Annotated in this window: 58 protein-coding genes and 1 other annotated feature (2 of these 59 only partly in view); of the genes, 37 read left to right on the top strand and 21 right to left on the bottom strand. The window is 41.4% G+C overall.

The genetic code is table 11. The features are described from left to right. Positions 1–762 carry the 3' end of an asparagine synthase (glutamine-hydrolyzing) gene (gene asnB / locus ACUXV2_RS05295; protein ID WP_446247003.1) on the top strand. Its footprint begins 1,095 nt before the window's first position, so the window shows 762 of its 1,857 coding nt (coding positions 1,096–1,857); its start codon lies beyond the left edge, outside the window; its stop codon occupies positions 760–762. 166 nt (positions 763–928) lie between these two features. Here the strand turns inward: asnB and ACUXV2_RS05300 are convergent, their stop codons facing one another. The 4 genes from ACUXV2_RS05300 to ACUXV2_RS05315 form a co-directional block, all read right to left on the bottom strand. Then, entirely contained in the window at positions 929–2,311 is a 1,383-nt protein-coding gene (locus tag ACUXV2_RS05300; protein WP_446246004.1) for an ammonium transporter, read from the bottom strand. 78 nt (positions 2,312–2,389) lie between these two features. Beyond that, positions 2,390–2,731, bottom strand: coding sequence for a P-II family nitrogen regulator (locus ACUXV2_RS05305; RefSeq protein ID WP_446246005.1), 342 nt, complete (start codon positions 2,729–2,731; stop codon positions 2,390–2,392). A 232-nt stretch (positions 2,732–2,963) separates the two neighbouring features. Continuing rightward, complete coding sequence (locus ACUXV2_RS05310) at positions 2,964–4,316, bottom strand: MATE family efflux transporter (RefSeq protein ID WP_446246006.1); 1,353 nt, start codon at positions 4,314–4,316, stop codon at positions 2,964–2,966. A 93-nt stretch (positions 4,317–4,409) separates the two neighbouring features. Then, positions 4,410–6,170: an alpha-glycosidase gene (locus ACUXV2_RS05315; protein WP_446246007.1), complete on the bottom strand. Its 1,761-nt coding sequence runs from the start codon at positions 6,168–6,170 to the stop codon at positions 4,410–4,412. Positions 6,171–6,459: 289 nt separating this feature from the next. Between ACUXV2_RS05315 and ACUXV2_RS05320 the strand changes: the two genes are divergently transcribed. The 5 genes from ACUXV2_RS05320 to ACUXV2_RS05340 all read left to right on the top strand — a co-directional run bounded on the left by ACUXV2_RS05320 (position 6,460) and on the right by ACUXV2_RS05340 (position 12,822). Next, the gene (locus ACUXV2_RS05320) at positions 6,460–7,740 is read left to right on the top strand and encodes an extracellular solute-binding protein (protein ID WP_446246008.1); all 1,281 of its coding nucleotides are present in this window, start codon (positions 6,460–6,462) and stop codon (positions 7,738–7,740) included. 153 nt (positions 7,741–7,893) lie between these two features. Further along, positions 7,894–9,180, top strand: coding sequence for a carbohydrate ABC transporter permease (locus ACUXV2_RS05325; RefSeq protein WP_446246009.1), 1,287 nt, complete (start codon positions 7,894–7,896; stop codon positions 9,178–9,180). Positions 9,181–9,182: 2 nt separating this feature from the next. Next, positions 9,183–10,025, top strand: a complete 843-nt coding sequence (locus tag ACUXV2_RS05330) for a sugar ABC transporter permease (protein WP_446246010.1) — start codon at positions 9,183–9,185, stop codon at positions 10,023–10,025. A gap of 37 nt (positions 10,026–10,062) precedes the next feature. Next, positions 10,063–11,601, top strand: a complete 1,539-nt coding sequence (locus tag ACUXV2_RS05335; RefSeq protein WP_446246011.1) for an alpha-amylase family glycosyl hydrolase — start codon at positions 10,063–10,065, stop codon at positions 11,599–11,601. A 195-nt stretch (positions 11,602–11,796) separates the two neighbouring features. Next, a complete protein-coding gene (locus ACUXV2_RS05340; protein ID WP_446246012.1) occupies positions 11,797–12,822 on the top strand; it encodes a LacI family DNA-binding transcriptional regulator in 1,026 nt (341 codons plus the stop codon). Positions 12,823–12,925: 103 nt separating this feature from the next. Here ACUXV2_RS05340 and ACUXV2_RS05345 read toward each other — a convergent pair whose 3' ends face one another. The 5 genes from ACUXV2_RS05345 to ACUXV2_RS05365 form a co-directional block, all read right to left on the bottom strand. Then, positions 12,926–13,795: an SDR family oxidoreductase gene (locus ACUXV2_RS05345; RefSeq protein ID WP_446246013.1), complete on the bottom strand. Its 870-nt coding sequence runs from the start codon at positions 13,793–13,795 to the stop codon at positions 12,926–12,928. Positions 13,796–13,966: 171 nt separating this feature from the next. After that, complete coding sequence (locus ACUXV2_RS05350) at positions 13,967–15,316, bottom strand: CoA-disulfide reductase (protein ID WP_446246014.1); 1,350 nt, start codon at positions 15,314–15,316, stop codon at positions 13,967–13,969. Between the two features lie 104 nt (positions 15,317–15,420). Next, the gene (locus tag ACUXV2_RS05355) at positions 15,421–15,912 is read right to left on the bottom strand and encodes a YajQ family cyclic di-GMP-binding protein (RefSeq protein ID WP_446246015.1); all 492 of its coding nucleotides are present in this window, start codon (positions 15,910–15,912) and stop codon (positions 15,421–15,423) included. A 147-nt stretch (positions 15,913–16,059) separates the two neighbouring features. Then, on the bottom strand, positions 16,060–16,191 hold the full coding sequence (locus tag ACUXV2_RS05360) for a DUF3941 domain-containing protein (protein WP_446246016.1): 132 nt from the start codon (positions 16,189–16,191) through the stop codon (positions 16,060–16,062). A 71-nt stretch (positions 16,192–16,262) separates the two neighbouring features. Beyond that, a complete protein-coding gene (locus ACUXV2_RS05365; protein WP_446246017.1) occupies positions 16,263–17,111 on the bottom strand; it encodes a DegV family protein in 849 nt (282 codons plus the stop codon). Between the two features lie 539 nt (positions 17,112–17,650). Between ACUXV2_RS05365 and ACUXV2_RS05370 the strand changes: the two genes are divergently transcribed. Further along, positions 17,651–18,505, top strand: a complete 855-nt coding sequence (locus tag ACUXV2_RS05370) for a YitT family protein (RefSeq protein WP_446246018.1) — start codon at positions 17,651–17,653, stop codon at positions 18,503–18,505. A 70-nt stretch (positions 18,506–18,575) separates the two neighbouring features. Here the strand turns inward: ACUXV2_RS05370 and ACUXV2_RS05375 are convergent, their stop codons facing one another. From ACUXV2_RS05375 to ACUXV2_RS05385, 3 genes are all read right to left on the bottom strand, one after another. After that, positions 18,576–18,767, bottom strand: coding sequence for a DUF3813 domain-containing protein (locus ACUXV2_RS05375; RefSeq protein ID WP_446246019.1), 192 nt, complete (start codon positions 18,765–18,767; stop codon positions 18,576–18,578). A gap of 1 nt (position 18,768) precedes the next feature. Continuing rightward, on the bottom strand, positions 18,769–18,921 hold the full coding sequence (locus ACUXV2_RS05380; protein WP_171910678.1) for a hypothetical protein: 153 nt from the start codon (positions 18,919–18,921) through the stop codon (positions 18,769–18,771). A 100-nt stretch (positions 18,922–19,021) separates the two neighbouring features. Beyond that, entirely contained in the window at positions 19,022–19,837 is an 816-nt protein-coding gene (locus ACUXV2_RS05385; RefSeq protein WP_446246020.1) for a Cof-type HAD-IIB family hydrolase, read from the bottom strand. A gap of 232 nt (positions 19,838–20,069) precedes the next feature. On the opposite strand from ACUXV2_RS05385, the gene ACUXV2_RS05390 reads away from it, so the two are divergent. Then, positions 20,070–20,843 (top strand): prolyl oligopeptidase family serine peptidase, encoded by a 774-nt coding sequence (locus ACUXV2_RS05390; RefSeq protein WP_446246021.1) that lies wholly within the window; start codon positions 20,070–20,072, stop codon positions 20,841–20,843. Between the two features lie 69 nt (positions 20,844–20,912). Beyond that, complete coding sequence (locus ACUXV2_RS05395; RefSeq protein ID WP_446246022.1) at positions 20,913–21,221, top strand: metal-sulfur cluster assembly factor; 309 nt, start codon at positions 20,913–20,915, stop codon at positions 21,219–21,221. 46 nt (positions 21,222–21,267) lie between these two features. On the opposite strand, the gene ACUXV2_RS05400 is transcribed toward ACUXV2_RS05395, so the two are convergent. After that, entirely contained in the window at positions 21,268–22,077 is an 810-nt protein-coding gene (locus ACUXV2_RS05400) for an undecaprenyl-diphosphate phosphatase (protein WP_446246023.1), read from the bottom strand. 197 nt (positions 22,078–22,274) lie between these two features. Here ACUXV2_RS05400 and ACUXV2_RS05405 point away from each other — a divergent pair, with 197 nt between their 5' ends. Both ACUXV2_RS05405 and clpB read left to right on the top strand, forming a co-directional pair. Then, positions 22,275–22,454 (top strand): YjzC family protein, encoded by a 180-nt coding sequence (locus ACUXV2_RS05405; RefSeq protein ID WP_032089181.1) that lies wholly within the window; start codon positions 22,275–22,277, stop codon positions 22,452–22,454. Between the two features lie 168 nt (positions 22,455–22,622). After that, positions 22,623–25,223: an ATP-dependent chaperone ClpB gene (clpB, locus tag ACUXV2_RS05410; protein ID WP_446246024.1), complete on the top strand. Its 2,601-nt coding sequence runs from the start codon at positions 22,623–22,625 to the stop codon at positions 25,221–25,223. 44 nt (positions 25,224–25,267) lie between these two features. Here the strand turns inward: clpB and ACUXV2_RS05415 are convergent, their stop codons facing one another. Further along, a complete protein-coding gene (locus ACUXV2_RS05415; RefSeq protein ID WP_446246025.1) occupies positions 25,268–25,453 on the bottom strand; it encodes a YjzD family protein in 186 nt (61 codons plus the stop codon). A 244-nt stretch (positions 25,454–25,697) separates the two neighbouring features. On the opposite strand from ACUXV2_RS05415, the gene ACUXV2_RS05420 reads away from it, so the two are divergent. From ACUXV2_RS05420 to ACUXV2_RS05460, 9 genes are all read left to right on the top strand, one after another. Next, positions 25,698–26,441, top strand: a complete 744-nt coding sequence (locus ACUXV2_RS05420; RefSeq protein WP_446246026.1) for a hydrolase — start codon at positions 25,698–25,700, stop codon at positions 26,439–26,441. A 21-nt stretch (positions 26,442–26,462) separates the two neighbouring features. Further along, on the top strand, positions 26,463–27,179 hold the full coding sequence (locus tag ACUXV2_RS05425) for a hypothetical protein (protein WP_446246027.1): 717 nt from the start codon (positions 26,463–26,465) through the stop codon (positions 27,177–27,179). Between the two features lie 127 nt (positions 27,180–27,306). Beyond that, a complete protein-coding gene (locus ACUXV2_RS05430; protein ID WP_446246028.1) occupies positions 27,307–28,275 on the top strand; it encodes a BMP family ABC transporter substrate-binding protein in 969 nt (322 codons plus the stop codon). After that, positions 28,275–28,463 carry a ComZ family protein gene (locus ACUXV2_RS05435; protein WP_446246029.1) on the top strand — a complete coding sequence of 63 codons (189 nt, stop codon included), beginning with the start codon at positions 28,275–28,277 and terminating at the stop codon, positions 28,461–28,463. Before ACUXV2_RS05430 ends, ACUXV2_RS05435 begins: the two co-directional genes overlap by 1 nt. 235 nt (positions 28,464–28,698) lie before the next feature. Then, positions 28,699–29,631 carry a beta-ketoacyl-ACP synthase III gene (locus ACUXV2_RS05440; protein ID WP_446246030.1) on the top strand — a complete coding sequence of 311 codons (933 nt, stop codon included), beginning with the start codon at positions 28,699–28,701 and terminating at the stop codon, positions 29,629–29,631. A 42-nt stretch (positions 29,632–29,673) separates the two neighbouring features. Beyond that, positions 29,674–30,915 (top strand): beta-ketoacyl-ACP synthase II, encoded by a 1,242-nt coding sequence (gene fabF / locus ACUXV2_RS05445; protein WP_446246031.1) that lies wholly within the window; start codon positions 29,674–29,676, stop codon positions 30,913–30,915. Between the two features lie 122 nt (positions 30,916–31,037). Further along, positions 31,038–31,835, top strand: coding sequence for a DUF2268 domain-containing protein (locus tag ACUXV2_RS05450; RefSeq protein ID WP_446246032.1), 798 nt, complete (start codon positions 31,038–31,040; stop codon positions 31,833–31,835). 88 nt (positions 31,836–31,923) lie between these two features. Continuing rightward, entirely contained in the window at positions 31,924–32,145 is a 222-nt protein-coding gene (locus ACUXV2_RS05455) for a hypothetical protein (RefSeq protein ID WP_446246033.1), read from the top strand. A gap of 83 nt (positions 32,146–32,228) precedes the next feature. Further along, the gene (locus ACUXV2_RS05460) at positions 32,229–32,978 is read left to right on the top strand and encodes a DUF3603 family protein (RefSeq protein WP_446246034.1); all 750 of its coding nucleotides are present in this window, start codon (positions 32,229–32,231) and stop codon (positions 32,976–32,978) included. Between the two features lie 142 nt (positions 32,979–33,120). Here ACUXV2_RS05460 and trpS read toward each other — a convergent pair whose 3' ends face one another. Both trpS and ACUXV2_RS05470 read right to left on the bottom strand, forming a co-directional pair. Next, on the bottom strand, positions 33,121–34,119 hold the full coding sequence (trpS, locus tag ACUXV2_RS05465; RefSeq protein WP_446246035.1) for a tryptophan--tRNA ligase: 999 nt from the start codon (positions 34,117–34,119) through the stop codon (positions 33,121–33,123). 50 nt (positions 34,120–34,169) lie between these two features. Beyond that, positions 34,170–34,409: a binding site (T-box leader), on the bottom strand. Positions 34,410–34,446: 37 nt separating this feature from the next. Then, entirely contained in the window at positions 34,447–34,830 is a 384-nt protein-coding gene (locus ACUXV2_RS05470) for a DUF3899 domain-containing protein (RefSeq protein ID WP_446246036.1), read from the bottom strand. Positions 34,831–35,341: 511 nt separating this feature from the next. On the opposite strand from ACUXV2_RS05470, the gene ACUXV2_RS05475 reads away from it, so the two are divergent. From ACUXV2_RS05475 to pepF, 12 genes are all read left to right on the top strand, one after another. Next, the gene (locus ACUXV2_RS05475; RefSeq protein WP_446246037.1) at positions 35,342–36,997 is read left to right on the top strand and encodes a peptide ABC transporter substrate-binding protein; all 1,656 of its coding nucleotides are present in this window, start codon (positions 35,342–35,344) and stop codon (positions 36,995–36,997) included. Between the two features lie 172 nt (positions 36,998–37,169). Further along, the gene (gene opp3b / locus ACUXV2_RS05480; protein WP_446246038.1) at positions 37,170–38,099 is read left to right on the top strand and encodes an oligopeptide ABC transporter permease; all 930 of its coding nucleotides are present in this window, start codon (positions 37,170–37,172) and stop codon (positions 38,097–38,099) included. Beyond that, the gene (gene opp3C, locus ACUXV2_RS05485; protein ID WP_446246039.1) at positions 38,099–39,124 is read left to right on the top strand and encodes an oligopeptide ABC transporter permease; all 1,026 of its coding nucleotides are present in this window, start codon (positions 38,099–38,101) and stop codon (positions 39,122–39,124) included. Before opp3b ends, opp3C begins: the two co-directional genes overlap by 1 nt. Positions 39,125–39,144: 20 nt before the next feature. Continuing rightward, positions 39,145–40,218, top strand: coding sequence for an ABC transporter ATP-binding protein (locus ACUXV2_RS05490; RefSeq protein ID WP_446246040.1), 1,074 nt, complete (start codon positions 39,145–39,147; stop codon positions 40,216–40,218). Beyond that, a complete protein-coding gene (locus ACUXV2_RS05495) occupies positions 40,218–41,153 on the top strand; it encodes an ABC transporter ATP-binding protein (RefSeq protein ID WP_446246041.1) in 936 nt (311 codons plus the stop codon). The genes ACUXV2_RS05490 and ACUXV2_RS05495 overlap by 1 nt, the downstream gene beginning before the upstream one ends. Before the next feature lie 270 nt (positions 41,154–41,423). Next, the gene (locus ACUXV2_RS05500; RefSeq protein ID WP_446246042.1) at positions 41,424–42,629 is read left to right on the top strand and encodes a putative glycoside hydrolase; all 1,206 of its coding nucleotides are present in this window, start codon (positions 41,424–41,426) and stop codon (positions 42,627–42,629) included. Between the two features lie 304 nt (positions 42,630–42,933). Beyond that, complete coding sequence (locus ACUXV2_RS05505; protein ID WP_446246043.1) at positions 42,934–43,506, top strand: GNAT family N-acetyltransferase; 573 nt, start codon at positions 42,934–42,936, stop codon at positions 43,504–43,506. Between the two features lie 318 nt (positions 43,507–43,824). Further along, positions 43,825–44,220 carry a transcriptional regulator SpxA gene (spxA, locus tag ACUXV2_RS05510; protein WP_032089161.1) on the top strand — a complete coding sequence of 132 codons (396 nt, stop codon included), beginning with the start codon at positions 43,825–43,827 and terminating at the stop codon, positions 44,218–44,220. 457 nt (positions 44,221–44,677) lie between these two features. Further along, complete coding sequence (gene mecA, locus ACUXV2_RS05515; RefSeq protein WP_446246044.1) at positions 44,678–45,349, top strand: adaptor protein MecA; 672 nt, start codon at positions 44,678–44,680, stop codon at positions 45,347–45,349. A 144-nt stretch (positions 45,350–45,493) separates the two neighbouring features. Beyond that, positions 45,494–46,999: a cardiolipin synthase gene (gene cls, locus ACUXV2_RS05520; RefSeq protein WP_446246045.1), complete on the top strand. Its 1,506-nt coding sequence runs from the start codon at positions 45,494–45,496 to the stop codon at positions 46,997–46,999. 106 nt (positions 47,000–47,105) lie between these two features. Further along, positions 47,106–48,290: a competence protein CoiA gene (locus tag ACUXV2_RS05525; protein WP_446246046.1), complete on the top strand. Its 1,185-nt coding sequence runs from the start codon at positions 47,106–47,108 to the stop codon at positions 48,288–48,290. An 87-nt stretch (positions 48,291–48,377) separates the two neighbouring features. Continuing rightward, entirely contained in the window at positions 48,378–50,201 is a 1,824-nt protein-coding gene (gene pepF, locus ACUXV2_RS05530; RefSeq protein WP_446246047.1) for an oligoendopeptidase F, read from the top strand. 501 nt (positions 50,202–50,702) lie between these two features. Here the strand turns inward: pepF and ACUXV2_RS05535 are convergent. From ACUXV2_RS05535 to ACUXV2_RS05550, 4 genes are all read right to left on the bottom strand, one after another. Beyond that, on the bottom strand, positions 50,703–51,500 hold the full coding sequence (locus ACUXV2_RS05535; RefSeq protein ID WP_446246048.1) for a ClpXP adapter SpxH family protein: 798 nt from the start codon (positions 51,498–51,500) through the stop codon (positions 50,703–50,705). A gap of 61 nt (positions 51,501–51,561) precedes the next feature. Continuing rightward, the gene (locus ACUXV2_RS05540; protein ID WP_446246049.1) at positions 51,562–51,963 is read right to left on the bottom strand and encodes a globin domain-containing protein; all 402 of its coding nucleotides are present in this window, start codon (positions 51,961–51,963) and stop codon (positions 51,562–51,564) included. Positions 51,964–52,211: 248 nt separating this feature from the next. Further along, positions 52,212–52,850: a lytic transglycosylase domain-containing protein gene (locus ACUXV2_RS05545; RefSeq protein ID WP_446246050.1), complete on the bottom strand. Its 639-nt coding sequence runs from the start codon at positions 52,848–52,850 to the stop codon at positions 52,212–52,214. Positions 52,851–52,913: 63 nt separating this feature from the next. Further along, entirely contained in the window at positions 52,914–53,498 is a 585-nt protein-coding gene (locus tag ACUXV2_RS05550) for a CYTH domain-containing protein (RefSeq protein WP_446246051.1), read from the bottom strand. Positions 53,499–53,627: 129 nt separating this feature from the next. Here ACUXV2_RS05550 and ACUXV2_RS05555 point away from each other — a divergent pair, with 129 nt between their 5' ends. The 4 genes from ACUXV2_RS05555 (at position 53,628) to ACUXV2_RS05570 (ending at position 56,504) form a co-directional block, all read left to right on the top strand. After that, complete coding sequence (locus ACUXV2_RS05555; protein ID WP_446246052.1) at positions 53,628–53,999, top strand: UPF0738 family protein; 372 nt, start codon at positions 53,628–53,630, stop codon at positions 53,997–53,999. Positions 54,000–54,101: 102 nt separating this feature from the next. Next, positions 54,102–54,767, top strand: coding sequence for a GTP pyrophosphokinase (locus ACUXV2_RS05560; RefSeq protein WP_446246053.1), 666 nt, complete (start codon positions 54,102–54,104; stop codon positions 54,765–54,767). Positions 54,768–54,787: 20 nt separating this feature from the next. Beyond that, a complete protein-coding gene (locus ACUXV2_RS05565; RefSeq protein WP_098352856.1) occupies positions 54,788–55,585 on the top strand; it encodes an NAD kinase in 798 nt (265 codons plus the stop codon). Continuing rightward, entirely contained in the window at positions 55,560–56,504 is a 945-nt protein-coding gene (locus ACUXV2_RS05570) for an RluA family pseudouridine synthase (protein WP_446246054.1), read from the top strand. The genes ACUXV2_RS05565 and ACUXV2_RS05570 overlap by 26 nt, the downstream gene beginning before the upstream one ends. 88 nt (positions 56,505–56,592) lie before the next feature. On the opposite strand, the gene prpE is transcribed toward ACUXV2_RS05570, so the two are convergent. Next, complete coding sequence (gene prpE, locus ACUXV2_RS05575) at positions 56,593–57,330, bottom strand: bis(5'-nucleosyl)-tetraphosphatase PrpE (protein WP_446246055.1); 738 nt, start codon at positions 57,328–57,330, stop codon at positions 56,593–56,595. 234 nt (positions 57,331–57,564) lie between these two features. On the opposite strand from prpE, the gene mgtE reads away from it, so the two are divergent. After that, positions 57,565–57,671, top strand: partial view of a magnesium transporter gene (mgtE, locus tag ACUXV2_RS05580; protein WP_446246056.1) — the beginning only. It continues 1,291 nt past the right edge of the window; 107 of the gene's 1,398 nt are visible here — the first part of the coding sequence; it begins with the start codon at positions 57,565–57,567; its stop codon lies off the right edge, out of view.

The following is a 57,671-nucleotide window of genomic DNA, read 5'->3' on the forward strand; positions in this document are numbered from 1 at the left end:
TGGTTCTGTAAGGAAATCAAAAAAGATTTTACCGTCGGACTTTCAGGTGAGTGTGCGGATGAGATATTCGGGGGCTATCCGTGGTTCCACCGTGAGGATGACTTTAACCGCAGAGGCTTCCCGTGGATGCGATCGGTTGCCGAAAGGCAGGGGCTGTTAAAGGATGACTGGAACAAAAAGTTGAACCTTCAGGAGTATGTACTTTATCAATATGATAAAACGGTGGCTGAAACGCCTTTATTGGACGGAGAAAATGAAGTGGAAACGAAAAGGAGGCAATTATTCTATCTGAATTTAATCTGGTTCATGACGACGTTACTGGACCGTAAAGACCGGATGAGTATGGGGGCGAGCCTCGAAGTACGGGTTCCATTCGCCGATCACAGATTGGTAGAGTACGTATGGAATATACCGTGGGAAATGAAAATGCATCAAAATAGGGAAAAGGGAATCCTCAGGAAAGCATTGGAAGGAATTTTGCCTAATGAAGTCCTTTACCGAAAGAAAAGCCCATATCCCAAAACACATCACCCTGTCTATACAAAATTAGTGAGTGACTGGTTGAATGAAATTTTAGAAAATAAATCCAGTGTACTGTACGAATTGTTTAACGAACAAAAGTTAAAGGAAATCGTCAAAACGGGTGGAGCGGCGTTCCAGGTTCCTTGGTACGGGCAGTTGATGACAGGCCCGCAGCTTCTTGCTCATCTTGGGCAGATTCATGTATGGTTTGAGGATTATGGAATACAAATAGTCGAGTAGAAAATGATATTGCGATAATGAGAGAAGCCCGTAACGGATGTATACCGTTCCGGGCTTTTGTGATGTATGGATAACACAATGATCATCGATCCATCAACGCAGCTCCTCCTGTTCATAAGAAAGCCCCATCCGCATTAACGGATGGGGGGCTTCTGTCAATGATTCATCAAACCGTATTACGCTGATCTACCTTGCTCATCTTACCGGTACCGATCGAGTTTAGACGTTCCACAAGATCGGTTCCAAATGGGGAAGGAGTTGCATTTGATTCAAGCACCGTATCTTTTAGTTCATATGCATTCGACCCGTGTTCTGTGAAATCAAGTCCGGATAATTCTTCTTCCCTGGATACCCGGATGCTTGAGAATCGGGTGACGATGAAGAGGAAACCGCCAACTGTGACTGACGTCCACGCGATGACAGCGGCAATTCCCAACGATTGTGCCGCAAGTAACGATGCTCCGCCTCCGTAAAATAATCCGTTTTGGATATCGAATAACCCGACAGCTGCAGTTCCCCAAATTCCGCAAATACCATGAACTGCAATTGCTCCTACAGGGTCGTCGATCTTGAATTTCGAATCAAGTATTGTAACAGCCTCCACTAAGATGACTCCGGCAATGAGACCGATGATGAGTGAGCCTGCCAATGATACGTTTGCACATCCTGCTGTGATTCCGACCAATCCACCCAGGGCCCCATTGAGGGTCAGGGAAGGGTCCACCCTTTTGAATCTGACTAACGTATATAGGGCTGAAGAAAGAATTGCTGCAGATGCGGAAAATAATGTCGTTGTAATGACGTGAGGCACTAGTTCAGGGTCAGCTGCCAAGCTGCTGCCTCCGTTAAAACCGAACCAGCCAAACCATAGGATGAATACACCGAGAGCTCCTATAGGGATATTATGACCTGGAATGACATTTGCTTTTCCTTTGGAGTATTTTCCGATGCGGGCACCTAAGAATAATACCGTAATGAGAGCTCCGACTGCTCCTGTTAAATGGACGACTGTAGATCCGGCGAAGTCAACAAACCCCATTTCCGAAATCCATCCGCCGCCCCATACCCAATGGCCGACTACAGGATAAATGACGCCTGTCATGACGATCGTCAATAAAATATAACTTTTCAGCTTCATGCGCTCAGCAACGGCTCCAGAGATGATCGTGGCACAGGTAGCGGCAAATACGGACTGAAAAAGGAAAAAGCCTATATCTTCCCGCCCTGACAGAAAGAAGCTGTCAATCCCGACTACTCCACTGGCACTGCTGCCAAACATCAATCCAAAACCAATGAGGAAATAAAGAACAGATGCAATGGAAACGGTGAGGAAATTTTTCATCAAGATATTAAGCGCGTTTTTTGCACGGGTGAATCCCGTTTCGACCATTGCAAACCCGGCATGCATGAAGAATACTAGAAAGGCGGCGATCATGACCCACATGGAGTCCACGGAAGCTTGAACGGTTTCTGCGGATGGGGCAGCGGCTAGAGCGGAAGTACTAATACCTAGTGACAGAAACAGCAATACAGTAATTTTTTTTATCAATGATATCCCTCCGATTAGTAAATAATAGGCGTTTTCTAAAAGGTTGTTACTTTACGTACATTGTGAATTAGAGAACATTTATAGAACGGCTGGTTTTCCTCGTTCTCCTGTGCGGATCCGGACAACTTCTTCGACGGGATAAATAAAAATCTTCCCGTCCCCGACGGTTTCGGTACTGCACTGTTCCACGATCAGATCAATGATCCCTTCCACCTGATCATCGTCGACAACCATTTCAACCTTCACACGCGGAACCAGATTGATTTCAAACTTATTGCCGCGAAAAATTCCCTGTTTTCCTTTTTGCTTTCCGCATCCGGCTGCTTCTGAAACAGTTAATCCGCTGAAGCCTCGCTGACTTAGTGCTTCACGTAAAGAAATAAAAGCCTCTGCCCGGATAATCGCTTCCACTTTTTTCATGATTTTCCTCCTTTTAAAAATTTTTGATTATTAGATGTTAGGTTTTATAACATCAATTTGTTATATTATTTATCATATTCAGAAAATAACAAAATATCAAGTACTAATTTTATATGAAAGCGGTTAAATGTTAAAAAACCTTACATTATTTTTCCGTGAACGGGGTAAATGATAAAAAAACGAGCCATTCAATTTGAATAGCTCGTTCACGATATTTGTGTGATCGCTTCTTTTATACATTTTTATGACTGACAAACCCTTTTTTCATCCAAACTTTAGAACGCCAGCGTTTCAACATGATTAATCCTCTCAGCCACTCATCTGCAATGAAGGATATCCAAATGCCGATAAGTCCAAGACCGAACCAGATTCCAAGAATGTAGGACAATGTGACACTGACACCCCACATCGAAAGAATGCCCATATAAACAGGGAAACGTACATCTCCGGTCGCCCTTAATGAATTGATGACGACCAGATTGAAACTTCTTCCTGGCTCAAGGATGATGGTTAAATAGATTAGTATTTTTCCAAGTGATATGATTTGTTCATTATCAGTGAAAATACGTAAAAGAGGGTCTGCAAAAATCGTAAAGACCCCCGCCATTGCAAGTGAAATGATAATGGCGATTTTTAAACTTCTTAAACACCGTTCGTATGCATTTTCGTATTCTCTCGCACCCACCAGGTGGCCGATTAATATCTGTGTTCCCTGACTGATGGCGACACTGAATAAAAAGATAAACATCATTAGATTTTGTGCGTACACTTTTGTCGTCAGTGCATGGGTTCCGATGCTGGCGATGAAGTACGTAATGACCATTTGCGAACCATTATAAGAAAGGTGTTCCCCTGCTGATGGGATTCCGATGCGCAATAAATTCTTAACATGGGAAAGGGGAAGCTTGAACAACTTTCTGATCGGCAGAGCATCAGGGATTCTCTTCATGATGACGATGATCGCTACAACAAGTCCAAGCAGCCTGGAGGTGACTGTTGAAATGGCTACACCTTCCACCCCTAAAACAGGAACGCCGAAAGGTCCAAAAATAAATAAGTAGTTGCCGATTACGTTAATGATATTCATTCCGATCGTGATGTACATGGCGTCCTTCGTGAAGCCGTAACTTCTCATGATTGACCCTGCAGTCATAATCAATGCTTGAATAAATGCGAATCCGCCTACGATTTTTAAATATGAGGATGCCTCGCTCATCAAAGACTGTGGCAGATCCATGGAAGAGAGTATCGGTCTGGTGAAAAGAATCAAAGCAAAACTTAGCAAAAGACCGAATAGAAGATTCACCGCGAGTGAAACGAGAGAAATCTCTCCTGCGAATGTTTCCTCTTTGGCTCCTAAATGCTGTGCCACAAGTATCGCAGTACCAGTAGCAACAAAGCCGAACATGACGATGATGAGTGACAGGATTTGATTGGATACACCGACAGCAGCCACGGAATCATCAGAGTATTGGCTGAGCATCAATGTATCGGCATTCCCCATGAGCATATGAAGGAAGATTTCGATGAAGATAGGCCATGTGAGAGCAAACAAGGTCATCTTTTTTTGCGTTTTGTTGGTCATAAGTTACTCCTTGTTAAGAAAAGTTCGATAAAAGAGAGAAGGGGACTAACTCATCATGCTAAGTTAGTCCCACTATTTGCAAGGAATCAAGAGTTAAAAGTGAAGGATGGCAAATCCGTACTCTTCAAGTTCAACTTCAATGGTTTCTGCTTCGGCAGCGAATTCTTCATCATTCCAAAGGTTGACAATCTTCTTGCCTTTTAAATCGAATGGCAGGGAGTAAGTAGTTGCCTCAGCCTTGCAATTCAGAAGGATGAAGATTGTATCTTCTCCATTTGATTTAGTGAAAGCGAGGCAGCCATCTTGAGGTTCGGCCGGTAAGAAAGAGAGATTCCCTTCATTAGCTAGTAAAGGATAGGTGCGGCGGAGCTCGATGTGCTTTTGAACATGACGAAAGAGCTCTTCGTTATGTTTCTCTCGTTCCCAAGGGAAGCATTTTCGACAGCCTGGGTCCTGTTCGCCAGTCATGCCGATTTCATCTCCATAATAGATACAAGGTGTTCCGGTAAATGACAGCATGAAGCTGTATATTTGTTTCAGCCTGCGAATATCCTCTCCACACTCTGTCAATATCCTCGGGGTATCATGACTCCCCACTAAATTAAAATTAACTTCATTAACGTTCTTTGGATACATGTTGGTGACGCTTGTTAAATTTTCAACAAATTGGGACGGAGAGATGGATTGTTTAGCGAACAGGTTAATCATGTTCGTCGTAAACGGATAATTCATGACGGCATCAAACTGATCCCCGCGAAGCCAAGGCATGGAATCGTGCCAAATTTCCCCCAGGATATACAAATCAGGTTTTATTGATTTGACTTCTCTTCTGAAGTCCCTCCAGAACTGGTGGTCCACCTCATTTGCAACATCAAGGCGCCAGCCGTCAATATCGAACTCCTTCACCCAGTAGCGTCCGACTTCAAGTAAATAATCGCGCACTTCTCTGTTTTCGGTGTTTAATTTAGGCATTGAAGCCTCAAAAGCAAACGTGTCATAATTCGGCGGTGTGCTCTCGGTATTCAATGGAAATTCCTTCACGTGAAACCAGTCGCGGTAAGGCGATTTATCACCATTCTTGAGAACATCCTGAAAGTGTGAGAAATAAAAGCCGCTGTGATTGAAAACGGCATCCAGCATGACTTTTATTCCGTTTTCATGGCATGTACGCACTAATTCCTTCAATGTTTCTTTTGTACCGAACTGCGGATCGATTTCAAAATAGTCGATTGTATCATATTTGTGATTGGAATGAGCCTTGAAGATCGGAGTGAAATAAATTCCTGAGATCCCTAATTCTTTGAGGTAAGAAATGTTTTCGATCACCCCTTCGAGATCACCACCGAAGAAATTTTCTCTTGAAGGTTCAGCGCTTCCCCATTCAAGTGTTCCATCCGGATCGTTCTGTCTATTGCCATTTGCGAACCGTTCAGGAAAGATTTGATACCAGACCGTGTCCTTTACCCACGAAGGAGCCTGGAAGACATCAGTAGAATGTAAGAATGGAAAACAAAAATAATCCCCAATGTCCGATGAAGGATCAATGGAAAAACCTTTTTCTCCATAAAAGATTTCCTCATTCCCATCATTAAGGACAAAACCGTAACGGAGGCGTCTGAAAGGAGGTTTCAATGAAGCGAACCAGTAATCAAATAGTTGATCGCTGCCTGTCAGGGCCATTTCTTTTTTATCATAAACCCACTCCCCGTTTTCCCAATGATACGGATCACCATGGAGGAGAACTGCGGTTTTTATATCATTTTTCTTCGTTCTGATTCTGATATGGAGCTCTTCATTAGTGCAAGCGTATGCATAATTATCTTTTGGTCGATGATAAATCGCTTCTAATAACATCCATGTATCCTCCTTTTTGCATTTTCATTTAAAGAGTAGTCTACTCTCATAGTGTTGTCAATAAAACATATCATCAATGTGGAAGCGTTTTAGTATTTTTCTATAAAACATAAAAATATTAAAAAAACTATTGCTTAATCACAGTTAATTTGTATAATAGGAAATAGGTTGTGCAATCGCTTTCACACATAATTGTAAGCGGTGTCTATTGCACCGGAATCTAGTTATATGTGCAAACGGTTGTACAATCGGGGAAATATTATTTTACCTATACTTAGGAGGGGTCAAGATGAAGAAAGCATTATCATTATTAATGGTAGTTATGCTTGTTTTAGGGGCGTTGGCTGCTTGTGGTCCTAACCGCGAAGAACAGTCTTCAGGAAACAAAGACAGCGAGAAAAAAGCTGACGATGCAAACAAGCCTGAAAAGCTGGTTATCTGGGAAGATCAAGAGAAAACTGGATGGCTGGATGAAGTAGGTGCCAAGTTTACAGAGGAAACTGGTATCGAAATAGAAGTGAAAGAAGTAGAAATGGCTACTAAAATGAAAGAACAATTACGTCTGGATGGTCCAGCAGGTACAGGTCCTGACGTATTGACTCTACCACACGATCAAATTGGTGAACTTGCTCTTGCAGGTCACATTGCACCATTAGAGGTTGATGGAGAAATTGAAGACCGCTTCACTGAATCTTCAATGACAGCTCAAAGCTATGATGGAAAACTTTATGGTCTTCCAAAATCTTCTGAAACACCGGTATTTGTTTATAACAAAGAATTAATGGAAGAAGCACCAAAAACAATGGATGAAGTATATACATTCGCTAAAGATTTCACTAAAGGTGGAAACTACGGCTTCTTAGCGCTATGGGATAACTTCTACTTCGCTCATGCTCCAATCGGTGGATTCGGCGGATATGTATTTGCTGAAAATGATGGAGCGTTAGATTCAAAAGACCTTGGCTTGAACAATGAAGGTGCTGTAGAAGGTACTGAATATATTCAAAAATGGTACTCAGAAGGTTTATTCCCTAAAGGTATCATTGGAGAAAATGGCGGTTCTGCAATGGATGGTTTATTCGGTGAAGGGAAAGTTGCTTCCGTTATGAATGGACCATGGTCTTTCCAAGGCTACAAAGATGCTGGAATCGACATCGGTATTGCTGCTATGCCTAAACTTCCAAACGGAGAGCCAATGAAAACATTCATGGGTGTTAAAGGATGGCATGTATCCGGATACTCTGAAAATAAAGAATGGGCTCAAAAATTCATCGAGTTCATCACTCAAGACGAGTATGCTAAATTACGTTTCGAACAAACACAAGAAGTTCCAACGAACCAAGGGTTGATCGACGACCCTGCGATTGCTGAAAACCCAGGTGCCAAAGCGGTTGCTGAACAGTCTCAATATGCAGTTCCAATGCCTAACATTCCAGAAATGGGAGAGGTATGGGGACCAATGGCTGATTCACTTCAAACGGTTGTAACTGGTAAGCAAGAGCCTAAAGCAGCTCTTGACGCAGCTGTGAAGCAAATCCAGCAAAACATCGAAGCGAATCATTCTAATTAATCAAGACCATAGCGGTACCTTCTCCTAGTGGAGAGGTACTGCTATCCTTTTAAAGACCCATTCAAGGGCTTTAAGAAGAAGAAATACGTTTCTGCCTCTTAAAGCTCTTGAAGCTTAAGCAAATACGTTGAAGTATAGAAAGGGGACTATAGGATGGAGCGACAATCCTATCAATCAAAACATAGAAAAACAGCGCTGGCCCTTTCCATCATCCCGGGACTCGGTCAGTTGTATCATAAACAATATGTAAAAGGCGGATTTTTCCTGATCATGACAGCCGCTTTTATCCTGGTATTCAGAGATTTGATCAGTTACGGTCTGTGGGGGATCACAACACTTGGTACGGACGTATCCTACGGAGATCACTCCATCTTTTTGATGGTGTATGGAATTCTTGCAATCATCGTTTTATTATTCGGAATCGGTTTTTATCTATTTAATCTGCGCGATGCATATGTAAATGGAGAGAAAAGAGATAGAGGGGAACAGCTTAGTACGATCAGAGAGCAATATAGAAACTTGGTAGATAACGGGTTCCCTTATCTTATCATGTCACCAGGTTTCCTGCTGCTGGTGTTCGTAGTCATCTTCCCGATTATCTTCGTTGTCCTTCTGGCATTCACAAACTATGACCTGTATCATTCTCCGCCGGCAAAGCTGGTAGACTGGGTCGGGATTCAGAACTTTGTTGATATCTTCAAGATTGATATTTGGAGAGAAACATTCATCACTGTTCTAGCATGGACGCTTGTGTGGACATTTGGAGCGACGACACTTCAGGTATCGCTTGGTATTTTCCTTGCAATCCTTGTGAATCAAAAAGACTTGAAAGGGAAAGCGATCATTCGTACAGTATTCATTTTACCATGGGCGATTCCGGCGTTCGTTTCCATTCTTGTTTTTGCAGGTATGTTTAATGAATCGTTCGGGACAATCAACCGGGACATTCTCGCTTTTCTGGGAATTGGTGAAATCCCGTGGATGACAGAGCCGATGTTCACAAGGCTGGCTTTGATCTTCATTCAAACATGGTTAGGGTTCCCGTTCATTTTTGCCATGACCACTGGCGTACTTCAATCAATTCCTGATGAATTGTATGAGGCTGCGACGGTTGACGGAGCGTCGATATTCCAGAAGTTCAAGAATATCACTCTGCCGCTTGTATTATTTGCGACGGCACCGATCATCATCACACAATATACATTCAACTTTAACAACTTTAACGTGATTTATTTATTCAATGGCGGGGGACCGGCTTTAACAGGACAGAACGCAGGTGGAACAGACATCCTGATTTCATGGATTTACAGCCTGACTATGACGTCCGCTCAATACTCCAAAGCAGCCGCCATTACATTACTGCTATCCGTAATCGTCATCACTGTAGCGATCTGGCAGTTTAAACGCACGAAATCATTCCAAGAAGAGGATATGATGTAAAGATGAATATGAAAAGACAGAAACTTATACGTTTAACATTTTCTTATCTGGCCATTGGTATTATGTTTGCGATCATCCTTTACCCTGTAGCCTGGATCATCGGTTCTTCCTTTAATCCAGGGCAGAGTTTATCAGGATCATCAATCATTCCGAAAAATGCGACGCTTGCTCATTATAAGGAATTATTTGATCTTGAACGTAGCAATTATCTGATCTGGTACTGGAATTCATTAAAAGTAAGTTTATCAACGATGGCACTTACGGTACTCCTGGTAAGCTTGACGGCTTATTCCTTCTCCCGTTATCGTTTTGCGGGACGGAAAAATGGGTTAATGACATTCCTGATTCTGCAAATGATTCCTAACTTCGCTGCATTGATTGCCATTTTCGTCCTGGCGTTGTTAACGGATCTATTGGATACTCATATCGGGTTGATCCTTGTATATGTTGGCGGGCAGATACCGATGAACACTTGGCTGATGAAAGGTTATTTGGATACAATTCCAAAAGAGCTGGATGAATCAGCAAAAATGGACGGTGCAGGACACCTCAGGATCTTTTTCCAAATCGTCATGCCACTTGCCAAGCCAATCATTGCGGTTGTCGCTTTGTTCTCATTCATTGCACCATTTGCAGACTTCATACTCGCAAGTATCCTGCTTCGCTCTGAAAAAATGTACACGCTGCCGGTTGCTCTCTATGATATGGTTGCAAAGCAATTCGGTGCCGAATTTACAACGTTTGCAGCAGGTTCTGTGTTGATTGCTGTTCCAATCGCATTTTTATTCCTGTTCTTCCAGAAATACTTCGTTTCAGGATTGACGGCAGGGGGTACAAAAGGATAATCTTATAGGCGTTACTAACTATTGAGGAGGAGCGGAGATGAAAAGAAGAGTACTATCTCTCATTTTAGTCCCGTTTCTTCTTTTTTACGCCCTTCCGGTAGGTGCAGTTGAAAAAGAAGAACGAAAGTGGCAGGATGAAACAATTTATTTCCTAATGGTAGATCGCTTTAACAATGGTGATCCAACAAATGATAAAGAAGTGGACACGAAAGATCCAAAGGCTTACCAGGGCGGTGATTTTCAAGGGATTATCGATCGTTTGGATTATATCAAGGATATGGGATTCACTTCCATATGGCTGACGCCGGTCTTTGACAACCAGCCAAAAGGATATCACGGATATTGGATCACGGACTTTTATAAGACTGACGAGCATTTCGGTTCGATGGAAACGTTTAAAAAGCTTGTGGATGAAGCGCATAAACGAGATTTGAAGGTCGTACTTGATTTTGTCGTCAACCATGTGGGGCCCGAGCATCCCTGGGTTGATGACCCTGCTAAAGAGAGCTGGTTCCATGAGAAACAGCCTATGAACTTCTCTGACAAAGAAAGTCTTCAAAATGCATGGCTATATGATCTTCCAGATCTAAACACAGAGAATCCCGAAGTAAGGGAGTATCTCTTTGATGCAGCTAAATGGTGGATTAAGGAAACTGATGTGGACGGGTATCGTTTGGACACAGTGCGCCATGTCCCTCAAGATTTTTGGAGTGAATTCAGTAAAGAAGTGAAATCAGTGAAAGACGACTTTTATCTTCTTGGTGAAGTATTTGATCGTGACCCACAGAAGATAGCGGAATATAACGACGTTGGAATCGATGGATTCGTTAATTTTCCTCAAGCTGAAGAATTACGTTCAGTGTTTAACAAACCAGATACTTCAATGGACAGACTGTTTAATTTCTGGAAGTATAATGAAACATTCTATGAAGATCCCTATCTAATGGGTACGTTTATAGATAACCATGATATGGAACGTTTTACGCGTTTATTGGTACAGGAAAATGTTTTCCCAGGCACGCGTTGGAAGCTTGCCTTAACGTATATGTACACGACTCCCGGAATACCGATTGTTTATTACGGGTCTGAGATTGCCGTAGATGGAGGGGAAGATCCGGATAACCGGCGGCTGATGAATTTCAGGGCTGATAAAGAACTGATCGATTACATTACAACACTCGGTAAGGTTCGTCAAGATTACCCTGCTTTGACAAGAGGTACGATTGAACCGTTGTATGAAAAAGAAGGAATGGGTGTTTACAAACGCACATACAAAGATCAAACGTTGGTAGTAGCGATCAATAATTCAAGTGAAACACAAATCGCTGAACTTGAAGAAGAAGATCTTGCTGAAAACAATGAACTTAAAGGGTTACTTTCGGATGACCTGGTGAGAGTTGATGAAAGCGGAACGTATAAGATCGCGCTGGATCGTGAAGAGGCGGAAATCTATTTGCTTAAAGCCAAAAGCGGACTGAATATTCCATACCTATCGGCACTGGCAGCGGTCTATGTATTGTTTTTATTATTTATTTACCTCGTATGGAAACGTGGAAGAAAAAAAGGAAACTCTTAAACAAATGGGCTCTTTTTTGAGCCTTTTATCAGATATTTAACTGTAACTATATTTATAAAGTTGGAAGCGCTTCAATCCTGGTTGGAGCTTGAAAAGAGCAGGTTTTCAGACTTATTCGATATGTTTCATAACGGACGAAAAGAAATTGTCTCATAGAATTCAGCAAATCATTTTTAACAGAAGGGGGGAGAACCGATGGCTGTTACGATAAAAGATGTTGCGAAACTCGCAAACGTCGCACCATCTACCGTTTCACGCGTAATCGCAAACAACCCGAGAATCAGTGAAAAAACAAAACAAAAAGTCAGGGAAGCGATGGATCACTTAGGGTATCATCCCAATTTCATCGCACGAAGCCTGGCAAATCAGTCAACCAGAGTATTAGGCCTTGTATTGCCCGGCTCAGCAAGCACCTTCTCGCAAAACCCTTTCTTCCCTACAGTCTTGAGAGGGTTGAGTGAAGGGGCTCATGAGAAGCAATATGCACTTCAAATGACGACTGGGCAATCTGATGAGGAAATTTACGAAGGTGTCGTTCAAATGGTTCAAGGAGGACGAGTGGACGGAATCATCCTGCTTTATTCAAAAGTCGAAGATAAAGTAATGAACTATTTAAAAGAACGTAACTTCCCTTTTGTCATGATAGGGAAACCTTATAAATACTGCGAAGAAATCACTCATGTGGATAACGATAATTTCAGGGCTGCCAGGGAAGTAACAGATTACCTGCTCGAACTCGGGCATGACTGTATCGGTTTCATCGGAGGGGATCTGAATCTTGTTGTTACAGTCGAGCGTTTATTGGGCTACGAGAAATCGCTTAGAGAAGCAGGTCTTGACTTGAAAGACGAATACATCATACACGAAGAGTTTCTCCGGGAAGGTGGAAGGGAAGCGATCAATGAATTGATGCAGCTTGAACACCCTCCGACAGCGCTGGTCGTAGCGGATGATTTGATGGCTTTAGGAGTATTGAATACGCTGGATGAAATGAATATATCTGTACCTGATGATATCTCCATCATCAGCTTCAATAACGTTCTGCTTGCAGAAATGTCCCGCCCTCCATTGACTTCGGTGGATATTAATATATTCAACCTTGGGAATGAAGCGGCTAAAAGCCTGATTCAAAAGGTGGAAAACCCAAAGGACCCAATCAAACGAATCATTATCCCCCATGAGATCGTGAAGCGGGCTTCGTGCAGCAAGAGAGAGAGCTAACATAAAGGAGAGACCAAGGCTTAACGTTATGCCCCGGTCTCTTTTTTTTGCTCGTAATCCACACTGCAGGCTATATTAATTATCGAGCGTCAAACTATCAAAATCAACCGTTCACTACCGCACCGCCATTCACATGGATCATCTGCCCGGACACATAGGTTGAATCATCGCTTGCCAGATATACATAAGCAGGAGCTAATTCAAAAGGCTGTCCCGCTCTTCCCATTGGAGTATTGGCACCGAACTGGGATACTTTTTCTGCACTGAAGGTCGATGGGATGAGTGGTGTCCATATCGGCCCCGGTGCAACGCCATTGACCCGTATACCTTTAGAGGCGATGTTTTCTGCCAAAGAGCGGGTAAAGCTGACGATCGCCCCTTTAGTCGATGAGTAATCGATAAGATCTTTATTTCCTTTGTAAGCTGTAATCGAAGCCGTATTAATAATCGAAGCTCCTTTTTTTAAGTGAGGCAGGGCAGCCCTGGTCAAATAGAACATTGAAAAGACATTCGTTCTGAAGGTGCGCTCCAGTTGTTCATTGCTGATGTTTTCAAGGCCATCCTGCGGATGCTGTTCTGCTGCATTATTTACGAGGATGTCCAATTTTCCAAACTGTGATATCACTTTTTTGATGATGTCTTCACAGAATGTTGCGCTGCCGATATCGCCTGAAAGAAGCATGCACTGAACACCTTCTGCTTCAACAAGTTCTTTTGTTTTGTTTGCATCCTCATGCTCATCTAAATAAGAAATGGCCACATGGGCACCCTCACGTGCGAAATACCATGCGACAGAACGGCCGATTCCGCTGTCGCCTCCTGTAATGAGGGCAACTTTTCCATCCAATTTACCGCTTCCTTTGTAATTTTGATCGGTGTGGATCGGCTGAGGATTCATTTCATCTATCGTACCTGGCTGATGGTCCTGATGCTGAGGGGGAAATGTTTGTTTTCCATTTTGCTGCTGTGACAAACTAAAACACTCCTTTTAATGAAAATGGATGGTCAATTATTTACACCTTATTCTCTGATTAGTGTTTACCCGATGGATACAATTATTAACATCATTAACCGATTTTTATCATAAATGAATAATCCTGCTCAAAAAAAGAACAGACCCAATAGGAGTCTGCCTCTCATATGATCATGAACCCATCATCTTCTCTGCCTTATAGCCGATCATATTTAATAAGCCTTTTGGGGATGAGAAGGGAGGGGCATAACAGGTTTCAATCTCCTGGAGCTGTACGACAGTCAGACCGCCGGTAATGGCGGTGGAGAGTACATCCAGTTGTTTATCGACCCCTTCGCCTCCGACGACATTCCCTCCAAAGATTTTCCCGGAGTCAGGACAGAAATGGACCCTTACATACACATCCTTGCTGTCCGGATAATATCCTGCATGAGATTTGCCTTCGTGGGTGGCCGTCATGTACTTCGTTTTGCGTTTGGAAAGTTCTTTTTCACCTAATCCTGTCGAGGCAATGGTCAAATCAAACACTTTCGCGATTGCACTTCCCAGCATGCCTTTAAAAGGCACAGGACGCCCAGTGACGTGTTTTGCAATGATATAGGACTGGCGATGTGCCGGCCAGGCAAGCGGGACTTGTTTCGGGCTGCCGTCAATCAAGTCGAATGACTCGACTGCATCACCCACAGCGTAGATAGAAGGGTCATCTGTCTGCATGAACTCGTTTACCTTTATCCCTCCGGATTCACCCACAGTCAAATCAGCCTGAATGGCGAGTTTATTATTTGGTTTGATGCCGACTGATAAAAGAAGGAAGTCAGTTTCGATGGATTCTCCGTCATCCAGCTGGATTTCCGTTTCTGAAATGATCTTGTGAAGTCCGTTTTGCAAATACACTTTTACGCCTTTTTCCTTCAGGTGTTGTTGAACCTTTAATGCGGTTTCTTCATCTATGACACTGAGAACATGATTGGAGCGTTCTACGATACATGTATCTATTCCGAGGTGTGTCAGATTCTCTGCCATTTCCACACCGATAAATCCACCCCCGATGATTGCACCGGCAGAAGGTTTCTTCGTTTCCAGATAGTTTTTTAAATTATCCATATCTTCAACGGTCCTAAGAGGGAATGAAGGAATTCGATCAAGTCCACTGATATCCGGAATGAATGGTGAAGCGCCAGTCGCTATGATCAGGGCGTCATAGCTTTCTTGATATTCCTCGTTGTTTAAAAGGTCTTTGATACGAATGGATTTCTTCTCTCGATCAATCTCTACGGCTTCATGCTGCATCCTGACATCAATATTTTTTTTAGCCTGCAGTTTTTCAGGGGTATAGGCAAATAAATCTTCCCGTTCTTTAATCACATCCCCGAGATAATATGGCATTCCACATGCACCGTAAGAAAGGTAAGAAGTCCTCTCAAGCAGGATGATTTCCGATTTGTCGTCTAATTTTCTTAGCTGAGATGCCGTTGTGGCACCACCGCCAACAGCACCTATCACGATAATTTTTTTTCTCATTTTTCTCCTCCGTAAACGTATCTTATATTGTTATTTAATGGGTAGATGGGATAAAAAAAGTCTAATGAGTATATTGTACCCATTAGACTATGTAAGATAACAAATCAGCGGAAGTTTACAAATTGAACATCGATGGATAAATCCGCTTCCCTTACGGCTGAAATGATTTTTTGAAGGTCATCCTTGCTTTTTCCTGTCACGCGTACCTGGTCATCCTGTACCTGGCTTTTCACTTTCACACTTGAATTTTTGATGATTATATTGATCTTTTTCGCATTTTCTTTATCGATTCCCTGCACCAGCTTTGCGCGCTGCCGGACCGTTCCGCCCGAAGCGCCTTCAAGCTTGCTGTAATCAAGGTTTTTGACAGGCACACTGCGTTTGATCAATTTACTTAATAACACATCTTTTAGTTGATTCATCTTGAATTCATCATCCGAGATCAACACGATTTCTTCTCCATCCAGTTTGATATCACTCTTGCTTCCCTTGAAATCATAACGATTTTGAATTTCTTTAAGGGCGATTTGAATGGCATTGCTTACTTCAGACATTTCCACCTTTGAAACGATATCAAATGAGCTTTCTTTTGCCATGAGAGGTTCCCTCCAATTACTATATTCTTCTATTATTATAGACAAGTGTCCTTGGGATGCACAACTATGAGGAATGTTGAACTAAAAGAAGAAACCACCTGGAGCTCCAGATGGTTTCTCTTTTAACATGAATTTAGGCCGAGAAGGTCAGATATGATCCGTCTTTTTGGAATATTGATTCTTTCCGGCTTGACGGTTCAGTTCTTTCATTTTGTTTTTTTCTTCATGCAGTGCCTGGTTGTCTTTTGCTTTTTTATCATTATCAGAAGTGTGAGGCATTGTTCGAACTCCCTTCAATATATAGAGTGCTTCTCAAATAGTATGACAAATTGAAGGGAGGTTTATGAGTGTCAACGAAGGAAAAATACTGCCAATGTACCTGTTCCTGTATGAGAACCGACAGCGCATCCAATAATATTGATGTATACATCTTTTGGGGAGAACTTTTCTTCTATCATCTTTTTCATTTCCAGGGCAAGCTCTTCATCATCACCATGACTTATCGCGATTGTCTGCTGTGAAAGATTTGAACCGCGTTCTTCCATCAGTTCAAGGATTCTCTTCAGGAGCTTCTTTTTGCCGCGGTGTTTCTCGATTGGGACTAGCTTTCCGTCCTCGACATGAAGAAGAGGTTTGATATTGAGCAATCCTCCTAAAAATGCAGATGCTTTTGAAACACGTCCGCCTTTGGCAAGATAATCAAGGTCTTCAACGGTAAAGAGATGTTCCACATGTTCAGCATGATAGGTGATGGCATCAATGATTTCTTCATGGGAACCGCCATCCAGGAGGGTCTTTAATGCATGTTGCACAACAAGGCCATAGCCGAGTGATGCACACTTGGAATCAATGATGGTAAGGTCTAGCCCTGGATAATCTTCTTTAACCTGATCGCGGATCATTACCGCTGTTTGATAGGTTCCTGAAAGTTGAGAAGAGAAGGCGACATAGATACCTTTCTCATCCTTTTCGGCAAGCTCGGTAAATTTCTTCAGGAACGTTTCCGGGGATACTTGAGATGTTTTCGGCATATGCCCTTCACGGATTTTGTCAAATACGGCTTTCGGTTCGATACTGATGAGGTCTTCGTAGTCCTGTCCTTCAATATGTACTTTAAGTGGGAAAAATTCTATGTTGTCCTGATCGAAAAATTCTTTTGGCAGATCGCTTGCACTATCAGCAAATAATTTTACTGTCATTATTCTCATCCTTTTATCTTTACTTATAGCTTTAGTCTAGCTATTTTTCAGTAAAATGACAATCTATTCCTGTGTTAATTTATTCGGTTTATCATATTTCTGCATTGATTAAGAACGACTGTAATCACCGCTGCCCCATTCCGTGCAAGACTTCGCTTACCGCGGGTGACCCGTGTGAGCCTCCTGATCAAGGGGTGAAACTGTCCAGCTCCAGGGCTTAGAAGCACATGTCATAAGCCAAACCGACCAAGAAGGCAAAGAACGCCTTCATGGCCGATTCGTCTTATGCCATACGCTTCTGGGCAAAGCCCCTCCGCTTTTCGGATAGGAGTCTACGTCTTGCACTCCAATCAACCGCTGGATAGTTCTTGATATAATAATTTTGAAAAATATGCAGCTTTAATAAACTTACAAATATTTTGTTACTGTAAGATTATTTTTTTATAAAAATTCATTCAATCAGGTGAACTGCTGCAGGAGTTTAGGTATGATATTTTGTGGAACATATTTAGTAGTACATAACAACAGGAGGTTTGTGCATGAACAGGGATAACGTTCATTTAGAAGCAAAGAAGTTTGTGGTCGTTCTCATCGGGGCGGTTTTGGGTGCGATTGCCATGAACTTTTTCTTGATACCCGCTAATGTCTACGCAAGTGGATTTACCGGAATGGCACAATTATTATCAAGTATCATTAAAGAATTTACTCAGTTTAATGTATCCACCGGTATTTTATTATTCATCTTAAATATACCTGTAACCATAATCGGTTGGTTTAAGGTTGGAAAGTCTTTTACTGTTTACAGCTTTATCTCAGTATTCCTGACTTCTTTCTTCTTAGAAATCATCCCGGTCATTCATTTATCACCGGATATCTTGTTGAATGCGGTCTTTGGCGGTGTCATTGCCGCGGTGGGCGTGGGCCTGACCTTGAAGTGGGGTGCGTCTACCGGTGGGATGGATATCATTGCGATGATCCTTTCCCGGATGAAAGATAGGCCAGTTGGGTCGTATTTCTTTTTAATGAATGCAGTCATCATCATATCGGCAGGTTTCTTATATGGATGGGAAAAAGCATTGTATACACTCGTTACACTATATGCCTCAACCCGTGTCATTGATGCCATCCATACACGACACGAGAAATTGACGGCAATGATCATTACGAAGAAGTCACAAGAGCTTCGCGAAGCGATTCACTCAAAGCTGATGAGAGGAATCACAACGGTTCCTGCTAAAGGGGCTTTTTCAGGAGAGGCAAAAGAGATGATGATCATCGTCATATCACGCTATGAGCTTTATGAACTGGAACATACAATTAAAGAGGTCGACCCCAATGCCTTTACCAATATCGTTCAAACGACAGGCATCTTCGGTTTCTTTAGAAGAGATTAAAAATGTTGATGGAGTAAAAATACTGAAAAAAGGTTGACCTTTCTGATGGAAGGTCAACCTTTTTGCTCGTTTATTGGAGAGTATTCAACTCATCTTGAAGGGCGCGTAATTGGTGTTGTTCCTCTACATTGCAATTTGCATATGCAGAAGATAAGGCATTTTTTGCTTTGCTTACAGATGCTTCGGTATTTCCACCCTGTGCTGCGGCCTGTTTCGCAGAATTGACGGCTTGCCGCGCCTGCCGGAATAAAGGGTTGCTCATGTTAAATCCCTCCTAAAGAGGAGTCTTCCACTTTAGATGACAGCTTGTTTGCCTCTGCCTCGGCATAGGTTAAATGATACGGAATACGTTCATCATGTTTTGCTACAGCAACTTTACCTTGTTGTACAAATCGTTTCGATTTATTTCTACCCACTGCAACCACCCCTTTTACAAGCTTTGAACACGAATGTGTTCTCTTGTAGTATGGCTTAAATCAGAAGTGTTTACAGTAAAAAAAATTCCCACTCCTGCCATTAAAGATTGAAGCGATTTTGCAGGTATCTTCCTATCCCGTCTTCTTCATTTGTCAACGTAATTTCATTTGCGATTTCTTTTACTTTATCTATGGCATTCCCCATTGCAACGCCTGTGCCTGCATATTGAAGCATTTCAAAGTCGTTGTCTTCGTCCCCGAAAGCTATGATGCGCTCCTGGGGTATTTGTAAGGATGAAGCGACTTTCTCTATTCCGACAGCTTTGTTTAACCCTGATTTAACGATTTCGATGACATGCCATGGAGCAGCCCATCTGCGGTGATCGATCACTTCTGCATGGACTTCATCAAGGTGAGCACGGATATCTTTCACATCATCTTCTTCCGCATGAATCAGCATGGAAGTGGGATGCTCTGAGAGGACTTCTCGGATATCACCGGTTGAGATCGATGGGTTACCCATCATGAAGACATCAATGAGCTTTTCATCATGATAGTGAAGGTACACATCATCCTTTACTTCAGCGATGATGTTTCGAAACGGAAAGTCATGGCAGGCTTCAATGATCTGCTTTGACACTTGTAAATCCATAGGGGTGTGATATGTCCCCCAGTTCTCGTCTGTCGGATGATGGACAAAAGCACCATTGAAGTTGACGATTGGCGTACGTAATTGTAACTGCTTATAATAAATTTCACTGGCACGATAAGGACGTCCGGTGGCGATCATTACTTCGTGGCCTTGCTTTCTTGCCTGAGTCAAAGTATGAAGGGTTTTTGAGGAAATCTTCTTTTCGTCTGTCAGTAAAGTACCATCCAAGTCCAGGACTATTAAGTGCTTTTCGTTTGAATTCATATCGTATTTCTCCAATTCTTTGTAGTGTAGTGAAACGGATCAAGTGTGTTAATATGTAGTGAACAGCAAACCATCACTGTAAGAATAGTGTATAAGGGGTCGTGAAAGCTGTCCATATCATGAAATTGAATTTAATGATATTTTTACAAAAGTCGATTTTAAATATTATACATGCTGTAAAAACTAGGATATCATATTACTGTTATCAGCGTACAGGAGGGAGCAAGTTACCATGATCGTAGTCGAGAAATCGAACATAGAAGACATTCCTTATCTTCACCTTGTAAAAGAAGAAGAAAAAAGCCAGGCTTTGCCAATTTGTTTTTTTATACATGGATTCACCAGTGCGAAAGAGCATAATCTTCATTATGCCTATTATTTGGCTGAAAAAGGCTTTCGGGTCGTACTCCCTGATTGTCTCGAACATGGTGAAAGAGCGACTGGAAAATCGGAAGAGGAACTGGGCAGCGTTTTCTGGAAGATTGTATTGAATAGCATTCATGAACTTTCCATCCTGAAAGGGCATTTCGAGAAAAAAGGCCTGCTGATGGAAAATGGAGTAGGAGTAGCAGGTACGTCAATGGGGGGGATTGTCACCCTTGGAGCTTTGACACAATATGATTGGATTTCATCAGCTGTATCACTGATGGGCAACCCTTCTTATGTGAAGTTTGCAAAAGCACAGTTGGCACATCTGAAATCCGCTGGCTATCAGCTGCCATTCAGTGAAGAAGAAGTGAAGGCAATCCTTAACGAGTTATCCCACTACGATTTAAGCTTGCAGCCGGAAAAGCTGAAAGGACGTCCGCTCATGTTCTGGCATGGGAAAAGAGACAAGGTCGTTCCATTTCACCTGACAGAAGAATTTTACAAAAGTATCCTCCCTGCGTATGAAGGGAATGAAGAAAACATCTTATTTGTCGCTGATGATAAAGCAGACCATAAGGTTTCTAGAGATGGTGTCATAAAGCTTGTGGAATGGTTCGAGAAGCATCTTTCGGCTTAACCTTTTGTCTTCAATGGCCTTCTTTGATAAGATAATGACAAGGTGAAATAAGAAAAGGAGAGTGTAACAATGGATCAGGATCTTAAAGATAATTTGATGGGAGCACTTGAACAGGTAGTGGACCCAGAATTAGGAATAGACATCGTGAATTTAGGATTGGTATATGACGTAGAGCTTGACGAAGAAGGTAAAGCGACTGTCACCATGACGCTTACATCTATGGGCTGCCCGCTGGCAGGGACAATCGTCGATCAAGTCAAGGCCGCGTTAAGTGACATCCCTGAAGTAAAAGAAACAGAAGTGGATATCGTATGGAATCCGCCTTGGAGCAAGGACAAGATGTCACGCTACGCAAAAATTGCACTTGGCATCACATGATCAAAAAAACCCCTTTTCAAATTGAAAAGGGGTTTTTTACATGGAATCAAATAAAAATAACAACCAATATACCGACAATCAAGCAATAAAAAGCGAAATATTTCAGGTTCCCATTGGCCATGATGTTCATGAACCATTTTAAAGAGAAGTATGATGCAATCAATGATCCAGCAAATGCCAGTAGATAAGGCATTGTCATCGATGCTGCCGGCGGGGTTTCAATCAAGTCTTTGATACCGAGAAGCATGACTCCGAAACTGACCGGAATATATAGAAGGAAAGAATAGCGTAATGCTGTCTCTGCTTTCATACCTCGTGCCATGGCTGCAACGATTGTGGCACCGGATCGACTGATTCCCGGAATCAATGCGACTGCCTGAGCGAGACCGATGATGAGGGCATCCTTCACGTTAAGGTCCCCATCGTTTTTTCTGCCGCGAAGATTACGGATAAGCCATAAAGCCGTTCCTGTGATAATAAGTGTAATTCCGATCGTTACGACGTAAGAAAGGTTATCTTCAATAAAATCTCCAAATAAGACGCCGATGACCCCGGCTGGAATCGTACCTATGATCAAATACACAATAAAATGGAAATCGCGCTTGTTCTCAGGTGTTTTTTCTTTGAAATAACCTAATCCATTGACAATAAGACGCCAAATATCTTCACGATACACTAATAATACTGCAAATAAGGAAGCTGTATTCACTAATATTTCAAAGGTCAATCCTGGTTCTTCTATACCCAGGAAGTACTGAGCAAGAACGAGATGACCGCTCGATGATATGGGAATAGGTTCAGTGAAACCCTGGAAAATCCCTAAAAATAAGTATTTCAAAATCAGATAAAAATCCATTGCATTTCCTCCAAGCGTAATTTCTCCACATTTTTTTATTTAACACCAAATAGTGACAGACTGTAAAGACTTTTTCCGAATGTTAACCAAACCGTAATCTAATGTTCAAGAAAGATACCTTCTTCTGGCATGCATGAACATCATCATGAAGAAGAAAATAAAAAAGAAGCCATGCTTCAAACAGAGGAGGTATCACAATGGGACAACCAAGACATTTCAGGGGCGGAGAAAAAGCGCCGAACAATGGGATCTATATTGAAATTGGTGAAACCGGAAGCAACGTAAACAATCCTCAAAAGCTTAAAATGAAAGCGGGAGACCGGTTCCCTGAAAATTCAAACCACAATCGTCACTGGACATACATGAGAAAACCTTAATAATGGAGTTTTTTTGGAACAAGGATGACCGTTTAGGAATTCAGGGAATTGGATTAAAAAATTTCTTGATTGATACGGTCATTCCTTGTTCTTTTTCTTTTTCATTATCATGATAAAGAGATATAATGAAGAAAAGGTCAATAAAGGTCAAGGAGAGGTGTTGAGCACATGAATGTTGATTCCATGACACACAGTATTCAAGAAGGACTTGCCGCTGCAGGCCAGATTGCCAAAGACCATAAGCATACCGATATACGGATACTTCACCTATGGAAGGTTTTTATTCAAAACCAGCATGGACTTCTTACATCCATCTATGAAAAAGCTGGGATAAATACGTCTGATCTCCATGATTTTATTCATCAAAAGCTGAAAGGAATTCCCGCGGTTGAAGGTTCTGGAGTACGGTATGGACAATACTTATCCAATGATGTAAACCGCCTGTTTATCGAAGGAGAAAAGCTCCAAAGACAATGGGGGGATGATTTTTTATCAATCGAACACTTAATCCTTGCTTTATTTCAGCAAACTGATCATCCCGTCAGCAAATATATGAAGGAAAAAGGAATCACAAAAGAGCAGCTGACAACGATCATTACTTCCATAAGAGGGGGAAAAAAGGTGAATACGCAAAATCCAGAAGTTACATACGAAGCACTTGAGAAGTATGGGAGGGATCTCGTAGCTGAAGTCAAATCAGGAAAAATCGATCCTGTCATCGGCAGGGACAGTGAAATCCGTCATGTCATCCGCATCCTTTCGAGAAAAACGAAGAATAACCCAGTACTGATCGGTGAACCGGGAGTGGGGAAAACAGCAATCGTGGAGGGGTTGGCGCAGAGGATCGTAAGAAAGGACGTTCCCGAGGGGCTTAAGGATAAAACCATATTTGAACTTGACATGAGTTCACTCGTTGCAGGGGCAAAGTTTCGCGGGGAATTTGAAGAGAGATTAAAAGCTGTCCTGACAGAAGTGAAAAAAAGCGAAGGGAAAATCCTTTTGTTTATCGATGAACTCCATACGATTGTCGGAGCTGGAAAAACAGAAGGTGCTATGGATGCCGGCAACATACTGAAACCAATGCTTGCCAGGGGTGAACTTCACTGTATCGGTGCCACTACGCTGAATGAATACCGAAAATATATAGAAAAAGATCCGGCGTTGGAGCGCCGCTTTCAACAGGTGTTGGTACAGGAGCCGAACGTGGAAGATACCGTATCGATTCTAAGGGGGTTGAAGGAACGATTTGAAATCCACCATGGTGTCAATATCCACGACCGCGCGATTGTCGCTGCGGCTAGGCTGTCAGATCGGTACATTTCAGATCGTTTTCTGCCGGATAAAGCGATTGATCTGATTGATGAGGCATGCGCAATGATCCGTACAGAAATTGATTCAATGCCTTCCGAGCTGGATGAAGTGACCCGTAAAGTGATGCAGCTTGAAATCGAAGAAGCGGCATTGACGAAAGAAAAAGATGAACAAAGTAAGGAACGTTTGAGCCGGATCATGGAAGATTTAAGTAATCTGAAAGAAAAATCCGGTGCGATGAAGCTCAAGTGGCTAAAAGAGAAAGAAAGCATAGGGGTTGTCCAGGAGAAGCGGGAAGAGTTGGAGAAGCTTAGACGCCAGCTTGATGAAGCGGAAAGCGACTATGACTTAAACAAAGCTGCAGAACTTAGACACGGCAGGATTCCTGCAATGGAGAAAGAACTTCAGTCCCTTGAACAGGAAATGATGAAGGAACAAGAGGGAAGGCTTGTAAGGGAAGAAGTGACGGAAGAAGAAGTGGCAAACATCGTAGCCAGATGGACCGGGATCCCTGTAACCAAGCTGGTCGAGGGTGAAAGGGAAAAACTATTGAAGCTTGATAAGATTTTGCATGAACGTGTCATCGGGCAGGATGAAGCAGTAGATCTTGTCAGCGATGCAGTGATCCGGGCAAGGGCCGGGATCAAGGATCCGAATCGACCAATCGGTTCGTTCATATTCCTTGGCCCCACCGGAGTTGGGAAGACAGAGCTTGCCAAGACGCTTGCCCACACTTTATTTGACAGTGAAGAACAAATGATAAGAATGGATATGTCTGAATATATGGAGAAGCATGCCGTATCAAGACTGGTCGGGGCACCTCCTGGTTACGTCGGCTATGAAGAGGGCGGACAGCTCACAGAAGCCATCAGAAGGAAACCGTATTCCGTGATCCTGCTCGATGAAATCGAAAAGGCTCATCCTGAAGTGTTCAATATATTACTGCAAATGCTCGACGACGGACGCATTACTGATTCGCAAGGGAGAACGGTTGATTGTAAAAACACGGTCATCATCATGACTTCCAACATTGGCTCATCCTATTTACTGGAGAGGAATAAAGATGAAAAAGAAATTGATGATGAAACGAAAGAGCTTGTGATGAAGCAGCTGAGGGGCTCATTCAGACCTGAATTCCTGAACCGAGTGGATGACATCATCCTATTCAAACCGCTCAGTATCGAAAATGTCAAAGGAATCATCGAAAAGCTGCTAACACAATTACAGTCCCGGGTAGAGGAACAGCAAATATCCATAAACCTGTCTGAAAAAGGCAAAGAGTTCATTGCACAAGCCGCTTACGATCCTGTCTATGGAGCACGCCCTTTAAAGAGGTATCTCCAAAGGGAAATCGAAACAAAGCTGGCAAGGGAACTGATTGCAGGAAATATTGGAGCAAATAAAGAAGTGATGATCGATGCCGGGGATGAAGGGCTGTATCTTACAGTAATTGAGTAAACAAGTGTACACATAATAAAAAGCAGCCTGCAACAGGCTGCTTTTTAATGATGATCCTCGACAGGATCGTTTGGAATGATCAATGTAATGACAAAAAGTAAAATTGTAATCGCAATTGATAAGATCAATCCTGTTTCAAAATGAAACGCTAATCCATTCATTGAACTTACAACGTAAGTTAACATCTGTGTTAAAACAAACGCCCAGAAAAATGTCCAGAAAAATCTCACGCCAGTCACCTCGTTCCTCTATTTTATCCATATGTAGATGGGTTACCACCATTTCCAATCTTTTTAATCATACCACACCTATTTTAAATAATAAATGGCGAATATGTGAAAATGTAACCCTTAACATTCGCTCTGCAGAAGGTAATAACTTGTTCATAATTTTACATTAAATAGGCAAACTTCCTTTCAAAAATTCTTTCTGTACATAAACTGTAGTGACTCACTATGTAAAAGGAGAATTTTAATGAATCGGCGATTGTTTCAATTAGATAAAGAGTGGTGCATGATTCATTATCCTGAAAGACCTAATGGATTCGCTGTCATGATCCTTGGTGACCATCACCATTATGTAGACGATAAAACAAGCTTTTGGGAGCAGCATGAAGCCAGGAAAAAGTGGATTAATGATTTAACGGCCAAAGGATACATTGTTTATTACAGCAATCTATATGGAGCCAATTGGGGTAGTGGTCAGGCAGTGGAGTTAGCGGTCAGACTATTTCAATATGTGAAGCGTAAAGAAATCATCAATGGCAAGATTCACATCCTGACAGAAGGGATGGGGGCACTTGTATTCAAAGAGCTCTATTCAAAGATGAAAAACGATATACGGGGAGTGGTGATGCTCACACCGTGTCTCTCCCTATATGAGCTGATCCAGCAGGAAAAAGAACAAAAATTCTTCTATAAAAAGCTTCTGAAAGAATTGGCTGAATCCAGGGGGATAAAGAAAGAAGACTATGAACAGGTTCTGATTCAATCACAATATGATTATGAGGTGTTTAAGGACATCCCTATTCCGCTTTATATTGTTCAATCCTATCATGTTAATCGTTATAAAAATCAATTTCCTCTCATAAAAGATATATATACACGTCGTTTAGGGAGAGGTTTTTCAACCGATCTCTTTTATGTGCTTCCGGAAAAAAGAAATTCACTAGGATTGAAATTTGCCTCTTACTTCTCATTACACGAGAAGGAATTATAGTCTTGATTAGGAGTGAGTGATTTGAATCATGCGATTGTGCTTGCGGCCCAGCAATATTTGGGATTTGAGCTCTGTAATGCCCTGCTGGAAAGAGGATGGACTGTGACAGCCGTTGATGACGATGGGGAAACTAAAGATAAATGGTTGGAAATAGGGAGAAACGCTAACATTCAATACGTTCCTACACATACTTGGGATCGGGAACTGCCGCTTGAATGCAGATTGTTTCTCCCTTATTATGACCAATTGGGCGGGAGTGAGTTTGAATGCATTGCATTGATAGAACAAGATTATCCTCATCGTGAAAACCTGCCCGAAATTGTTCAAATCTTTTCTAATCATTCTGAAAGAAATAAAGGAATGGGACACATTAAGGCTGCATCGAGCACCTTTTACCTGCCTACACTTTATGGTTCGCATCAACCTTCACAATTTCTTTTTTCTCAAATATTGTGTGGGAAGGATGAAGAACCTCAGTATGTAGATGATCCGAGTGGTGCCATCTATGTGAAAGATGCTGCCAATAGCATCATTAAACATTCAGGGGGCAGAGGAACTTACTCATTGAAATCACTCTCGGAAAACAGCTGGAAAGAAGCACTTTCTTATATAACCGATCAAGACATCATCCCTCCCGTACAAGAACGAAACAATGAAGGTGAATCCATCATTGTACATCCTTCTAAATCACATGAAACCATTTTGAGGGAACAGAAACAGAGAATGAACATTCTGTGATGACATGAATAAGAAAAATTTCTCTTTTATATGAATACCGATAAAGGTAAAATAGACATATTGGTGTAATATTTTTCTATTGATTCTTTTTATCGGCGCTGCATGAGCTTTAAAGGAGTTGCTGCACATGAAAAAGAAACTATACTTTCTCATTCTGGCGGTTTTAGCGCTTGGAATAAACGGATGTATGAACGGAAATGCCTCCGGAGAATTAGAAAATGTAGGCTTACTTGTTCCGGAAACAGTAAATGACGGGGTCTGGGGGACGAAAGGGTACAAAGGATTGTTAAAAATCCAATCAAATCACAATGTAGACGTATTTTATAAAGAGAGCATGAACAATGATACATCAATCGAACAGGCAATAAAGGAATATCAAAAAGGCGACGTTAACTTGGTTTTTGGGCATGGCAGTGAATATGCAGAGGTCTTTAATCGTATATCCAATGAATATCCTGATATTCAGTTTGTAAGTTTCAATGGTGATGCTTCTGAAAAGAACACGACCAGCTTGAAGTTCAAAGGGTATTCCATGGGTTTCTTCGGCGGCATGACAGCAGCTCAGCATACCAAAACAGATAAGATCGGCGTGATTGCAGCTTTTGATTGGCAGCCTGAAGTAAAGGGATTTGTCGATGGAGCAAGGTATCAGAATGAGGATATTGAGGTAATTGTTGAATATACCAGGGATTGGGATGACAAACCAAGGGCGTTGGAACGATTGAATGCATTGGTAAATCAGGATGCGGATGTTGTATATCCCGCCGGAGATGGCTATAATGTAGCTGTTATCGAAGAACTAAAAGAGCGGGGGTTGTTTGCGATCGGGTATGTATCCGATCAGTCAGATCTTGGAGAGTCCACGGTCCTCACAAGCACCGTCCAGCATGCTGATAAGCTATATGAAGTAGTGGCGGATAAATTTTCTGAAGGGGAGTTATCATCAGGGGTTCTTGAGTTTGATTTTAAAGATGGTGTTATTTCTATGGGTAAGTTCAGTCCATTGGTCCCCGAGGAATTCCAAACCGCTATCAACAAGCATGTCAGAAACTATATCGAAACAGGGAAATTACCAAACGGGAAGGAAGCAAAGTAATGAATCACGACAAATCGATGGAATTTATGCAAATTGCAATGAAGTACTTACCACAGGCAAAACAGACGCTGGATGAAGCGGGCATTGAATTATCGCCGGAAATGCTTCAGCCATTTATGACTCTTTTCACCCAGGTGATGGGGGAAGCATATGAATTAGGCAAGAAAGATGCCGTACATAACGATTGATCGTTAAAAAGACTGCCCAACAGATGGCAGTCTTTTTTAGTTCCCCTTGTAAATGGTCATTCATTCTGGAAAATGGGGGATTGTAAGAGTATGAACGTATGTTGAGTTTTAGGGGAATCATAAAACCATTGCACAAATAAACGATTTTCGTTAAAATTAGTACCAAGTCATAATAATTGATAATAAACTTATTGTATTGGGAGAACGAAAATATAAGAAAGCAGGGGATGCCAGTATGAATACAGGGATAATCGGAATTGGGCGTTACCTTCCTGAAAAGATTTTAACAAATGCAGATTTAGAGAAAATGGTCGATACTTCTGATGAGTGGATCCGTACACGGACTGGAATTGAAGAAAGACGTGTAGCAGGTGAGCACATTGAAACTTCGGATATGGCTTATGAGGCTGCAAAGAAAGCAATCGCTGATGCGGAGATCACACCTGAAGATATTGATCTGATACTGGTTGCCACTGTTACACCGGACCGGCCTTTTCCTTCGGTAGCCTGCTTGCTGCAGGATAGACTGGGAGCAAAAAGAGCTGCTGCCATGGATATCAGTGCGGCATGTGCAGGGTTCATGTATGGTATGATTACTGCAAAACAATTCATCGACAATGGTGTTTATAAAAATGTTCTGATCGTTGGAGTAGAGAAGCTCTCGAAGATAACGGATTGGGATGATCGAAATACAGCTGTTCTATTTGGAGACGCGGCAGGTGCTGCAGTCCTTGGACCTGTATCTGATGGAAAAGGGATTCTTGCATTCGAACTTGGGTCGGACGGTTCGGGAGCAAAACATTTGTACCAAGAAGAAAACATCGTGATGAACGGAAGGGAAGTATTCAAGTTTGCCGTCCGTCAAATGGGTGAATCAAGTGTGAATGTTATCGAAAAAGCCGGATTGAAAAAAGAGGATGTAGACTTCCTTATTCCTCATCAGGCCAATATTAGAATCATGGAAGCTGCCAGACAGCGTTTGGATCTTCCGGTTGAAAAGATGTCAAAAACAGTTAATAAATACGGCAATACTTCAGCAGCTTCCATTCCAGTATCACTGGTAGAAGATCTGCAGGAGGGAAGAGTAAAAGAAGATGATGTCGTTGTCATGGTAGGCTTCGGCGGCGGCCTGACGTGGGGCGCAATCGTGATGCGTTGGGGTAAATAAAGTGTAACTCTTCTACAATTTGTTTAAAAGGAGATGGATCGAATGAACAATAAACGTGTTGTTATAACTGGCTTAGGAGCTGTGACTCCATTAGGGAATAATGTAGAAACAACCTGGAACGGCATTTTGGAAGGGAAAACGGGGATTGGCCCATTAACGAGGCTTAATGCTGATGAGTATCCTGCGAAAGTGGCGGCTGAGTTAAAAGATTTTGATATAGAAGAATACGTCGAGCGTAAAGAAGCAAGAAAGATGGACCGCTTCACCCACTATGCGGTTGCAGCTTCCATGATGGCCGTCAAGGACTCGAAGTTAGATATTACCGATGAAAACGCCCATCGTGTAGGGGTATGGATCGGCTCGGGAATTGGTGGAATGGAGACATTCGAAAACCAATATGAAACCTTCCAAAAACGCGGTTACCGCCGTGTAAGTCCGTTCTTCGTGCCAATGATCATCCCGGATATGGCAACCGGACAAGTGTCGATCATGCTTGGCGCTAAAGGCGTTAACTCATGCACAGTAACAGCTTGTGCAACAGGTACTAATTCAATCGGTGATGCGTTCAAGGTCATTCAGCGCGGGGATGCCGACGTCATGATCTCAGGAGGAGCGGAAGCACCTATCACGAAAATGTCCGTCGCAGGATTCTGTGCCAACACAGCACTTTCAACCAATACCGATCCAGAGAAAGCTTCACGTCCATTCGATGCGAACCGGGATGGATTCGTAATGGGGGAAGGAGCTGGAGTTGTCGTGTTGGAGGAGCTGGAACATGCTTTGAAACGCGGAGCTACCATTTATGCTGAAGTTGCAGGATACGGAAGCACGGGAGATGCCTATCATATTACAGCACCTGCACCTGCAGGGGAAGGCGGAGCAAGAGCTATGAGAATGGCCCTCGAGGATGGAGGAGTGCGCCCGGAAGAACTTGATTATATCAACGCTCACGGTACGAGTACTCCATATAATGATAAATACGAAACGATGGCAGTCAAAGAAGTATTTGGTGAACATGCATATAAGCTTGCCATGAGCTCCACTAAATCAATGACTGGCCACCTATTGGGAGCTGCTGGAGGAGTGGAGGCCATCTTCACGGTATTGGCAATGAAAGATAGTATTCTTCCACCAACCATTAACCTGGATACTCCGGATGCGGATTGCGACCTGGACTATGTGGCAAATGAAGCCAGAAAACGTGAAGTGAATGTGGCGATGAGCAACTCACTTGGCTTCGGCGGACACAATGCCACACTGGTGTTCAAGAAATATACAAAATAACGAGTTTGAAGAGCGTACGAATCAATATTCGTGCGCTTTTTTTGTTTTATAGGGCGGCTTTACCTGTTACTAAAATCTCTTTTTCTACATATATATTTAAAAAAAGTGAAAGAGGGATGTATGTGACAATTGCTCCGACCGATGAATGGCTGGCAGAATCGCTCGACAATCCATTAGCGATCTTAAAGAAAACAAAACAGGGAAGATCTGACGATGTGGAATCCCTGTATCAATACCTCATGAAGCATGGAATGTACCGTCCTGCAATCGCTGCGAAAAAAATTTATGAATCCATGAAGGAAAACAAACTATGGGAAGTTTTTATGAAGCTTGAGAGGCTTTATAGAAGAAGATGGGATGGTCCGAATGTACCTGTTTATCTGCTTCCTGTACAGGAGAGAAGAGGGCTTTTTCAAACTTCTATGAAAAAATCAGGCGTGTGCTTCAAAGATGAAATTTATTTATTTTTAAAGGAACAGGAAGATATAAAAGAATATGAAGCGTTATTTGTTCATGAGTATCACCATTGCGTGAGAATGGACAGATTGAAAAAGAAAGATGAAGATTACACATTATTGGATTCAATCATATTTGAAGGTCTCGCTGAGCATGCTGTGCGCGAGTACTGCGGTTCTGAGTACGTAGCGGCCTGGACAAAAGCATACGATGACAAAGAGCTCTCGCGATATTATGAAAAGTGGATTCAACCGAACCTGAACATTACGCGGGTGAATCCACTCCATGATCATTTACTTCTAGGTCAAAAAAGTTATCCTAGAATGCTTGGTTATGCTGCAGGCTATTATCTGGTGGAACATGCACGAAAAAATAAGCAAGCAGTGACAAATCTGTTCATGGGGAAACCATCTTCCTTCTTCTTACCCAACAAAAAAACATCAACCTCCATTGAAGTGGAATAGGCAAACACCTGTTTTCGTCATATATCCCTCTGCTGCACATAAACTATAGTATAAAAGGACAAGCAAAAAGAGGGTAGAGGCGGAAGGCATGGTGTTTCGTATGTTCATATTATTTATAGGATTTGGACTGGCTGTTTCCGGAGGAGTGAGTCTGATCATTTATTTGAACCTTCTTACAACAGGTATGACCATTTTAGAATATTTGCTATTTGTAAGCACACGAGTAGAATGTTATCTATTCCTTGTTGGCATTCTCATCATTACCCTGACGATTTATTTGCCTCGCAGAAAAAATAACAACTATCTATAAAAGGTGCGCATTCAGGAATATTTTTACTCTTTTCTGCCTATACTGATTGACAAATAAGATTGTAGCAAAGCGAGGGGTCAATCATGTTATATCTTCATGATGTATGGGTAAATTGGTTTGAAGGCGAAGAAAATGGCTACAATGTGTGCCATTTTCACGAATGGAGAAAAGAAGATGTCATTGAGTTGTTAGATCAAGTACCTTTGTTAAAAGTGGATACCGGCCTTTTTCATTACATCGAGAATGATTTATCAGAATTACCTCAACAACTGCTGAATGATGTATACCAAAAAGCATATTTAAGAAAGAATCATGAACGCATTCAGCTGGATTACTGCTTTATTGTCACAGATGGGACAGGCATATTGGCAGTCGATACGATAGGATACACCGTCCCTATCCGAAAAAGCAGGCTCATTCCAAGGCAGGAACAGCTTGTTTATGAAATGGTGGATGGGCACGATTCAATCGAGTACTCCGTGGAACATGACCCGAAACAGGAGAATTCCTATCATATTCTTTCCCCCAGTCCCCATATGATGAATGGTTTGACAAGGAAAGAAAGACAGCTGAAGCAGCTGCTGTTTATGGCGCTTGATCAGCTGCACGGTTCTAAGAATACGGCTGAAATCCGTTACTGGTATACGGAGTGGGCACCTGAACAGTACCGCGTGATTCAGGATATGGATTTTGAAGACGTTTGGAATATGCTGTATGAAGAAACGAAATATGGTTGGTCGCACAAGCATCTCACTCTTTGTGAGAACCTTATTAAGGGGCAGCCATTCTTTGAGAAACTGTGGGAAGTTGAAAACCGTCCAAAAGTGAATTGAACTTCGAAACCTTAAGCCTGATAGGGCTTGAGGTTTTTTGTGGTTTAGAATAAGTGAAAAGCGCGGAACCTACAATTACGCGGAGGGAAGAAAAAGCCTAAAAAAAAATGCTGGAGCCATGTAAGCTCCAGCATTTTTCCCATTATCTTCTTTTTCTCTCTTTACGGCCAAGTCCCATGGCCTTTTCCATTTTCTTAAGCATCTTGCCTGCAGCTCGATTCGCTTTTTCAGCACCGCGGTCAAGGATGTCATCCAATTCTTCCGAGTCAATCAATTCATTATAGCGGTCCTGGATCGGTTTGATGGCGTTGACGACAACTTGAGCAAGGTCACTTTTAAACTCTCCGTACCCTTTTCCGTCATATTTTTGTTCCAGCTCTTCTACGGAAATACCCTCCAGGATGGAGTAAATCGATAATAAATTCGAAACGCCAGGTTTGTTTTCCTTATCGTATTTCACGACGCCGTCCGAGTCTGTGACAGCACTTTTGATTTTCTTCTCGATTTGTTTTGGATCATCGAGCAAAGTGATGAATGCTTTCTGATTGGCATCTGATTTACTCATTTTCTTTAACGGGTCCTGCAGGGACATGACGCGGGCCCCGACTTTAGGGATGCGGACCTCAGGAATGGTAAAGATGTCATTGTATTTATTGTTAAATCGCTCTGCCAGATTTCGGGTTAATTCCAAATGCTGTTTCTGGTCTTCGCCGACAGGTACTAAATCAGTCCCGTACAGAAGGATATCGGCTGCCATCAATGGCGGGTATGTCAATAAGCCGGCAGATACAGCTTCCTTGCCATGCGATTTATCCTTGAACTGAGTCATTCGCTCAAGTTCGCCAATATACGTTACACATTGCAGGATCCATCCCGCCTGCGCATGGGCAGGGACTTCCGACTGGATGAATAATGTCGATTTTTCAGGATCGATGCCACATGCGATATAGAGCGCTGCGAGGCTTTTGATGTTTTTACGCAGCTCCATTTTATCCTGCTGAACAGTAATCGCATGCTGATCTACTACACAGAAGTAACAGTTATACTCATTTTGCAATTCTGTAAACTGCTTCATTGCCCCGATATAATTACCAAGTGTAATCGTTCCGCTTGGCTGAATTCCGCTAAATATTGTCTTCATTGCTTTTCCTCCTATATTTACCCAAAATAAAAACCCATTCATCCTAAAAAAATAGGGACGAATGGGATTATATCCGCGGTGCCACCCTAAGTACTCACGAACATGAGTCAGCTTAGTCCATGCAGCTTGCATGGAACCTCTGTAACGTGAGGTAAATCCGTTATTCGCTACTGAAAATTCACAAATAAGGCTCAGAAGTCCATTCGCTAAAAGGTGATTACTTGTTTACACCTGACACAAGCTCTCTTGAAATCACAATTTTAGTTACTACTCTTCATCTACGCCTTGATATTAGTATCCCTATTATAGTGAAAAAACAAAGTTAATTCAAGTGTATATGAGATAGGACAGTGCCAGGGACAGTACAAGAAGGGAACTTCCTATTATAAGAAGGGAGCGGGTGATTTTATATGAACGGACGACTGTGAATTCTTCGTGAGCTTCCTTTGTTGAATCGATATCATCAAACTGGGAAAGGAACTTACCCTGAGTCGTACTTCTTCTGAATCTCTTTAAAGCATAAACAATGCCATTAAAGAAACCCTTTTGAAATATATACAGGAAAGCACCCGTGATTAAATAAATCATCCCTGTAATAAATAAGCTGTTTAGAGTGGAAAGAGCGAGCGGATCACCCTGAACAAGTGAAAAGACGATAGAGATGATCAAGATCAAAACCGCCATTACATAAATAGTAAATATACGTTTCATAATACTCCTTTATACCTTTTTTAATAAGAAGTATACATGATGAGGACAGTGAATTTCAATTGGATTTCATATATATACATTTACTGAGTGACTGTATCCTGGTTAAACACAATCATCTATTGCCCGCGTACAGTGAAGGGGTTGTAAAGGTTTCTTGAATTCTTTAGAGGGAATACTAGAGTTTACATTTGTAATAAAGAATCAGTGAAATTTATAAATATAATAGCGGAAACTTTCAATTTAGTTAGAATCATGACAAGAAGATGAAGCAGGAAAATAAATGAAAACGGACAATTGTAACAATTGTAATAGGACAAACACCCTAAAAGTAAAGGTGAAAACCCTTATAAATCAACGTTTTACGATCCTATTACCTATTAATCTGATAATTTTGCAAAAAAACTGTTAAATTAATATTGCAAAAATATCTCTATCATGTATAATAAGTAACAAATCTTCTGAAAATTAGAAGATAAATAAATATGAGATTTACGAGGAGGTCAATTTCAAGATGAAGAAAAAGTTTTCATTCTTGCTGGTTCTTCTTCTGGCTCTAAGTACTTTCCTAGCTGCTTGTGGCGGCAATGAAGGTGCAGAAGGCGGAGAATCAGGCGACAACGGCGGCGACAAGCCTGCTGAGCAAAAAGAACAAGTACTTAACTTGATCGAGAGTTCAGAGATCCCATCAATGGACTCTACACTAGCTACTGACTCTGTTTCATTCAACGTAATGAACAACGTATTCGAAGGTCTTTACCGTCTAGGTGAGAACGACGAAGCAGTACTAGGTATGGCTGCTGAAGAGCCGCAAGTAAGTGAAGATGGTCTTACTTACACGTTCAAGCTTCGTGATGCTAAATGGTCAAACGGAGATCCCGTTACTGCTAACGACTTCGTTTACTCTTGGCAAAAAGCTTTAAACCCTGATACTGGTGCAGAGTATGCGTACATCATGTACGATATCAAAAACGCTGCTAAAGTAAATGCTGGTGAAGTTCCAGTTGAAGAATTAGGTGTTAAAGCAATTGATGACAAAACGTTAGAAGTACAGCTTGAAGGTCAAGTACCTTACTTCAAAGCATTACTTTCTTTCGCAACTTTCTATCCTCAAAACCAAAAATTCGTAGAAGCTCAAGGCGATCAATTTGGTCTTGAAGCTGATAAAGCAGTTTACAACGGTCCATTCACACTTTCTGAGTGGAAGCACGAACAAAGCTTCAAATTAACTAAAAACGATGGTTACTGGGATGCAGAAACTGTCAAGTTGAAAGAAATCAACTTCAACATCGTTAAGGATACTGCAACAGCAGTTAACCTTTATGAAACAGAAAAGGCTGATATTACTGGTCTTTCAGCTGAATTCGTTGACAAGTACAAAGATGATCCAAACTTCAAAACTCTAGCGGATACTGCTGTATTCTTCCTTCGTTTAAACCAAAAGAACGAATTAATGGCTAACGTACACGCTCGTAAAGCAATCGATGCTGCTTATGACAAGCAAGGTATGGTTGACGTACTTATGAACAATGGTTCAATGCCTGCGTACTATCTAGTACCTAAAGATTTCGTATCAGGTCCAGACGGAGCTGAATACCGCGAAACTGTTGGCGATTTCGGTGGATACGATACTGAAAAAGCTAAAGAACACTGGGCAAAAGCGAAAGAAGAGTTAGGTAAAGATACGTTCGAAATCGAACTATTAAACTATGACTCTGAAAGCTCTAAGAAAGTCGGAGAATTCATTAAAGAACAATTAGAAACTAACCTTGAAGGTCTTACTGTTTCAATCAAAGCACAACCATTCAAGCAAAAACTTGATTTAGAATCTAAAGGTGACTATGACTTCTCATTCGCTGGATGGGGTCCTGACTATCCAGATCCGATGACGTTCGTTGACATGTTCGTTACTGATGGAGCTCATAACCAAATGGCTTACTCTAATCCAGAGTATGACAAGTTAGTTGAGCAAGCTAAAGGTGAACTAGCTAGTGATTTAGAAGCTCGTTGGCAAGCGATGATCGACGCAGAGAAGATTCTTTTCGAAGATCAAGCAATCAGCCCAATGTACCAAAGAGGTAGTTCTTACCTAGAGCGTCCATATGTTAAAGGTATCCTTCGCCATTCATTTGGTGCAGATAACTCTTACAAGTGGGCATCTGTTGAGTAATTCATAGCTCAATGACAAACCTTAAAAGGGAGAGTGTATGCGCGGGCATACGCTCTCCTTTTCCACTGATTGTCGAAAAAAAACTAAAAAGTAAAAATAGATTGAAAATTTGTCGAATATCTTTATAATTATTTATGAAATGAAAAAATAGACAATAAAGGGGGGCTAAAGAATGGTCAAATATACAATTCAACGACTCGTTTATATGATCATCACTTTGCTTATCATTGCTACCGCTACTTTCTTTCTGATGAAGCTCCTGCCTGGATCTCCACTACAAAATCAAGAAAGGCTGTCTCCGGAACAACAACAAATCATTTTGGATAAATACGGTCTGAATGACCCGCTGCCGGTTCAGTATGTGAACTACATGACCGGACTTGCTCAGGGTGATTTAGGTTTATCATTTCAATACGATAACCGCCCGGTTACACAAATCATTGGAGATCGTATTGGACCTTCCGCACTTCTAGGATTCCAAGCTATGGTATTAGGAACGTTTTTAGGATTATTAGTAGGAATCATTGCAGCAATCAAACATAATACTGTCTGGGATTATGGCTCTACTATACTAGCGGTTTTAGGGATCTCAATCCCTTCATTCGTTTTTGCTGCATTATTGCAATACTATGTAGGTGTAAAACTAGAGTGGCTTCCAGTTGCCCTTTGGGGAGAGTATAAACACACGATACTTCCAACACTAGCTCTTACGGTAGGTGTTGTGGCAACGATTGCGCGTTTCATGCGTACTGAAATGCTTGAGATATTAAACTCTGATTATATTTTACTGGCAAAAGCAAAAGGTATTTCAAAGATTGGAACTGTAGTAAAACATGCAGTGCGAAATGCGATGATTCCAATCGTTACAATCTTAGGCCCAATGACAGTCGCTGTTATGACTGGTTCACTAGTTATTGAGCGTATTTTTGCTGTTCCAGGATTAGGTGAGCAGTTCGTATTATCTATCAATACGAACGATTATACGGTTATCATGGGAATTACATTGTTCTTTAGTGTATTATTCATAGGAGTTATTTTCCTTGTTGATATCATGTACGGAATCATTGACCCACGTATTCGTTTGGCTGGAGGGAAGAAATAATGGAATCAAACAAAAGAAAATTAGATCAACTTAGTCCAGATCTCTTCCAGCATCAAAAGATCAATGAAAGCGAAGCTGAAAGAATCGAAAGACCGAGTTTGAATTTCTGGCAAGATGCCTGGATTAGATTAAGAAAAAGTAAAGGTGCCATTGTCGGAATGATTATTACTGCAATAATCTTGTTCTTTGCGATATTTGGACCGGGAATGAATGAATTCAGCTTTAAGCAACAGGAAATTAGACATGCAAAGCTTCCTCCTAAAATTGAAGCGCTTTCAGGGATTGGTTGGCTGCCCTTTGACGGAAAAGATGCAGATGGATTTGACGTATATGAAGCCAGGAATGTTGAAGTAAACTACTGGTTCGGTACAGATGACCTTGGACGCGATTTATGGACAAGAACTTGGACGGGTACAAGAGTATCGCTATATATCGGTATATTGGCAGCGATCATCGACTTCATCATCGGTATTTCATACGGTGGTATTTCTGCATACTATGGCGGAAAAGTCGATGATGTCATGCAGCGTATCATTGAAATCCTAGTAGGTATACCAAACTTGATCGTTGTCATTCTCTTCATCTTGATATTTGAGCCAGGGATATTCTCGATCACCATGGCGATGGTCATAACAGGATGGACCGGTATGGCCAGGATTGTCCGTGGTCAGGTCCTTCAATTGAAGAATCAGGAATTCGTGCTTGCTTCACGTACCTTGGGTGCGAGCAGCAACCGCCTAATCTTTAAGCACTTGCTGCCTAACGTAATGGGACCAGTAATCATCACCACGATGTTCACAGTTCCTGCAGCTATATATACTGAAGCATTCTTAAGCTTTATCGGATTGGGGATTTCACCTCCGAAAGCTTCATTAGGTTCCTTGGTTAATGATGGGTACAGATCGATTCAGTCTTATCCTCATATGATGTTAGTGCCTTCAGCAATAATATCATTAGTCATTCTAAGCTTTAACCTGATGGCTGACGGACTTCGAGATGCATTGGATCCGAAAATGCGTAAGTAATGGAAGGGAGATTAAAGAATATGTCAAAAAGAATTTTAGAAGTGAATGATCTACACGTCTCCTTCAATACGCATGGAGGGGAAGTCAAAGCTGTCCGCGGTGTAGATTTTCATTTAGATAAAGGTGAAACCCTTGCAATAGTAGGGGAGTCAGGTTCCGGGAAATCAGTAACGACAAAAGCGCTTATGAGATTGATTCCGAATCCTCCTGGTTTTATCAAAGGCGGAAAGATCATGTTTGAAGGTAAAGATCTTGCAACGCTGCCTGAGAAACAAATGGAAAAAATTCGCGGTAAAGATATCTCGATGATTTTCCAGGATCCGATGACTTCATTGAATCCGACGATGACGATCGGTAAGCAAATCATGGAACCGCTTGTCAAGCATCAGAACATGAATAAAAATGATGCGAAAAAACGCGCAATCGAGCTATTGAAGCTGGTTGGGCTTCCTAGTCCTGAGACACGCTTCAAACAATATCCGCACCAATTTTCAGGTGGTCAGCGCCAGCGTGTCGTAATCGCCATCGCATTAGCATGCAATCCAAAGATTCTTATCGCAGATGAGCCGACAACCGCGCTTGACGTTACAATCCAAGCACAGATCCTTGAATTAATGAAGGATTTACAGACGAAAATCGAAACATCCATTATCTTCATCACCCATGACCTTGGTGTTGTTGCGAACGTTGCTGATCGTGTAGCGGTCATGTACGGAGGACAGATCGTTGAATCCGGCACAGTGGATGAAATCTTCTATGACCCTCGTCACCCTTATACTTGGGGTCTGATCGGGTCAATGCCAACAACGGACACTGAAGGTGAGCAGGAATTGGTGGCCATTCCAGGAACACCTCCTGATTTGTTGAATCCTCCAAAAGGAGATGCATTCGCACTGAGAAGTGAGTATGCTATGAAGATTGATTTTGAACAAGAACCGCCATATTATAAGGTGTCTGATACACATATAGTTAAATCATGGTTGATGCATCCAAGTGCTCCACAGGTAGAGCCTCCTGAAGCGGTAAAACTAAGACATAGAAAAATGCCGTCTAACTACGCTGAGCCGGTACTTGTTGAGGAGGTTCGTTCATAATGGCAGAAAAATTACTTGAAATCAAAAACCTTAAACAATATTTCAACCCTGGAAAGCCTAATATGGTTAAAGCGGTTGATGATATATCATTTGATATTTACAAAGGGGAAACACTTGGACTTGTTGGAGAATCCGGCTGCGGAAAATCCACTACCGGACGTACAATCATTCGCCTGTATGATGCAACAGATGGTCAGGTGTTATTTAACGGGGATGATGTACATGGTAAGAAAAGCCGTTCCCAATTAAAGAAATTCAATCGTAAAATGCAGATGATTTTCCAAGATCCTTATGCGTCACTGAACCCTCGTATGAAGGTAGCTGACATTATTGCAGAAGGCATTGATATCCATGGCCTGGCTTCTTCAAAAGAAGAACGTTTGAGAAAAGTCCATGAACTTCTTGAAACGGTTGGCTTAAATAAGGAGCACGCAGGACGTTACCCGCATGAATTCTCAGGCGGACAAAGACAGCGTATAGGAATTGCGCGTGCCCTTGCAGTGGATCCGGATTTCATCATTGCGGATGAGCCGATTTCCGCATTGGATGTATCCATCCAGGCACAGGTAGTAAACTTGATGCAGCAGCTGCAAAAAGAAAAAGGATTGACTTACCTTTTCATTGCGCATGATCTGTCGATGGTTAAATATATCAGTGACCGTATCGGAGTAATGTATTTTGGTAAATTAGTAGAGCTGGCACCTAGTGATGCATTGTATAAGAACCCGCTTCACCCTTATACACAATCACTGCTTTCTGCCATACCTCTTCCAGACCCTGAATATGAGCGTACACGCAGAAGAAAAGAGTACGATCCTGCCGTTCATAATTATACGGAAGAAGATCAACTTGAGATGCGTGAAGTGGCACCAGGCCATTTCGTTTATTGCTCTGAAAAAGAATTTGCTCAATACCAGGCGCAATACAAAGGTTGATGCTTTTAGTAAGTCCCCTGATTTACAGGGGACTTTTTCTTTTTATGTATTCCACTCATTGGCCGGTATAAACAGCTTCATTTTTTTATACGTATTATTAATGGGAACTTTATAACCCAATCACCATAAAGGGTTGGGGTTACTCTGATTTCCTCGGAAATTCCGACATTTTAGGTGGATATTCCCTTTTCTTTGAAGTTATTTCCTTGTTAAAATAGTAGCAAGTGTTACAATTTTTAGTAGATATTTATTTTTATAGAGGAGAGGTTAATGTTGAAATGGAGTAAGCTGGCGGCATCTTTCTGTTTATTCACAATGTGCGTATTGCCCATTCAATCGGTGAAAGCAGAAACTGGAGAAACACCAGTAGAAAGCGATCATGAGAAGAGAACTCTTTCATTGAGTAAAAAGGAAGTTCCTGCTTCGGCCCCCCGGTTTGTGTACGATTCAGGCTATTCGTTCGAATATCCGGATGCCATCAGGGGAGTATATGTAACCGGACATTCAGCCGGTGGAGAACGCTTCAATAAATTGACGGACTTAATCGATTCAACGGATTTAAATGCCATGGTAATCGATATCAAGGATGATCATGGGTATGTTACATATGAGCCGGAAGCGTCTTCCCCATATGCAGAAGTAGGGCAGCCTTATATTAAGGATCCTAAATCACTGCTTAATACAATGGAAGAAAAACAAATTTACCCGATTGCCCGGATCGTTGTATTCAAAGATACTGTTCTGGCAAATAAAAAACCAGAGCTTTCCTACAAAGATGGAGGTAAGGTGTGGAAAAACGGACGGGGGGAATCTTTCGTCAATCCATTCCTTAAAGAAGTATGGGATTATAATGTCGGAATTGCAATAGAAGCAGCAAAAATGGGATTCCAGGAAATCCAGTTCGATTATGTACGATTCCCTGAAGGCTTTGAAAAGAGAGACAAAGAACTTGAGTATGGTACCGGCGATTATACAGATAAAGAAGTAGACAATGTCCAAAAACGTGTTCAGGCTGTAACGGATTTTGTTGAATACGCTCATGAGCAGTTAGATCCTTATGGTGTTAAAGTATCTGTTGATATTTTCGGTTATACTGCAACTCTGCCGGAGGCACCTGGAATCGGACAGAACTTCACAAAGATTTCTGAGCATGTCGATGTTATCTCTTCCATGATCTATCCAAGTCACTGGACGCCATACTTCGGAATTGCAAAACCGGATACCGAGCCATATAAATTAGTGACTGAGTATGCTAAATTGGAAAATAAAAAACTGGCTGAGTTAAAGAATCCTCCAATTTCAAGGCCATGGCTTCAAGACTTCACTGCTTCCTGGTTAGGCAGCGGAAATTACAAAGTTTATGGCAAAGCCGAAATCGAAGCACAAATCAAGGCGTTGAATGATCAAGGAATCAAAGAGTTCCTGTTGTGGGATGCAGGAAACTCTTATACAGAAGGTGTGGATTATACCCCTTAACAGTAAAAAGCTTACTTACATTTTTGTAAGTAAGCTTTTTAGTTATGACTTGTCATATTTAATACGTATATTGGCAATGTGTATTGAGGGGTGATGGTTGACAAATCACCTCATATTGTTATGATTAAATTGGTAACATTAACCGCTTGAAACCACAATTCCCCCTTAGCAGGAAACATTTCCTGCAAAACCGTATTTAAATCATTTCCACAGAAAAGACTAACAACTAACGTAAACCAATCAATGATGAGAAAAGTAGTTTTGTCCGTTAGTCATCAAAAAAATCATTTGAAGGAGTAGGTCCATGCACTGGTATGAAAAGCTGAATCAATATTTCCCGGTAGAGGAAATGAAATCGAAAGAACATCTTGAAACTTTACTTAAAGAACGAAGTGATATCTATCATAAAGATGAAGGACAGTATCATGTATTGATGTATGCTGAGCTGGATGACTTTATATTTATTGATTATCTTTTTGTTTCAAAGGACGCAAGAGGACAGGGACTTGGTCATAAACTTCTTGAGAAGCTGAAGAAGAAGAATAAACCGATCATATTGGAAGTGGAACCTGTCGACTACGAAGATACCGACACAGAAAAGCGCTTGAAGTTCTACAAACGTGAAGGTTTCAATCATGCGGCAAGCATTGGCTACGCCAGACGTTCATTGGCAACCAATGAAATCAACGAGATGGAAATCCTGTATTGGGCACCAAATGAAGAGTCCGAAGATTTAATATTTGAGTCCATGAAGAAGACGTATGAATTAATCCACACCTATAAAGACGAGAAATTCTACGGAGCATCTTATCAACCAGTAGAAGAAGTACTCAAACTGGATGAAGACCGCGATGAAGATGTATTAAAAGGTGTATGAATAGGTAAACAGTAAAAACCTTATTGCGATTCGCAATAAGGTTTTCTAAATGAAAATATGAAGTCGTGAAAATAATGTTTAATCCCATGGAAAGACGGGTAGTTAAATTTATATAAACAGATTATATAGCTTATGTTAAACTAATGTGTAAGAAGTTTGACAAATTCATTAAAAGTATGTTCAACTTCTCGCAATTCATGTATAATACATAATAGAGATTTCTTATTTAAACTTATTTTAAATAACGCACTTTGTTTAAATATAAAATACTCTATATAATACTTACTACTATAAAATATTTAAGGGAGTGTGAATGACGTGGTTACATTATTCACTTCACCTAGTTGTACATCTTGTCGCAAGGCAAAAGCTTGGTTAGAAGAGCATGAGATTCCATATACAGAGCGTAACGTTTTCTCTGAACCCTTAAGCATTGATGAAATTAAAGAAATCCTTCGCATGACAGAGGATGGAACGGATGAAATCATTTCTACCCGTTCAAAGACTTTTCAGAAGCTTAATGTCGACTTAGAAACATTACCGCTGCAAGAATTATTTGAGCTTATTCAAAAAAATCCTGGATTACTAAGACGTCCGATCATCCTGGATGAAAAGCGTTTACAGGTAGGATACAATGAAGATGAAATCAGACGTTTCCTTCCTAGAAAGGTTCGCACATTCCAGCTTCTTGAAGCTCAAAGAATGGTTAACTGATAAATCATTCACGTTCCCTGCATGTTATCACAATGCCGGGAATATACAATTAATAGGGGCTAACCCTGAAAGGACGTTCTGTTTCCTTGCGGGTTAGTCTCTTTATTTTTTCCCCCTTAGCCAGCCTGGTTACTTGTGGAAATCGAAGTCTTGCACGGAATCGGGAAGCGGAAATGAAACTTTACACTAAGTATTATCACTTGAATTTTCTGCAAATATTAGCTAGAATGTCAAAAACACATAAAAATAGTCCAATCTGCTTAAGTGAAAAATGGGTGTTATTTTTATTCCATTTAGAGTGCTGATAACATAAAATAGAAGTACAAGGTACAAACTAATTTAAATGTATCTTAATCTTCACCAACAAGTCTGACACACCTGCTCAGACAGTCGGGCTTATTCAGCTCAGAGGGTGTAGTCCCTTCACTAACTTTATGCAAGAAGGGAGAGGTGTTAAATGGAAATCGAACGTATTAACGAAAATACAGTGAAATTCTATATTTCTTATGGGGATATAGAGGACAGAGGCTTTGATCGAGAAGAGATTTGGTATAATCGCGAACGAAGTGAAGAACTTTTTTGGGAAATGATGGATGAAGTCCACCAGGAAGAAGATTTCGGTATCGAGGGTCCTCTATGGATACAGGTCCAGGCACTGGACAAAGGACTTGAAGTCCTAGTTACAAGAGCACAGGTTTCAAAGGATGGTCAACGATTTGAATTGCCTATCCCTGAAGATAAGTTAAAAGAGCTTCCAGTGGATGAACGTATTGAGGAACTGCTTGATCAACATTTTCAAATTAAACAGGATCAAGAGGAAGATACAGAAGTTGCGTTGGATTTCACATTAAAGTTCAAAGACTTTGAAGATGCCATTTCATTATCGCAGCGGCTCAAGGAGATGCCGGTTGAACATCTGACCACAAAGTTACTTGCTTTTGAAAATAAATATTATCTTTACATTAATTTTTCAGAGGAGCACTTCTCAGAAGAAGAGATTGACAATATGCTAAGCATCTTTCTCGAATACGCTGATGAGTCACGAATGACTGTTCACCGTCTTGAAGAGTATGGGAAGATTGTTGTCGATCAAAACGTATTTGAAACACTAAGTGCATACTTTTCATAAGTTCGAATACCGGTTTCATCCTGAAATCGGTATTTTTTTATTACTTGTCTCTGTTATTTTACTTAATAACGAAGTGAATACAGCTCAATATAAATAGACGATAGAAAAAATTGCATAACTTGAGTTCATGGGATGGTGTATTGGATGAAGAATACGGTGAAAGTACTCTTGTTCATCGCGGTGATTGCAATCAGTTATTTTTACATTTTAGATCAATATTTAGCAGGTATGTTAAAGTACGTTAGTTTGGTATTTACGTTTTCTGTCATCATCATAGGGTTTTTAATATTTATCGAAAATCGTCATCCAACCCAAACGCTTACCTGGCTGGTTGTCCTTGGAGCATTCCCTTTTCTTGGTTTTATCTTTTACTTGCTATTTGGAAGGAATTATCGAAAAGAGAAGATGTACAAGAAAAAGTACATTTTAGATAAGGAGACGTACAATAAGTACGAACCGGGGCCTAAAGATATGAACCCGGAGATGTTCGGATTTTACCAGGAAAAGCATGTTCAGCTTGCACAACGGATCGGCAACAGTGCCATTTCCTTTTCAAGTGAAACGAAGGTATTGACGAATGGACAGGAAACGTTCGGAGAGATATTACGCTGGTTAAAAACGGCGAAGCATCATATTCACATGGAGTATTATATCGTGCGCCATGATGATATTGGAAATCAAATTAAAGATGTATTAATCGAACGAGCGAATGAGGGTGTAAAGGTCCGTTTCCTTTATGATGCTGTGGGGGCATGGCAATTATCAAATCAGTACATTAAAGAAATGAAAGTGGCAGGCATCGAGGTTGTCCCGTTTGGTCCAGTGAAAATCCCTTTTCTCAATAATAAATTCAATTTCCGAAATCACCGGAAAATCATTGTGATTGATGGGAACATCGGCTTTGTCGGCGGTTTAAATATCGGGGATGAATACCTGGGGAAAAATCCAACTTTCGGTTTTTGGAGGGATACACACTTATTTGTAAAAGGTGATGCAGTCCGGACACTTCAGCTTATCTTTCTCCAAGATTGGTATTACATGACCAATGATGATTTTCTTACGCCGGGTTATTTAAGCCCGGATCCTGTAAGTGAGATCAATGACGGCGGGGTACAAATGATTGCCGGAGGTCCTGACAATGAACTTAGTGTATTGAAGAACCTCTTCTTCTCCATGATTACATCCGCGCAGGAAAGCGTTTGGGTGGCATCGCCATATTTCATCCCGGACGAAGATATTTTCTCCGCTTTGAAGATTGCTGCCTTAAGCGGAATCGACGTCAGACTGCTTGTTCCTCATAAACCTGATAAGCGCATTGTCTTTCATGCTTCACGCTCTTATTTTCCGGAACTATTGGAGGCGGGAGTGAGGATATACGAATATCAAAAAGGGTTTATGCACAGTAAAATCGTCATTGTCGACAACGAACTGGCATCAATCGGGACTTCCAATATGGATATGAGAAGCTTTCATTTAAACTTCGAAGTGAATGCTTTCCTATACAAAACAAGCAGTACAAAATCGCTTGTGGAAGAGTATCTGAATGATTTGGAGCATTCAGTCGAGCTTTCACACGAGGAGTTTCAAAAACGGCACATGGGGTATCGGATCCTGGAATCGACCTCCCGCTTAATGTCACCGCTATTATAATGGTCAGATGATAAACCCAAAATGCTCAAAGGATCATTTCCTTTGGGCATTTATTTTTGCAGGATTTTACAAGTTTTTGCCGAATAGGAGATAGAGGAGGTGTTCCATGTTAACAGCTTTACTAGATCGTCAGCCCTTCACCACAATCCATCATACAAAAGAAGAGTTACTGAAAATAAGAAATACCATGTCACCGTTCCTCTGTCCCCATTGCTCATCTCCCTTAATCCTGCGAGTCGGAAATATGAAAATTCCGCATTTTGCCCACACCTCAAAGTCTCCTTGTATTCTTGGATCAAAGAAAGAAACACCCAATCATGTTTTAGGTAAAGCGCTATTGTATCAAAGGCTATTGCAGCTTTTTGAGGACGTGAAGCTTGAGTGTTATGTAAAAGAGCTGAATCAGATCCCGGACCTGCTCATCACAATGAAAGGGGAGCTTGTCGCAGTTGAAATTCAATGCTCTACCATCCCCCTGTCAGAAATAAACCAAAGGACACAAGGGTATAGAAAAAAGAAAATTCACCCCCTATGGATGTTAACCCAGCCGCTAACTTCCAGGGATCCTCTCAGATTAACAGGATTTCAACAGGGGTTCATTCGATTTTCTGAGGACCTTCACTATTTTCTTCTCCACTTCGACCCGGAGAAGAAATCCTTTACGATTTTCCCCCATCTTATCCCGATAACGGCAAACTCATTTTTCTCATCAAAGCCGATATTCATCCCGCTGCATAGATTCAATCTGCCGATTTCGATTGCCCCTCAGAAAGATTTTGATTACCAATTTTTAAAAAGCTGGATGCATTACAGAAAAAAATGGATGCAGAATAAAATAAACTTCCCCCGGTCACGTAAGGACAGATTCCTGATCGAAGTATACGAAGAAGGTGATACGTTTCTTTATTTACCTCTGTTTATTGGCGTGCCTGTCATCCCGCACATGAATATTTGCAAAACCCATCCGGTCGAATGGCAATATTATATCTGGAAAGATGTGATCAAAAAGAATCGTACCTTTACAAAGGAGATGATCAGTCGAGCCTTTAACCGGCGATTTTCAAAGGGAGAGATTGAGATGAGGGATTTCCCGCTTTCATCCGGCCCAGGCATAAATGAATTAATAAGTGATTATCTTCATGTATTGGAAGAAATAAACGTCATTAAAAAGCATGAGGGAATAAGTCACAGCTTAACAAACGATTGGATCTGTCCAAAAAGCTTCAATGAATTTCAACAGCATGAACGTGATTTTTTTCCAAAGTGGAAGCATATATTAAAAAAGGACTAATAAAGCTTGTTTTCTTGCAGGAATATCCAGGATAAGAGAGAATGTAACTATAAGGAATAGTCTGTAGATTCAGAATGGAGGATGAATATGTCAAAAGACACAGTAACAAAAAGTCTGCCAGCAAGAGATGAGGTAGAAGAAAGTCTAACATGGCGTCTGGAAGATATTTTTGAAAGCGATGAAGCTTGGGAGACAGAATATAAAGAAATCAAAGGTTTGACAGATAAAGCAGAGGAATTCAAAGGAACGTTGGATCAAAGTGCTGAACAGCTGTATAAAGCGCTAACCTTCCAGGACGAGATCATGGAAAGAATGGGAAGGGTCTATACATACTCTCACATGCGTTATGACCAGGATACAACGAATTCACACTATCAGGGTCTGGATGACCGTGCGAAAAGCTTATATACTCAGCTGGGAAGCAAATTTGCTTATCTCGTACCTGAAATCCTTTCCATCGATGAAGGGAAGCTTCAACAGTTCCTTGACGAAAAAGAAGAATTGAAGAAATACCAGCATGCTTTAGAAGAAATAAACCTTCAGCGTCCACATGTATTGTCAGCTGAAGAAGAGGCGCTGTTGGCACAAGCTTCTGAGGTATTCAGTGCAGCGAGCAATACGTTTGGGATGTTGAATAACGCAGACCTGGAATTTCCAAGTATCAAAGATGAAAACGGGGAAGAAGTGGATATCACTCACGGACGTTTCATTCGTTTCCTTGAGAGCAGTGACAGACGTGTGCGGGAAGAAGCGTTTAAAAAAGTATATGAAACGTATGGGAAATTTGAAAATACGTTCGCCTCTACCCTAAGTGGAGCTGTGAAGAAGGATAATTTCACGGCGAATGTAAGGAACTACGATTCAGCCCGTCATGCAGCCTTATCGAATAACAATATTCCTGAACAGGTATATGACAACCTTGTGGAAACGGTGAATAAGAATCTTCATCTGCTCCAGCGCTATGTAAAGCTCCGTAAGAAAGTACTGGGACTAGATGAAGTCCATATGTACGATTTATATACCCCTCTTGTAAAAGAAGTAAAGATGGAAATCGGCTATGAAGAGGCAAAGGATATGATTCTTAAAGGACTTGAACCACTTGGGCAGGATTACGCAGACGTCCTTCAAGATGGGTTTGATAACCGCTGGGTGGACGTTGTGGAGAACAAAGGAAAAAGGAGCGGGGCTTATTCTTCAGGGGCCTATGGCACGAATCCGTATATCCTTATGAACTGGCAGGACAATGTCAATAACTTATTCACTCTGGCACACGAATTCGGGCATAGCGTGCATAGTTATTACACCAGATCTGCACAGCCTTATACGTATGGCCATTATTCAATTTTTGTGGCAGAAGTCGCTTCAACGTGCAATGAAGCATTACTGAATGATTACTTGTTGAACACGATCGATGATGAAAAGAAGCGTCTGTATCTGTTAAATCATTATTTGGAAGGTTTCAGAGGCACGGTGTTCCGACAAACGATGTTTGCAGAATTTGAACATTTAATCCATAAAAAAGCACAAGAAGGGGAAGCATTGACTTCTGATTTTCTTACTAAGGAATATTATGCCCTTAATAAGAAATACTTTGGTGATGATATCTCCATCGATCAGGAAATCGGACTGGAGTGGGCGCGTATCCCTCACTTCTATTACAATTACTATGTATATCAATATGCGACCGGGTTCTCTGCAGCCACTGCGTTAAGCAAGCAAATCCTTGAAGAAGGGGAACCTGCCGTTGAACGCTATGTCGAATTCCTGAAAGCAGGAAGCTCGGATTACCCGATAGAAGTATTGAAGAAAGCTGGCGTCGATATGACTACCTCTAGACCGGTGGAAGAAGCCTGCAAGGTGTTTGAAGAAAAACTAAATGAAATGGAAGAATTATTGGAGAAGCTTCAATAAAACATAGAGAAAGGGAGGTGGCCTTAAGAGCTCCTCCCTTTCTCTATGACTTAAATCCCTTAAACCGGTTCCTGTTTCCAAACGAATAAATAAAAATCAATAGTGATAGAAACAAAATCGGAGCTGTGATAAAGAGTGGGATAAGATTCATTAATCCCAGGATATGAATGAGAAAGCTGATGATGATTAATAAAACCAGAATCAAAAACTTAACGCTTATTCTCATGGTCGATCCCTCCGCGGGCGGTTTATATACTATATGACAAGCTCAAGAGGTTCATACATGGATTTTGACAATATTGTGAAATACCATACAAACAACTTGCCAATACAAGTTTAGACATGATATAGTATCAGTGTGAAGTTGATCACAAGCAAACATATACCCCTTTGTTTGACCGTGAAAAATTTCTCCCATCCCCTTTGTTCGTATTGAAAAGCCGATGTTGGAAACAACATCGGCTTTTCCTGTATTTCATGGAATTTATTATTTTACAATAGCTATTCAGCGATAAATCTCCAAAACGTTCCATGCTTTGCAGGTATTTTTTTTACTTTCTGCTGCAGGGTCCATTTCTTCATTTGCTTTTCTACCTCTTCAATTGACAAATCATACACAACGGCAATTTCTTTTGATGCTACCAGGCGGTAATATTTCATAAAGTCTTCAAGTGCAGGCAATGGTTTTTTCTCGGGTTTCATTGTCAGCATCTCTTCAATGATATGGACGTAAACCTCGTAGGAATACAGACCTGTAACCTTCAAACCTTCATCTTCGATATTTTCATTAAAAAAGACAAGAGTTGGAATTTCATCGACTTCCATTTCCGTCGTGATTTTTATATCACATTGAAATGCTTTTGATGCTGAGTATGAGTGAATATCATTCATAAACTCATTAAGATCAAGTTTCGCTTCCTTTGCGCACTCCTTGAGTACGTCAAAATTTGATATATCCTGTTTCTGAAGGAATAACCGCTCCTGTAAAAAGCGTAAAAATCGTATGCCCGAATGCTTACCTTGAAGCTCTGCCGCTTTGATGGCAAAAGAAGCAATATAAGGTGAATCGATGGGATTGTCAATCCATAAACTTCCATCGCAGGACATTCCAGAACGGCTGGCGGTTTTCTCCCATTTCTGTGCCAGATCCTCTTGCTTTCGCTTTGTTGTAATGTTTAATGAAGAAAGCTGGCCGCTTAGGATATACCGGATACGAAAGTATTGGCCGTATTCGATCCTTAGCTTTTTCAATATGGGTTCCAATGCCCAGCATTCCGGACATAAAGGATCTACAAACATATATATCTCCAGTGGTTTCTTATCGGCTCCACAAGAATTAAGCGGATTTGAGTTATTTAAACTAGTCAATGTTGGCTCTCTCCGGTGTCTCCGTATTTACCATATGATGTGCAGTCAAAACAAGTCTGTGATAAAAGTCTTCTCTCACTTGGCCATCAAGTTCCACATCATCCATTGCGTCATGCATACAGCTCAACCATGCTTTTGCTCTTTCTTCAGTGATCGGGAAAGGCAGATGCCTGGCTCTCAGCATAGGGTGGCCGTGTTCTTCGGTATAAAGAGGGGGACCGCCCAAATACTGAGTAAGGAATTGTTTTTGTTTGCGGGCCGTCTCTGTTAAGTCTTCAGGAAAAATAGGTGCCAGCAAAGCGTGTTTGGACACTCTATTATAAAATGCATCAACTAGCATGGAGAGTTTCTTTTCGCCGATTAAGTTATAAGGCATTTTCGGTTTCTCGACCATAAGAAGGACTCCTTTTTACTTAGAATGTAAGTTTATTCTAGCAAGCATTCATGTTTATCTCAAACAAATAGCCTTGATAGGGCACGATTCTGTAAAGTTAGTGTTGCCAGATTGGGGTCGGTTATCCTGTCATTTGAATTGAGATACACTCTGGGAATCATACGATCCAATAACGGCAACAAAAAAAGAGCCTTGTAATAAGGGCTCTTTTTTATACTGACACTGACATACTTAACATATCCAGGCAATCAGGAATAGAACGTATTCGATACTTTTTCTACATATGAGTTTGTTTCTTTAAAAGGAGGTATTCCATTGTACTTGTCGACATTCCCCGGACCGGCATTGTAAGCAGCAAGTGCCAGTTCGATGTCCCCGTTATACTTATCCAGCATCTGTTTTAAATATCTGGTCCCTGCAAAGACATTTTCTTCAGGATCAAAAATATTTTCCACCCCCAGGCCCCTTGCAGTGGAAGGCATCAACTGCATCAATCCTGATGCCCCTGCAGGACTGACAGCATCAGGGTCGAATCCTGATTCATGCTGGATCACAGCCTGTATCAGCTTTTTCGGGAGGTGATACGTATCTGCCGCTCTGGAGATGATATCGTCTATTGATGCCGGAACCTGGAGTTCGGATCTATTTAGTGCTGACAGGGATATTGGAGGTTGTGAAACGGTAAAGGCCGGGTGCGTTGTAAGCAAGCGATTTACAGCGCCAAGCGTATTGCCTGGAGTTGAGTGGCTACCATCGTTATTTAAAGCCTGGGTAAATATCTGCTGAAATAAGTCATTGCTCCCGCTGCCTGCATTTATAGAGGAGACGGACCCCAGTTTATTGAGTGCCTGGAGTTCCATCATCACTTTTAATTGTTGAACATTCATACTAATGGCTCCTGTCTATTTAGTGGGCGGTCATCCTTTATATCGGAAAATGCGATATGAGTTTTACATTTGATTTCTTATTTTTTCCCGGTAAAAACGTTTTATTTTATTCTCTGTATCCCTTTTGGGTATCCCATGTTCCTTTAACAGATCAGAAAAGATTTTTTCTCCCTGCTTATAATCTTTCACTTCATATTCGAGTTCAAAGTCCACTTTATCAAAATAGGAACTTTCATCAAAAACAAGTAAACCACCTTCAAACTTCATTTCAGCTCTCTTTGTGGTTAAAGACCCAAAGTGTTGAATCGAAGTGATGGTTACTCCAAGGCTTTGAAGGAATTCTCTTACTTCCCCGTCCGGAAAAATGCCTTGTTTTAATAGCTCGTCTGCTTCTTGTTCAGAAAGGGGTTGATTCGTCTCAAGGAGCCCTTCTTCCATTGGTGTTTTCAACGTCAGCATGAAGGTTTTCTTTTTTTGCCGGATTCTTAATGCAGACTGCCTATTCTTCAAAAGGAAGTCAGGGGTATCGAAATAATGGTTTACCTGGATATTGAAATCTGTTTCATTTATCGAGAAATTCTTGAGTAATTGCATGAATTCTTCTTCTGCTAACAGGTTCTTAAATTCGATTTCAATTTCTTGTGACAAAGAATAGCATCCTTTCATTGCTTAATACTTGTATTATCTCTTTTATAGAAAGGAACTTCAATGTTTAGATGTAAATCGTGTCTTATGATAAAATAAGACTGATTGTTTTAAGGAAGGATGAATATAGCCATGAGAAAAATCGTTCAATTCAACGAAGCAACATTTGAAAATGGTGTTTTAAACTTACATACGGAACAAACTGACTTGTTAAGAGGAATCAAGCCTGCTTCTCAAATCATTGCAGACTCTGACCGATTCGCCTTCGTTTATCTGGCAGAAAATGAAGAGGAATACGTATACCTGTATTTAGAAGAAGGAATCTGGGGAGAGTTGAGAAAAGCGCTGGAAGAGAATGCTCCAGTTATGGTGAAAAGCTCAGAGGAAACAGTGGAGTTAGACCAATTTCATGATGAACTAAACTATCTCATCAGTAATATAGAAGGAAATGGGAATTACGGCGACGAAATGGTTAAGAAGGTCGAATCCGCTTTTATCGATTAATTCTCTTAAGCAGGTATAAGGGCATACTAATTACTCTCAACATTACCAGCTTTTTAAACCCTGAAGAAAGAAACAGAGTAATGTTTCAAAAGAGGTGAGGGAATGAATCATTGGGAACAATTTCTGGCTCCCTATAAGCAAGCAGTAGATGAGCTGAAAGTGAAACTGAAAGGAATGCGCGGTGAATATGAATTTCAACAAACTCATTCTCCGATTGAATTTGTGACTGGACGTGTAAAGCCGATTGCCAGCATCCTTGATAAAGCGAACCAAAAAGGGATCTCTCTTTCAAACATAGAGGCAGAGATGCAGGATATAGCGGGACTCAGGATGATGTGCCAATTCGTGGAAGATATACATGTAGTGGTGGAGCATCTCCGTCAACGGAAGGATTTTACCGTGATTGAAGAAAGGGACTATGTCACCAATAAAAAGCCAAGCGGCTACAGATCCTACCATGTCGTCGTCGATTATCCTGTCCAGACGATCCAGGGTGAGAAAAACATCCTTGTAGAAATTCAGATCCGGACGCTGTCGATGAATTTTTGGGCAACAATTGAGCATTCTTTGAATTATAAGTACAGCGGCCAATTCCCCGAAAGAATTCGAATGAGGCTGCAAGGTGCTGCGGAAGCGGCTTTTCGCCTGGATGAAGAAATGAGCCTGATTCGTGAGGAAATCCAGGAAGCACAAGCTATTTTCACAAACAAAATGGAAAAAGATAAGAGGGGCAGCGGCACAACCAATAAAAGAATCCACAAACAGTGAGACGAAGGGGGTCAAAACGAATGAAGTTTGCTATTACGTCAAAAGGTGATTCGAAGTCCAATACACTGATGCACAAGATGAGAACCTACTTACAGGATTTCAATTTGACATATGATGAAGACCAGCCTGACATTGTCATCTCGGTAGGGGGAGATGGGACACTGCTTTATGCCTTTCACCGTTATCGATCGAGGCTGGATAAGACCGCCTTTGTTGGAGTACATACGGGTCATCTCGGCTTTTATGCAGACTGGGTGCCAGAAGAAATCGAAAAGCTAGTCATTGCCATTGCAAAAACGCCTTATCAAATTATTGAATATCCGTTGTTGGAAACGATCATCCGTTATCAGCACGGGGGGAAGGAAACGCGGTATTTAGCTCTGAATGAGTCTACAGTGAAGAGCGTAGAGGGTACCCTCGTCATGGATGTGGAAATCAGGGGACAGCATTTCGAGCGTTTCAGGGGAGATGGATTATGTCTGTCTACTCCTTCAGGGAGTACAGCGTACAATAAGGCACTCGGGGGAGCCATCATACATCCGTCATTGCCGGCTATCCAATTTGCGGAGATGGCATCCATCAATAACCGTGTCTTTCGTACAATCGGATCCCCGCTTATCTTACCGGCCCACCATACTTGTATGTTAAAGCCTGTCAATGGCCCGGATTTTCTTGTGACGATCGACCATCTTTCCCTTCTGCACAAAGATGTGAAATCGATTCAGTATCGTGTCGCAGATGAGAAGATCCGATTTGCCCGCTTCCGTCCTTTTCCTTTCTGGAAAAGAGTACATGACTCTTTTGTGGCAGATGAATAAAGGATATTCGCTTCAATGGGTCATCCCCTCTGCTTTTGAAGGAAGGCTGCTGAGGGAATTCCTTATTGACCAGAAGATTTCCAAACGGACACTGACCTCGGTCAAATTCGATGGGGGATCAATTTCCGTCAATGACACAGAAGTGAACGTTCGTCACGTCCTGGAGGCAGGCGATGTTCTCAAACTGGTCTTTCCGCCTGAAATAGGCAGTGAAAAATTAATGCCTGAAAATCTGCCTTTGAAGATTGTATATGAAGATCGGGATGTCCTGGTTGTCGAGAAACCATGGGGCATGTATTCAATCCCGTCAAAAGAACACAGTGCAGGCACTCTGGCGAATAGACTCGCAGGTCATTACGAGACATGCAGCTTGGCAGCAGCGGTTCATATCGTCACAAGGCTCGACCGGGACACATCTGGATTAGTCCTTGTAGCCAAACACCGGCACGTGCACCATTTATTTAGTCTTCAGCAGCAGGAAAGAGAAATTTCACGGACTTATGAAGCTTTGGCTGAAGGAGTCATGAACAGCATTGAAGGAGTCATCGAACAGCCTATCGGCCGCAAAGATACAAGTATCATCGAAAGAGAAGTCCGTCATGACGGGCAATATGCCAAAACCGCATATCGTGTCCTTGGCCAGTATTCAGATACCGTTCATTTATCCCTGCGTCCATTTACAGGAAGAACGCATCAAATACGGGTACATATGGCATCAATCGGACATCCTCTTCTCGGTGATGATTTGTACGGAGGAAAAATCAAGGTTATGGAGCGGCAGGCACTTCATTGTAGTACCCTATCTTTTTTTCATCCCATGAATAATGAATGGATGACATTTGAGAGTCCGCTGGCAAGTGATATGAGAAGCGTTCTGATACGTTTAGCGCAGAAAGAAAAAAGAGATTTCCCGTGTTGATCTTCGACGGGGATCTCTTTTTTTAGTTCAGTTTAATCGTGCAGGAGGAAGGTTCAACGATTCCTGACAATGAAGAAATATAACATGTTTATGGAAAGGTACGGAATTTTTCCTCTGTAAATGGCATGCTTGAAGGTACGCTTATCAATTCCAATTCAGGATAACGAAAAGCTGTCAACTTTCCACCAAATACAGCACCCGTATCGATATTGACTGTTTTATTCATCATTCTGGGTTCGAGTACGGGAGTATGTCCATAAATGATCCAGGCATCACCCTTGTAGTCCTTTGCCCAATCTCTTCTGACGGGTGTACCGTCTTCATTTACTTCACCGGTGATGTCACCATAAAGAACAAATGTTTTAACTCGCTTATTCTTTTTTCCTATGTATTCCTCCTTGATTCCTGCATGAGCAATGATTAATTTTCCCTCATCCAGTATTTGATAGAGAGGCGAACCTTCGTATAAGTTAATAAATAAAGTCTTATACACGCTTCTTTCTTTCTCTGTAAGAGCACTTAATTCTGCTGTGGTCGTTTCTAGACCATGCAGGATCTTCACATTGTTTCCTAAGAAATATCGATAAAGCTTATTACAATGATTACCCGGGACATAGTAAGCTTCTTTTTCATCTTGAAGGGAAGCGACTACACTTATCGTTTTTAGTGAGTGTGGTCCCCGGTCAGTCAAGTCACCGACAAATGCAAGCTTTCTTCCTTCAGGGTGACGAGGGAGCCCGGAATCCCAATCATAACCAAGTTTTTCAGTCAGGTTTCTAAATTCCTGGAAACATCCATGTATATCCCCTATTGCATCAATCTTCATTTTGCACCTGCTTTCTATTCCTGGAGAAACTTTTTTCTTTTCATTTCATTCGTTTTATGACATATTAATGGTTCAGTGTGTGAAAAAACGGGAGCATTTATTCATCATTTTAGTTTGAAAAATTGCCGGAAGCAAAAAGAAGGTTGTTGTGCTAAGTTAGCGGGCGACATTTTCAAAAAGATTTGCTAGTATTAATACGACTAAACGGGATTAACATAAGGAGGGTGTGCCTTAATGAGTGAAGCAGTCAAAGAACAAAACAACGAGAAAGAAAAGCAGGACAAAGAAATGTACGATGAAGAGCTTCTCATTAGAGCCCTTCTGCAGGAAGATTTGGATTT

This window comes from Rossellomorea sp. NS-SX7, assembly GCF_052828565.1.

Excerpts from the sequence above, each read along its gene's own strand:
- clpB (WP_446246024.1), top strand. The coding sequence starts at position 22,623 with ATGAATGTTGATTCCATGACACACAGTATTCAAGAAGGACTTGCCGCT.
- ACUXV2_RS05470 (WP_446246036.1), bottom strand. The coding sequence starts at position 34,830 with ATGAAACGTATATTTACTATTTATGTAATGGCGGTTTTGATCTTGATC.
- opp3b (WP_446246038.1), top strand. The coding sequence starts at position 37,170 with ATGGTCAAATATACAATTCAACGACTCGTTTATATGATCATCACTTTG.
- prpE (WP_446246055.1), bottom strand. The coding sequence starts at position 57,330 with ATGAAGATTGATGCAATAGGGGATATACATGGATGTTTCCAGGAATTT.
- cls (WP_446246045.1), top strand. The coding sequence starts at position 45,494 with ATGAAGAATACGGTGAAAGTACTCTTGTTCATCGCGGTGATTGCAATC.
- ACUXV2_RS05320 (WP_446246008.1), top strand. The coding sequence starts at position 6,460 with ATGAAGAAAGCATTATCATTATTAATGGTAGTTATGCTTGTTTTAGGG.
- ACUXV2_RS05545 (WP_446246050.1), bottom strand. The coding sequence starts at position 52,850 with ATGAATGTTCAACAATTAAAAGTGATGATGGAACTCCAGGCACTCAAT.
- ACUXV2_RS05535 (WP_446246048.1), bottom strand. The coding sequence starts at position 51,500 with ATGTTTGTAGATCCTTTATGTCCGGAATGCTGGGCATTGGAACCCATA.
- mecA (WP_446246044.1), top strand. The coding sequence starts at position 44,678 with ATGGAAATCGAACGTATTAACGAAAATACAGTGAAATTCTATATTTCT.
- ACUXV2_RS05440 (WP_446246030.1), top strand. The coding sequence starts at position 28,699 with ATGAATACAGGGATAATCGGAATTGGGCGTTACCTTCCTGAAAAGATT.
- opp3C (WP_446246039.1), top strand. The coding sequence starts at position 38,099 with ATGGAATCAAACAAAAGAAAATTAGATCAACTTAGTCCAGATCTCTTC.
- ACUXV2_RS05475 (WP_446246037.1), top strand. The coding sequence starts at position 35,342 with ATGAAGAAAAAGTTTTCATTCTTGCTGGTTCTTCTTCTGGCTCTAAGT.
- ACUXV2_RS05420 (WP_446246026.1), top strand. The coding sequence starts at position 25,698 with ATGAATCGGCGATTGTTTCAATTAGATAAAGAGTGGTGCATGATTCAT.
- ACUXV2_RS05455 (WP_446246033.1), top strand. The coding sequence starts at position 31,924 with ATGGTGTTTCGTATGTTCATATTATTTATAGGATTTGGACTGGCTGTT.
- ACUXV2_RS05430 (WP_446246028.1), top strand. The coding sequence starts at position 27,307 with ATGAAAAAGAAACTATACTTTCTCATTCTGGCGGTTTTAGCGCTTGGA.
- ACUXV2_RS05400 (WP_446246023.1), bottom strand. The coding sequence starts at position 22,077 with ATGGATTTTTATCTGATTTTGAAATACTTATTTTTAGGGATTTTCCAG.
- ACUXV2_RS05370 (WP_446246018.1), top strand. The coding sequence starts at position 17,651 with ATGAACAGGGATAACGTTCATTTAGAAGCAAAGAAGTTTGTGGTCGTT.
- fabF (WP_446246031.1), top strand. The coding sequence starts at position 29,674 with ATGAACAATAAACGTGTTGTTATAACTGGCTTAGGAGCTGTGACTCCA.
- ACUXV2_RS05330 (WP_446246010.1), top strand. The coding sequence starts at position 9,183 with ATGAATATGAAAAGACAGAAACTTATACGTTTAACATTTTCTTATCTG.
- ACUXV2_RS05460 (WP_446246034.1), top strand. The coding sequence starts at position 32,229 with ATGTTATATCTTCATGATGTATGGGTAAATTGGTTTGAAGGCGAAGAA.
- ACUXV2_RS05525 (WP_446246046.1), top strand. The coding sequence starts at position 47,106 with ATGTTAACAGCTTTACTAGATCGTCAGCCCTTCACCACAATCCATCAT.
- ACUXV2_RS05560 (WP_446246053.1), top strand. The coding sequence starts at position 54,102 with ATGAATCATTGGGAACAATTTCTGGCTCCCTATAAGCAAGCAGTAGAT.
- ACUXV2_RS05315 (WP_446246007.1), bottom strand. The coding sequence starts at position 6,170 with ATGTTATTAGAAGCGATTTATCATCGACCAAAAGATAATTATGCATAC.
- ACUXV2_RS05355 (WP_446246015.1), bottom strand. The coding sequence starts at position 15,912 with ATGGCAAAAGAAAGCTCATTTGATATCGTTTCAAAGGTGGAAATGTCT.
- ACUXV2_RS05395 (WP_446246022.1), top strand. The coding sequence starts at position 20,913 with ATGGATCAGGATCTTAAAGATAATTTGATGGGAGCACTTGAACAGGTA.
- ACUXV2_RS05565 (WP_098352856.1), top strand. The coding sequence starts at position 54,788 with ATGAAGTTTGCTATTACGTCAAAAGGTGATTCGAAGTCCAATACACTG.
- ACUXV2_RS05360 (WP_446246016.1), bottom strand. The coding sequence starts at position 16,191 with ATGCCTCACACTTCTGATAATGATAAAAAAGCAAAAGACAACCAGGCA.
- ACUXV2_RS05305 (WP_446246005.1), bottom strand. The coding sequence starts at position 2,731 with ATGAAAAAAGTGGAAGCGATTATCCGGGCAGAGGCTTTTATTTCTTTA.
- ACUXV2_RS05540 (WP_446246049.1), bottom strand. The coding sequence starts at position 51,963 with ATGGTCGAGAAACCGAAAATGCCTTATAACTTAATCGGCGAAAAGAAA.
- pepF (WP_446246047.1), top strand. The coding sequence starts at position 48,378 with ATGTCAAAAGACACAGTAACAAAAAGTCTGCCAGCAAGAGATGAGGTA.
- ACUXV2_RS05435 (WP_446246029.1), top strand. The coding sequence starts at position 28,275 with ATGAATCACGACAAATCGATGGAATTTATGCAAATTGCAATGAAGTAC.
- ACUXV2_RS05335 (WP_446246011.1), top strand. The coding sequence starts at position 10,063 with ATGAAAAGAAGAGTACTATCTCTCATTTTAGTCCCGTTTCTTCTTTTT.
- trpS (WP_446246035.1), bottom strand. The coding sequence starts at position 34,119 with ATGAAGACAATATTTAGCGGAATTCAGCCAAGCGGAACGATTACACTT.
- ACUXV2_RS05505 (WP_446246043.1), top strand. The coding sequence starts at position 42,934 with ATGCACTGGTATGAAAAGCTGAATCAATATTTCCCGGTAGAGGAAATG.
- ACUXV2_RS05490 (WP_446246040.1), top strand. The coding sequence starts at position 39,145 with ATGTCAAAAAGAATTTTAGAAGTGAATGATCTACACGTCTCCTTCAAT.
- ACUXV2_RS05500 (WP_446246042.1), top strand. The coding sequence starts at position 41,424 with ATGTTGAAATGGAGTAAGCTGGCGGCATCTTTCTGTTTATTCACAATG.
- ACUXV2_RS05405 (WP_032089181.1), top strand. The coding sequence starts at position 22,275 with ATGGGACAACCAAGACATTTCAGGGGCGGAGAAAAAGCGCCGAACAAT.
- ACUXV2_RS05495 (WP_446246041.1), top strand. The coding sequence starts at position 40,218 with ATGGCAGAAAAATTACTTGAAATCAAAAACCTTAAACAATATTTCAAC.
- ACUXV2_RS05350 (WP_446246014.1), bottom strand. The coding sequence starts at position 15,316 with ATGAGAAAAAAAATTATCGTGATAGGTGCTGTTGGCGGTGGTGCCACA.
- ACUXV2_RS05340 (WP_446246012.1), top strand. The coding sequence starts at position 11,797 with ATGGCTGTTACGATAAAAGATGTTGCGAAACTCGCAAACGTCGCACCA.
- ACUXV2_RS05570 (WP_446246054.1), top strand. The coding sequence starts at position 55,560 with ATGACTCTTTTGTGGCAGATGAATAAAGGATATTCGCTTCAATGGGTC.
- ACUXV2_RS05385 (WP_446246020.1), bottom strand. The coding sequence starts at position 19,837 with ATGAATTCAAACGAAAAGCACTTAATAGTCCTGGACTTGGATGGTACT.
- ACUXV2_RS05310 (WP_446246006.1), bottom strand. The coding sequence starts at position 4,316 with ATGACCAACAAAACGCAAAAAAAGATGACCTTGTTTGCTCTCACATGG.
- ACUXV2_RS05375 (WP_446246019.1), bottom strand. The coding sequence starts at position 18,767 with ATGAGCAACCCTTTATTCCGGCAGGCGCGGCAAGCCGTCAATTCTGCG.
- ACUXV2_RS05365 (WP_446246017.1), bottom strand. The coding sequence starts at position 17,111 with ATGACAGTAAAATTATTTGCTGATAGTGCAAGCGATCTGCCAAAAGAA.
- ACUXV2_RS05325 (WP_446246009.1), top strand. The coding sequence starts at position 7,894 with ATGGAGCGACAATCCTATCAATCAAAACATAGAAAAACAGCGCTGGCC.
- ACUXV2_RS05555 (WP_446246052.1), top strand. The coding sequence starts at position 53,628 with ATGAGAAAAATCGTTCAATTCAACGAAGCAACATTTGAAAATGGTGTT.
- ACUXV2_RS05390 (WP_446246021.1), top strand. The coding sequence starts at position 20,070 with ATGATCGTAGTCGAGAAATCGAACATAGAAGACATTCCTTATCTTCAC.